The organism is Micromonospora noduli (assembly GCF_003264365.1).
GTDB classification, from domain to species: Bacteria; Actinomycetota; Actinomycetes; order Mycobacteriales; family Micromonosporaceae; genus Micromonospora; species Micromonospora noduli.
This window is the reverse complement of the sequence record NZ_PYAK01000004.1, coordinates 171,944-229,614: the sequence shown is the minus strand read 5'-3', so window position 1 is coordinate 229,614 and position 57,671 is coordinate 171,944. Positions and strand designations below refer to the sequence as shown.

Annotated in this window: 43 protein-coding genes (2 of these 43 running past the window's edge); 28 read left to right on the top strand and 15 right to left on the bottom strand. The window is 69.6% G+C overall.

Features of this window, described 5'->3' with window-relative positions:
• From drmB to GUI43_RS05215, 9 genes are all read left to right on the top strand, one after another.
• Window positions 1–872, top strand: partial view of an MrfA Zn-binding domain-containing protein gene (gene drmB / locus GUI43_RS05255; protein ID WP_112698151.1) — the end only. Its footprint begins 1,027 nt before the window's first position; the window shows 872 of its 1,899 coding nt (coding positions 1,028–1,899); its start codon lies off the left edge, out of view; its stop codon occupies window positions 870–872.
• Window positions 869–1,651, top strand: a complete 783-nt coding sequence (gene drmC / locus GUI43_RS05250; protein WP_112698150.1) for a DISARM system phospholipase D-like protein DrmC — start codon at window positions 869–871, stop codon at window positions 1,649–1,651. The genes drmB and drmC overlap by 4 nt, the downstream gene beginning before the upstream one ends.
• Before the next feature lie 2 nt (window positions 1,652–1,653).
• A complete protein-coding gene (locus GUI43_RS05245) occupies window positions 1,654–3,621 on the top strand; it encodes an N-6 DNA methylase (protein WP_112698188.1) in 1,968 nt (655 codons plus the stop codon).
• Window positions 3,622–3,669: 48 nt separating this feature from the next.
• Window positions 3,670–5,256 carry a serine/threonine-protein kinase gene (locus GUI43_RS05240; RefSeq protein ID WP_112698149.1) on the top strand — a complete coding sequence of 529 codons (1,587 nt, stop codon included), beginning with the start codon at window positions 3,670–3,672 and terminating at the stop codon, window positions 5,254–5,256.
• 86 nt (window positions 5,257–5,342) lie between these two features.
• Entirely contained in the window at window positions 5,343–9,068 is a 3,726-nt protein-coding gene (locus tag GUI43_RS05235) for an AAA family ATPase (RefSeq protein WP_112698148.1), read from the top strand.
• Window positions 9,069–9,161: 93 nt separating this feature from the next.
• Window positions 9,162–11,705, top strand: coding sequence for a GmrSD restriction endonuclease domain-containing protein (locus tag GUI43_RS05230; protein WP_112698147.1), 2,544 nt, complete (start codon window positions 9,162–9,164; stop codon window positions 11,703–11,705).
• Window positions 11,706–11,824: 119 nt separating this feature from the next.
• Entirely contained in the window at window positions 11,825–13,984 is a 2,160-nt protein-coding gene (locus GUI43_RS05225; protein WP_112698146.1) for a UvrD-helicase domain-containing protein, read from the top strand.
• 53 nt (window positions 13,985–14,037) lie between these two features.
• Window positions 14,038–16,113 (top strand): hypothetical protein, encoded by a 2,076-nt coding sequence (locus tag GUI43_RS05220; protein WP_112734671.1) that lies wholly within the window; start codon window positions 14,038–14,040, stop codon window positions 16,111–16,113.
• An 8-nt stretch (window positions 16,114–16,121) separates the two neighbouring features.
• Window positions 16,122–17,774: an Hsp70 family protein gene (locus GUI43_RS05215; RefSeq protein WP_112698144.1), complete on the top strand. Its 1,653-nt coding sequence runs from the start codon at window positions 16,122–16,124 to the stop codon at window positions 17,772–17,774.
• Here GUI43_RS05215 and GUI43_RS05210 read toward each other — a convergent pair.
• Window positions 17,728–21,108, bottom strand: a complete 3,381-nt coding sequence (locus GUI43_RS05210) for a DEAD/DEAH box helicase (RefSeq protein ID WP_146765862.1) — start codon at window positions 21,106–21,108, stop codon at window positions 17,728–17,730. The two genes, GUI43_RS05215 and GUI43_RS05210, sit on opposite strands and share 47 nt — an antisense overlap.
• Before the next feature lie 237 nt (window positions 21,109–21,345).
• On the opposite strand from GUI43_RS05210, the gene GUI43_RS34465 reads away from it, so the two are divergent.
• Window positions 21,346–21,546, top strand: coding sequence for a hypothetical protein (locus GUI43_RS34465; RefSeq protein ID WP_112698187.1), 201 nt, complete (start codon window positions 21,346–21,348; stop codon window positions 21,544–21,546).
• Window positions 21,547–21,610: 64 nt separating this feature from the next.
• Here GUI43_RS34465 and GUI43_RS05200 read toward each other — a convergent pair whose 3' ends face one another.
• Genes GUI43_RS05200 through GUI43_RS05185 form a run of 4 tightly spaced genes read right to left on the bottom strand, consistent with a single transcriptional unit; the run spans window position 21,611 to window position 23,696 of the window.
• Window positions 21,611–21,808: a DUF4926 domain-containing protein gene (locus GUI43_RS05200; protein ID WP_112698142.1), complete on the bottom strand. Its 198-nt coding sequence runs from the start codon at window positions 21,806–21,808 to the stop codon at window positions 21,611–21,613.
• A 1-nt stretch (window position 21,809) separates the two neighbouring features.
• Window positions 21,810–22,970 (bottom strand): WXG100 family type VII secretion target, encoded by a 1,161-nt coding sequence (locus GUI43_RS34460; RefSeq protein WP_249037653.1) that lies wholly within the window; start codon window positions 22,968–22,970, stop codon window positions 21,810–21,812.
• Window positions 22,967–23,311 carry a type VII secretion target gene (locus tag GUI43_RS05190; protein ID WP_112698141.1) on the bottom strand — a complete coding sequence of 115 codons (345 nt, stop codon included), beginning with the start codon at window positions 23,309–23,311 and terminating at the stop codon, window positions 22,967–22,969. Before GUI43_RS05190 ends, GUI43_RS34460 begins: the two co-directional genes overlap by 4 nt.
• A complete protein-coding gene (locus GUI43_RS05185) occupies window positions 23,298–23,696 on the bottom strand; it encodes a YbaB/EbfC family DNA-binding protein (RefSeq protein ID WP_112698140.1) in 399 nt (132 codons plus the stop codon). Before GUI43_RS05185 ends, GUI43_RS05190 begins: the two co-directional genes overlap by 14 nt.
• Window positions 23,697–23,940: 244 nt before the next feature.
• Between GUI43_RS05185 and GUI43_RS05180 the strand changes: the two genes are divergently transcribed.
• Entirely contained in the window at window positions 23,941–24,885 is a 945-nt protein-coding gene (locus tag GUI43_RS05180) for a TAXI family TRAP transporter solute-binding subunit (protein WP_112698139.1), read from the top strand.
• Between the two features lie 12 nt (window positions 24,886–24,897).
• Here the strand turns inward: GUI43_RS05180 and GUI43_RS05175 are convergent, their stop codons facing one another.
• Window positions 24,898–26,319, bottom strand: coding sequence for a sensor histidine kinase (locus GUI43_RS05175; RefSeq protein WP_112698138.1), 1,422 nt, complete (start codon window positions 26,317–26,319; stop codon window positions 24,898–24,900).
• A 6-nt stretch (window positions 26,320–26,325) separates the two neighbouring features.
• Complete coding sequence (locus GUI43_RS05170; RefSeq protein WP_112698137.1) at window positions 26,326–27,009, bottom strand: response regulator transcription factor; 684 nt, start codon at window positions 27,007–27,009, stop codon at window positions 26,326–26,328.
• 144 nt (window positions 27,010–27,153) lie between these two features.
• On the opposite strand from GUI43_RS05170, the gene GUI43_RS05165 reads away from it, so the two are divergent.
• From GUI43_RS05165 to GUI43_RS05150, 4 genes are read left to right on the top strand one after another with little or no spacing between them, the layout of a single operon-like run.
• Window positions 27,154–28,176: a tripartite tricarboxylate transporter substrate-binding protein gene (locus tag GUI43_RS05165; protein ID WP_112589330.1), complete on the top strand. Its 1,023-nt coding sequence runs from the start codon at window positions 27,154–27,156 to the stop codon at window positions 28,174–28,176.
• A gap of 1 nt (window position 28,177) precedes the next feature.
• Window positions 28,178–28,639 (top strand): tripartite tricarboxylate transporter TctB family protein, encoded by a 462-nt coding sequence (locus tag GUI43_RS05160; RefSeq protein WP_112679933.1) that lies wholly within the window; start codon window positions 28,178–28,180, stop codon window positions 28,637–28,639.
• A gap of 20 nt (window positions 28,640–28,659) precedes the next feature.
• On the top strand, window positions 28,660–30,165 hold the full coding sequence (locus GUI43_RS05155) for a tripartite tricarboxylate transporter permease (RefSeq protein ID WP_112698136.1): 1,506 nt from the start codon (window positions 28,660–28,662) through the stop codon (window positions 30,163–30,165).
• A 43-nt stretch (window positions 30,166–30,208) separates the two neighbouring features.
• Window positions 30,209–32,143, top strand: a complete 1,935-nt coding sequence (locus tag GUI43_RS05150; protein WP_112698135.1) for a Na+/H+ antiporter NhaA — start codon at window positions 30,209–30,211, stop codon at window positions 32,141–32,143.
• Window positions 32,144–32,372: 229 nt separating this feature from the next.
• Here the strand turns inward: GUI43_RS05150 and GUI43_RS05145 are convergent, their stop codons facing one another.
• Both GUI43_RS05145 and GUI43_RS05140 read right to left on the bottom strand, forming a co-directional pair.
• The gene (locus tag GUI43_RS05145; RefSeq protein WP_112698134.1) at window positions 32,373–33,005 is read right to left on the bottom strand and encodes an MBL fold metallo-hydrolase; all 633 of its coding nucleotides are present in this window, start codon (window positions 33,003–33,005) and stop codon (window positions 32,373–32,375) included.
• Between the two features lie 216 nt (window positions 33,006–33,221).
• Window positions 33,222–34,622 carry an MFS transporter gene (locus GUI43_RS05140; RefSeq protein WP_112698133.1) on the bottom strand — a complete coding sequence of 467 codons (1,401 nt, stop codon included), beginning with the start codon at window positions 34,620–34,622 and terminating at the stop codon, window positions 33,222–33,224.
• 112 nt (window positions 34,623–34,734) lie between these two features.
• Between GUI43_RS05140 and GUI43_RS05135 the strand changes: the two genes are divergently transcribed.
• From GUI43_RS05135 to GUI43_RS05095, 9 genes are all read left to right on the top strand, one after another.
• On the top strand, window positions 34,735–35,301 hold the full coding sequence (locus GUI43_RS05135) for a TetR/AcrR family transcriptional regulator (protein WP_249037652.1): 567 nt from the start codon (window positions 34,735–34,737) through the stop codon (window positions 35,299–35,301).
• Between the two features lie 167 nt (window positions 35,302–35,468).
• Window positions 35,469–39,503 carry a discoidin domain-containing protein gene (locus GUI43_RS05130; RefSeq protein WP_112698132.1) on the top strand — a complete coding sequence of 1,345 codons (4,035 nt, stop codon included), beginning with the start codon at window positions 35,469–35,471 and terminating at the stop codon, window positions 39,501–39,503.
• A gap of 232 nt (window positions 39,504–39,735) precedes the next feature.
• Complete coding sequence (locus tag GUI43_RS05125; protein ID WP_211326641.1) at window positions 39,736–40,923, top strand: MFS transporter; 1,188 nt, start codon at window positions 39,736–39,738, stop codon at window positions 40,921–40,923.
• A 117-nt stretch (window positions 40,924–41,040) separates the two neighbouring features.
• Window positions 41,041–42,717, top strand: coding sequence for an ABC transporter substrate-binding protein (locus GUI43_RS05120; protein ID WP_112698130.1), 1,677 nt, complete (start codon window positions 41,041–41,043; stop codon window positions 42,715–42,717).
• A 6-nt stretch (window positions 42,718–42,723) separates the two neighbouring features.
• A complete protein-coding gene (locus GUI43_RS05115; protein ID WP_091399352.1) occupies window positions 42,724–43,680 on the top strand; it encodes an ABC transporter permease in 957 nt (318 codons plus the stop codon).
• Complete coding sequence (locus GUI43_RS05110; RefSeq protein WP_112698129.1) at window positions 43,677–44,564, top strand: ABC transporter permease; 888 nt, start codon at window positions 43,677–43,679, stop codon at window positions 44,562–44,564. The genes GUI43_RS05115 and GUI43_RS05110 overlap by 4 nt, the downstream gene beginning before the upstream one ends.
• Window positions 44,561–45,577 carry an ABC transporter ATP-binding protein gene (locus tag GUI43_RS05105; RefSeq protein ID WP_112602902.1) on the top strand — a complete coding sequence of 339 codons (1,017 nt, stop codon included), beginning with the start codon at window positions 44,561–44,563 and terminating at the stop codon, window positions 45,575–45,577. Before GUI43_RS05110 ends, GUI43_RS05105 begins: the two co-directional genes overlap by 4 nt.
• Window positions 45,574–46,575, top strand: coding sequence for an ABC transporter ATP-binding protein (locus GUI43_RS05100; protein WP_112589347.1), 1,002 nt, complete (start codon window positions 45,574–45,576; stop codon window positions 46,573–46,575). The genes GUI43_RS05105 and GUI43_RS05100 overlap by 4 nt, the downstream gene beginning before the upstream one ends.
• The gene (locus GUI43_RS05095; RefSeq protein WP_112698128.1) at window positions 46,572–48,362 is read left to right on the top strand and encodes a gamma-glutamyltransferase family protein; all 1,791 of its coding nucleotides are present in this window, start codon (window positions 46,572–46,574) and stop codon (window positions 48,360–48,362) included. Before GUI43_RS05100 ends, GUI43_RS05095 begins: the two co-directional genes overlap by 4 nt.
• A gap of 23 nt (window positions 48,363–48,385) precedes the next feature.
• On the opposite strand, the gene GUI43_RS33430 is transcribed toward GUI43_RS05095, so the two are convergent.
• Window positions 48,386–49,066 (bottom strand): GntR family transcriptional regulator, encoded by a 681-nt coding sequence (locus tag GUI43_RS33430; RefSeq protein WP_167457549.1) that lies wholly within the window; start codon window positions 49,064–49,066, stop codon window positions 48,386–48,388.
• A 70-nt stretch (window positions 49,067–49,136) separates the two neighbouring features.
• On the opposite strand from GUI43_RS33430, the gene GUI43_RS05080 reads away from it, so the two are divergent.
• Window positions 49,137–49,853, top strand: a complete 717-nt coding sequence (locus tag GUI43_RS05080; protein WP_170158676.1) for a YoaK family protein — start codon at window positions 49,137–49,139, stop codon at window positions 49,851–49,853.
• Between the two features lie 3 nt (window positions 49,854–49,856).
• Here GUI43_RS05080 and GUI43_RS05075 read toward each other — a convergent pair whose 3' ends face one another.
• From GUI43_RS05075 to GUI43_RS05060, 4 genes are read right to left on the bottom strand one after another with little or no spacing between them, the layout of a single operon-like run.
• A complete protein-coding gene (locus GUI43_RS05075) occupies window positions 49,857–50,483 on the bottom strand; it encodes a response regulator transcription factor (RefSeq protein ID WP_112605650.1) in 627 nt (208 codons plus the stop codon).
• Window positions 50,480–51,727 (bottom strand): sensor histidine kinase, encoded by a 1,248-nt coding sequence (locus GUI43_RS05070; RefSeq protein ID WP_112698185.1) that lies wholly within the window; start codon window positions 51,725–51,727, stop codon window positions 50,480–50,482. Before GUI43_RS05070 ends, GUI43_RS05075 begins: the two co-directional genes overlap by 4 nt.
• A gap of 5 nt (window positions 51,728–51,732) precedes the next feature.
• The gene (locus GUI43_RS05065; protein WP_112605644.1) at window positions 51,733–52,185 is read right to left on the bottom strand and encodes an ABA4-like family protein; all 453 of its coding nucleotides are present in this window, start codon (window positions 52,183–52,185) and stop codon (window positions 51,733–51,735) included.
• On the bottom strand, window positions 52,182–53,108 hold the full coding sequence (locus GUI43_RS05060) for a hypothetical protein (RefSeq protein ID WP_112698126.1): 927 nt from the start codon (window positions 53,106–53,108) through the stop codon (window positions 52,182–52,184). Before GUI43_RS05060 ends, GUI43_RS05065 begins: the two co-directional genes overlap by 4 nt.
• Before the next feature lie 166 nt (window positions 53,109–53,274).
• Here GUI43_RS05060 and GUI43_RS05055 point away from each other — a divergent pair, with 166 nt between their 5' ends.
• Entirely contained in the window at window positions 53,275–54,024 is a 750-nt protein-coding gene (locus GUI43_RS05055; protein WP_112698125.1) for a DUF8817 family protein, read from the top strand.
• Between the two features lie 127 nt (window positions 54,025–54,151).
• On the opposite strand, the gene GUI43_RS05050 is transcribed toward GUI43_RS05055, so the two are convergent.
• A complete protein-coding gene (locus GUI43_RS05050; protein WP_112589359.1) occupies window positions 54,152–55,402 on the bottom strand; it encodes an MFS transporter in 1,251 nt (416 codons plus the stop codon).
• Between the two features lie 82 nt (window positions 55,403–55,484).
• Between GUI43_RS05050 and GUI43_RS05045 the strand changes: the two genes are divergently transcribed.
• Both GUI43_RS05045 and GUI43_RS05040 read left to right on the top strand, forming a co-directional pair.
• Window positions 55,485–56,369, top strand: a complete 885-nt coding sequence (locus GUI43_RS05045) for a LysR family transcriptional regulator (protein ID WP_112698124.1) — start codon at window positions 55,485–55,487, stop codon at window positions 56,367–56,369.
• Window positions 56,370–56,546: 177 nt separating this feature from the next.
• Window positions 56,547–57,671, top strand: partial view of a lactonase family protein gene (locus GUI43_RS05040; protein ID WP_112589363.1) — the 5' portion only. The gene runs 48 nt beyond the window's last position; only the first 1,125 of its 1,173 coding nucleotides appear in the window; the start codon lies at window positions 56,547–56,549; its stop codon lies off the right edge, out of view.

Here is a 57,671-nt window from a genome sequence, read left to right as displayed (position 1 = left end):
GGACGCCAGAATGGGAGATCTTCTCCACCGGACAACTGCCGCCGGCCACGGACGACTTCACCCTCCGCCGAGACCCCGACGGTGTTCCTGGTGAGCTGAAGAACGTCTACGCCGACGTGATCCAGGCCGAACGGTTGCGGGAGGTGCGTGCGCTGGTCGGCTTCACCCGACTCGACTCGCCCGACCCGGAAGACCCCGACCTCGTCACCCGCGCGTCGCTGTCCAAGGCGGCGGCGACCTGGGTACCCGCCAGCGAGGTACGCGGCGAGGGCATCTTCCTGCGCCTGCCGGAGGACCTGCTCGCCGCGTGGGAACAGCGGATCGAGTACACGGAGGTTATGCAGGAACACCGGGACGCGTATGCCCGGTTCCGCAAGAACCGCTACTCCGGTCGCATCGCGGGACCGTTCGACCCGATGCACCTCTGGCCGGGGGAGCGCTACATCGCTCTGCACACCCTGTCGCACCTGTTGATCCGCACCATTGCCCTGGAGTGTGGATACAGCTCGGCGAGTCTCTCCGAACGGATTTATTCCGGGACCGAGGCCGACCCGCAGCGCGCGGGCATCCTTATCTACACCGCCGTGCCGGACGCCGAGGGCACCCTCGGCGGGCTGGTGTCGCTGGCCGAGCACGACTCGCTGGTACGGCTTACCCGGCGGGCGCTGTCCGACGCCATGTACTGCTCGTCGGACCCGCTCTGTGCCGAACGGCTGCCCCAGGACCCGGCGGACTTCCTGCACGGGGCCGCCTGCCACGTTTGCTTGTTCGTCTCCGAGACAACCTGCGAGCGTGGCAACCGGTTCTTGGACCGGCGGTTCGTCGTGCCGATCGACAAGCCGGAGCTGGCGCTTTTCCCCGAGCTGCCATGAGCTGGCATCCGGCGTTTGAGGCGGCGGCCGAGGCTGCGGTGAACCGGCTCGGGCCGGGACACCTGCGGGTGCTGGCCGACCGCCTCGGCGACGGCTCGCCGGAGCAGGCCGTCCGGCACGCCGTGCCGGTGCCGGGATTCGCCGAGGCGGCCGGGGCGGTGCTGGCCGCGCAGCGGGCCTCGGGGTTGCCGGGCGTGGAGGTGTCGGCCTACCTGCGAGGGCTGGCTGCCGGGCACGCGCAGCGGTCAGCGGCGGTGCGGATCGAGTCGGTGTGGAGTGGGCCGAGCACCCACCCGGTGCCGGTCCGCGCCACCGCTCAGGTGCTGGTCGACCTGGTCGCCGAGGCCAACGCCGAGCTGCTACTGATGACGTACTCCGCCAAGCCCTACCCGCCCCTGCTGACGGCTCTGGCGGCCGCGGTTGCACGCGGCGTGACCGTGACCGTCGTGGTCGAGACACTGGCCGGAGCCGGTGGAGCGTTGAACGGCACGGAACCCGCCGCTGCCTTCGCTAACCTGCCCGGCGTCCGGTTGTGGCACTGGCCGGTCGAGCGGCGGGCCGAGGACCACGCCAAGATGCACGCGAAGATCGCTGTTGCCGATCGTCGCGTGTTGCTGGTGTCCAGCGCCAACCTCACCCAATCCGGGGTCAACCGCAACATCGAGGCGGGGCTGCTGGTGCGCGGCGGCACAGCACCCCAGCGGGCGGCCGAGCACATCGCGGAGCTTCAGAGCCGTGCGGTGCTGGTCAGGCTCCAGACATCTGGCCAGGGGTGGTGACCATGCTGGGTTCGGACGGCCCCACCGTCGCCACAGGTGACATCGCGCGCCTGGCGGGCGTCGGGCGGGCGGCGGTCAGCAACTGGCGGCGGCGCTTCCCCGACTTTCCGCAGCCCGTCGGCGGTAGCTCTGCCAGCCCTCTGTTCGCTCTGGCGGAGGTCGAGGCGTGGCTGAGCGCACATGACAAGCCGTTCCGACTCACCCCCGTCGACCGGGTCTGGCAGTCGCTGCGAGGCTCCGCTGCCGACCTGGAGCTGGGCGACCGAATCGGCTACCTCGGTGGCTTCCTGGTCTTCCTCGAGCGGGATCCGGCCGGCTGGAAGGCACTCGCCGACCAGCCCGACGCCGTGGTGGTGGACCGGCTGGTCGAGGCCATGCGCACGGCCGTCCCGGAGTTCGGGCACCTCATCACCGACCTGCCGGACCGGGATGCGGCGATCATCGTGCGCCTGGTCGCAGAGGCGGCCGACCAGGAGGGATCCCGGGCCGTCTTCGACTTCCTCTGCCAGCGCTATCTTGAGGTGCACTCCCGCCGCCACACTGTCACGCCCGCGGCGTTCGCCTTCCTCATGGTCGCTCTTGCCGCGTCGGAGACGGAGACCATTCTCGACCCGGCCTGCGGGATCGGCACCCTGCTGCTCGCGGCTGCTGGGAGCCGGGCTCAGGAGTTCCGCGGCCAGGAGGTTAACCGGACGGCAGCCCGTATCGCCGCCGCCCGGCTCCTCCTGCACGCCGGGAATGCCCGGGTCGCCGTGTCAGATTCACTGCGATCCGATGCGTACGCCGGGGACCTGTTCGACGCGGTGGTGTGCAACCCGCCCTTCGCGGACCGGTCCTGGGGGCATGACGAACTGGCCGGCGACGCGCGCTGGGAGTACGGCCTGCCGCCACGGGGGGAACCGGAACTGGCCTGGGTGCAGCACTGTCTCCGGCACGTCAAGCCCGGAGGGCGGGTCGCGATCCTCATGCCGGGCGCTGCCGCCAGCAGGCGTTCGGGCCGACGCATCCGGGGGAACCTGCTCCGTGCCGGGGCGCTGCGCGCGGTGATCTGTCTGTCGGCCACCGGACCGGCCGGGACGCTGGCACCGGATGTGTGGCTGATGCAGCGCCCCGACGGAACGCCGCGTCTTGACGAGGTGCTGATGGTCGATGCGTGCTCCGAACCGGCAGGTGCCGTAGAGGCATGGGTTGCTTTCTGCGCCGGGTCCGAGCTGCCGGCCGGTAGCCGGGCGGTGCCGATCATCGATCTGTTGGACGACGATGTCGATCTCTCTCCGGGACGGCACCTCGCTGCCGCCGGCACGCGACCGTCCGCGTTTCCACCTGTGCTGGCGGCGCTGAGCAAGGCCGTTGATGCCCTCGTGCCGACACTGCCGGACCTGACCGACAATCCGTCGCCTGACGTCCCGGTGATGACCACCGTCGGTGAGCTGCTTAGAACGGGCGCGGTCACCCTCCGGCAGGCTCCGATGAAGATGGGTACGGACGAGGACGGACCCACGCCGGTGCTCACCGCCCGGGACGTCCGGCTCGGGCGCCCGGCATCCGGGACAGCCGTGCCCCTACCCGGTGCGGTCACCCTCAGGGCGGGCGACGTGGTGACACCCCTCGCCTCACAAGCATCCGCTTTCCATGTCGTCACCGAAGGCGGCCCACTGCTCGGCCCGCGGCTCTACCTGCTCCGGGTCGACCCGGAGCAGTTGGATCCGTACTTCCTGGCCGGTTTCCTGCGGGCCACGCGGCATGGCTCGGGCTCCGGCGGTTCGTCCCTCGCCGGCCGCCTCGACATCCGCCGGGCCCGCCTGCCCCGGCTGCCCCTGTCGGAGCAGCGCCGGATCGGAGCAGCGTTCCGCCAGTTGATGGCGTTCGAGACGCGGTTGCGGGAGGCGACGGCTCTGGGGGAGGAGTTGGTCGAGCGAGGGTTCGTCGGTCTCAGCGACGGGACACTGCGCCCGACGGTGGCGGACTAGCGTGCGCATGCCAGTGGATCGAGAACGGGAAGGGCTGTCGCGGTGGGGATGCTGATCAACGGCCGGTATGAGCTGGACGACCTGCCCATCGGCCGTGGCGGCATGGGCGAGGTGTGGCTGGGGCACGACACCAAACTGGACCGGCACGTGGCGGTGAAGTTCATCCGCTTCCCGAACGGTGAGCAGGACAAGGACTACATCCGCCGGTTCGTCCGCGAGTCGCGGATTACCGCCCGGCTCGAGCACCCCGGTGTTCCGGCCGTGTACGACGTCGGGTCGCACGAGGGTCGCCCCTACCTCGTCATGCAGCGCATCCAGGGGATCAGCCTCGCCGACCTGGTCGCCGAGCAGGGCGCGCTGCCCATCGGCTGGGCGGCCGGGATCGCCGCCCAGGTCTGTGCGGTCCTCGCCGCCGCACATCAGGCGTCGCTCGTGCATCGTGACCTCAAGCCGAGCAACCTCATGCTCCAGCCCGACGGCGCGGTCAAGGTGCTCGACTTTGGACTCGCGGCAGCGCCCACCCTCGCGGACTTCTCGAAGATCACCGCCACCGGGCTGCCGCCCGGCACGCCGGCCTACATGGCGCCCGAGCAGATCGAGACGAACATCAGCGGCCCCGCCACCGACCTCTACGCGTTGGGCTGCACCCTGCACGAGATGCTCACCGGCGAGCGGCTCTTCAGCGGGTCGACCTCCTACGACGTGTGGAGCAAGCAGGTCAGCCACAAGCCGCTGCCGGTGCGCGGCGTGCGGGACGACGTACCCGTCGGCCTGGAGGACCTGCTGCTGCATCTGCTGCAGAAGAAGCCCGAGGACCGACCGGTGAGCGCCCAGGTCGTCTTCGACCGGCTCCTTCCCTTCGCCATCGGTCTCGGGCCGATCCCGGGGGTCCTTGATGGGGTGTCGACGGTAAGCCCCACCCGGATGTACGGCTCGATGCTGGCGCGGGTGTTCACCTCGGCCTCCGCGCCGCCGCCCGCCGGGCCGATCCTGCCGCCAGCGCCCACCACTGAGCCGGTCAAGCCGCCGGCACCGCCCCAGCGGCGGCCAGACGAGGCGTCGGGGATCGGACACTCGGACCTGCGGCATGCCCGAGCGGAAGCCAGTCGGCTGGTCGGGTCGTCCCGCTACGGCCAGGCCGCGGAAGTCCTCGCCGCCGCGGTCGCGCCGGCGATCAACGCTCTCGGCGAGGCCGACGACGACGTGGTGGGTGCCCGTCGAGAACTCGCCGACGCGCTCTTCGAAGAAGGCGACTACCGGCGGGCTGCCCCGGCGTATGAGAATCTCGCCCAGGATGTCGCCCGGGAGCAGGGCCCACGGGTTGATCTCGCGCTGCACTGTCGGCTGAGGGGCGCCACCTGCCGCGCGCTCCTCGGTGAGACCAGCGAGGCGTTGCGGCAGCTCGATGCACTCGTGCGGGACGAGACCGAGGCGTTCGGCGCTGACCACTCACGCACCTTGGAGCTGCGGCGCCAGATCGGCCTGCTCCAGCTCGGGGCTGGTCAGCGGCACGCCGCTGAGCAGACCCTGACCCGCCTTCTGGCGGACCAGACCCGGCTGCGTGGCGCCACCCACCCCAGCGCTCAGGAGATTGCCGACTTGCTCTCCGGACTGCGCAGGCCCAAATCCCGATGAACCACGCCGCCGATTGGCGGACCGCACCGCAGCACCGACCGATCACGTGACCGCCGCCGAAAGCGGCGTCGACTGAGGAGAGCGTCATGGGTGAGACCGCGGCACAGATCGAACACATCTCCATCCGCGTGCCGTGGCATGACAACGGCTGGAAGGGGACGGTCTGCGCCGATCCGCACGGCAACGGCACCTGCGTGCTGCTCAAGAACATCGGCCAGAACCGCCGTGACGACCATGAGCAGCGCCATGCCGGGCGCGACATCGCCGACCTGCCGCTGGTGGACGCTCCGCCCTGCGTGGCGGAACGGGCCACGTTCATGTCGCCCCGGGTGATCCCGTTCCAGCGCACGCACCCCTTCACGCAGAAGTCGCCGGCCTTCGCGACGTTCCAGCCCACCTCGCAGACCATGCCGCCGTACTCCGCCCAGGCGGTGCCCTTCCGGTGGATGTCCCGAGACGGAGCCAAGACGGTGAACGAGGAACGCCGCCTCGGCCTGCTGCCCGAGCTCGAGGAACGGGTCGACGCCATCACCGGCTGGGGAAACACCACATGGACGATGCACGGCGACAACCAGCGGGCGATCCTGGACTCCTTCTTCAGCTCGGTACAGACGGAGCGCAGCATCGTCTTCTTCTATGCCAAGCACAGTCCGCTCACTGACGACTCCCGTCGATTGCTCGTCGGTGCCGCCATGGTCACCGCCGTCACGCCGACCGGGGCCTACCGCAGCAGCGGTGGGGAGCCCTTCTCGGCCCAGATGTGGGAGACCACCATCGGGCACTCACTGCGCCCCGATCAGCAGCGGGGCTTCCTCATGCCCTATCAGGCGTTACTCGAGGCCCGCGACCGGAAGGGCGTCGACATCAGCGACGCGCTGGCGTTCGCTCCGGAGGGCGGCTGGGAGGCGTTCTCCTACGTCACCGAGCACGTCAGTCACGACCTCGCCATCGATGGACTGCTCGCGTTGATGGCGGCGGGACGCGCCGCCCGACGGGTCCTCGGCGACGATGCGGGCCCGCTCGGCTTCGACTGGCTGGAGGAGCAGCTCAACCGGCTTTGGAAGCTGCGCGGGCCGCGTCCAGGCCTGGCGAGCGTCCTGGCCGCCCTCGGCGTCCCGCAGTACGTGACTTTCGCCCACATGGTCGCCGCGGCTTCCGGTTCGGGTACCGATCCCTGGCAGACCCTTGAGGCGGCGATGGCGGACCCGGAACGGCTCGGTCTGACCGCCAAGACACACCTGACGCCCACCCTGCGCACGACCTGGAAGGCTCTCAGGCCCGAGCGGAGGCAACTGCTGCAACTGCTGAGCCGCTTCTCACTGACTAAGGATCAGGCCGAGAGGTTCTTCGTCGTCGAGCGACGCGACCCCGCGCTCCACGACCGCGACATCATCGCCAACCCGTACCGACTGTATGAGGCCGACCGCGACCAGCCCGAAGGCGTACCTCTCGCCGTCATCGACCGAGGGTGTTTCCCGGACGCCGCCCTGGCTTCCGCGTTCCCGCTGCCCAAGCCCAGTGCAATGGACGACGGCCTCGATGCGCGTCGGGTGCGTGCCTTCATCATGGAGGAGCTGCAACGGGCTAAGGCGGCCGGGCACACGCTCCAGCCTCAGGCCGACGTGGTCAACAGGATCCGAGAACGGACGCTCAGCGCACCGTGCCCGGTCACGGCGGACGTCCTCGACGCCCATCACCTGTCGGCGGAGAGCCTGCCTGCGGACGCATCGCTGACCGGGGTGACCCTGCCAAATGGTGCGCCGGCCCTGCAGCTCGCCGACCTAACCCGGGTCGGGGACGTCATCCGCGACCAGACCGAACGCCGTCTCAAGGCGGTTCCCATCGCCGGCGCACCCGATTTCGCGGTACGTCTCAACACGCTGCTGGGCCCCATGGACAACACCCTCCCAGAGGACGAACTGGACGCCGAGGAGCGTGCCCGGGCCGAGAAGGTCGCCGCCCTCAATACGCTCTACTCGTCGCGGATCAGCGTCCTTATCGGCTCAGCGGGAACTGGCAAGACCACCCTCTTGCAGGTGCTGCGGCACACGGAGTCGGTGGCCGCCGGGGGAGTACTCCTGGTCGCCCCCACCGGTAAGGCCCGGGTGCAGCTGGCGCAGCGGGTCGACGCCCCCGCGGTCACCCTGGCGCAGTTCCTGATCTCAACCAGCCGGTACGACCCGTGGACCGAGCGGTACCTGGTGACCGGTGACGTGCAGACTCGGTCCAAGAACTACAGGACCGTGGTGGTGGACGAGGCTTCGATGCTCACCGAGGAGCAGCTGGCGGCACTGCTCGACGCGGTTACCGGGGTGCAACGGCTGGTGCTGGTCGGAGATCCCCGGCAACTCCCGCCGATCGGCGCCGGTCGCCCCTTCGTCGACATCGTCCGTCGACTCGCACCCGACGACATCGCTACCCGCACGCCACGATGCGGACCTGGCTACGCCGAACTCACCATTCCCCGCCGACAGGTCGGACAGGAACGCGATGACCTGGTCCTGGCCAGTTGGTTTGCCGACGGGGAGCTGTCCCCGGCGGCCGACCTGGTCTGGGAGCGGCTGCGAGCGGGCGAGCAGTTGTCGACACTGCGCGCCGTCCAGTACGGCCGAGGCGACCTGTTCCCGACTCTCCTCGCCGTCCTGCGTGAGGAGGTCGAGGAGATGAGGATGGCGTCCGACGAGGATCTTGCCGCAGCTTTCGGCCGCAGCTACGGCGGCATCGTGTCCGCCAAGGGAAATCTCTACTTTCCGGCTGGCGCGGGAGGCCGCGCCGACGCCTGGCAGATCCTGTCACCTGTTCGCAGCCGGGGTTGGGGCACGATCGAGATCAACCGTGCGCTGAAGGACGCGTTCGGCACTGGTGCCCTCGAACAGGCGGTCGGGCCGACGCGGCGGAACGCCAAGCCGATCGGCCCGGAACGCATTGTCGTCGGCGACAAGGTCATCAACATCCGGAACCACCAGTTCAAGCCGTCCCGGATCTACCCCAAGGACGCGGAGCGTTTCGTCGCCAACGGTGAGCTGGGGGTGGTGGTCGGCCAGACGCGTTCCAAGTGGGTCACCTGGCCGCCGAACAAGACCGAGATTGAGTTCAGCGGCCGCGAGAGAGTCAAGTACGACTTTTACGACTGGTCCGACGACACCCGCGCGCCGATGCTCGAACTCGCATGGGCGATCACCATCCACAAGTCGCAGGGAAGCGAATTCGGTATCACCGTTGTCGTGCTCCCGGCGGAAGCTGCCGGGCTCAGTCGGGAACTGCTTTACACCGCCCTGACCCGGCAGAAGGGCAAGGTGATCCTGCTGCACGAGGCCGACCTCGACGAGGTCGCCAAGCGCGGCTCCCCCGTCTACTCCGACACCGCCGGTCGTCTGACGAACCTGTTCGTGCCGTCGGAACCCATTCAGGTCGGCGATGCCGTGGTCGACCGGGGCCTAGTGCACCGTACTGACCGGGGTGAACTGGTCCGCAGCAAGAGCGAGTTGTTGATCGCGAACCTGCTGCACCAGCTCGGTCTGTCCTACGACTACGAAACGCCCTTCATCGGCGCCGATGGCAGGACTGTTCGACCGGACTTCACGATTGACACGGACCTGGGGGAGAAGGTGATCTGGGAACACCTCGGGATGCTCTCCGACCCAAGGTATGCCGCCAAGTGGGCGCTCAAGAAGGACTGGTATGCCCGCAACGGGATCCTGTCGACGGAGGATGGCGGCGGAGCCCAGGGCATGTTGGTTGTGACAGACGATCGGGGTGGGGTGGACTTCCCGGCCTGGCGAAACCTTGCCCAGAAAGTCTTCGGTCTCTGAGTTTGCGGGCTGCGGCTGACGTCGCTTGCTTATTCGGACGTTGATTTGCTTCCTTGCCGGCTCGGGTGCCGGCCCAAAATAGAGGGGTCGAGGATGGTCGCGGCAGCGGAAACCACGCTTCAAGGGTTGTTGGAGGGGACGAAGCAGTATCAGGTGCCGTTGTATCAGCGCACCTACTCGTGGACAAAGGCGCAGTTGGCGCGACTGTGGGAGGACGTGCGCAAGCTAGCCGAGGACCGGGTGGACAACCCGGGCGCCACGCACTTCATCGGCTCGCTGGTGCTCGCGCCCAGTCCCGCGAACGGTCCGGCGGGCCTCGCCGAGTTTTTGGTGGTCGACGGCCAACAGCGGTTGACCAGCCTGACCATCCTGCTCTGCGCCATTCGCGATCATCGGGCGCAGCACGAGGACCCCAAGCACCGCGACCGTCTCAACCAGCAGTACCTGACGAATCCGTGGGAGCAGGGGCAGCGCCGGTGGAAGCTGGTTCCCACCCAGGCCGACCGGGACGCCTACGTGGCCTGTCTGGAATCCTCCCCTGAGGCCGGGGGCGTCGACCCCGTGGGTGTCGCCTATCAGTTCTTCGCCAACCAACTCGCCGCGGCCGACGACCCGGACGATCCGCTGGACATCGAGCGCATCGAGAGCGCCGTCATCACGGGCCTGGCGCTGGTGTCGGTCACCGCGCAGCCGGGGGACAACGTCTACCGGATCTTCGAGTCGCTGAACAACACCGGTTTAAAGCTCACCCAGGGTGACTTGCTGCGCAACTATCTGTTCATGAGGCTGCCGGTCCGGGGCGAAACGGTCTACCAGGCCCTGTGGCTGCCGCTGCAAAGTCGACTGACGTCGGCGGAGCTGGAGTTGCTCTTCTGGCTCGATCTGGTTCACCACGACCCGCGGATCAAGCAAACCGACATCTATGCGGCGCAGCAGACCCGGCTTGAGCAACTGCGTTCCGAAGAGGAGATTGAGGCGCAGGTGCAGCGGTTCAGCCGCCTTGGTGCCCTGCTCCGGGTGATCCTCCATCCCGGCGAGGAGCAGGACCCTGACGTACAGCGGCGGCTGGAGCGGCTGAGTGCCTGGGGTACGACCACGGTCTACCCGCTGCTGCTGCACCTGCTAGACCGCCGCGAGAACGGCACTGCGACATCCGCCGAGGTCACGTCGGCGATGCTGTACATAGAAAGCTTCTTCGTTCGTCGCCTGGTGATCGGTCGAGCCACCGCGAACATCAATCGGATCCTGTTGTCCGTCGTCACAGAGATGGACCGGGACCTGCCGGTGGATCAGGCTGTGCACTCCTACCTCTCGGTCGGTCGCAAGTACTACGCCACCGATGAAAGCGTCCGGGCCGCCGTCCGGTCGATCCCGTACTACCTCAACGGCCGTCCACACCAACGCAACCTGGTACTGCGGTGGCTGGAGGAGTCGTACGGCAGCAAGGAGCCGGTGGCGCTGGACTCGCTGACCATCGAGCACGTGCTGCCTCAGACCTCCACCAGCGAATGGCGGCAGATGCTGGCACCTGACCTCGGGCCGGAGGAAAACGTTGGTGAGGCGCACGAGGCCCTGGTCCACACCCTCGGGAACCTGACCCTGACCGGCTACAACTCGGAGCTGAGCAACAGCTCCTTCCCGGTCAAGCGAGTCCAGCTCGGCAAGAGCGGGATCGTGCTCAACCAGGAGATCGCCGCCCAGGACCGCTGGGGCCGTCCCGAGATTCATGCCAGGGCTGACGCGCTCGCGGAACGAATCATCTCCATCTGGCGGGGCCCCACGGAGCAGGCGGTCGACCAGTCGGTGGTGCCATGGGATGTGATGAACAAGGCTCTCGCCGAGCTGCCCGCAGGTTCGTGGACCACGTACGGCGACCTGGCCGCACTTATCGGCACCGCTCCAGTGCCCGTTGGTGCCCGACTTGCCAACCACCCTGTCCCGAACGCCCATCGGGTCCTGCAGGTCGAGGGCACGGTCTCCCCGGGCTTCCGCTGGCTCGATCCGAACCGCACCGACGACCCGCGCGCCCTACTGCGTGCGGAGGGCGTGCAGTTCGACCAGTACGACCGCGCGGACCAAGCCCAGCGGATCGGCACCGAGGAGCTGGCGCAGCTGGCCGGGGTGACGCCGGATGACCTGCCCGAGCGCCTGCCCCGGCCGCGCGCCGACCAGGAGGTCGACTACGCCGCACGCTTTCTTGAGCAGTTGACCGCTCTCCAGGGACCGGCGGTTGCCACCGCTACCCAGGTCGTGCTGGAGGCTTGGATCGCGATCGGCGGCACCCTCCTTTTCGGCACGAGGGACGAAACCTCCTGCTTCCTCATGGCCCGCGACCGGAGGCACGAACTCGGTGACGTCTGGCCGGCGACGATCTACCCGAGCGGGAAATTCGAAGTCGTATTCCAGCACCTGAGCGTCCGGCCCCCGTTCGGGGACGTCGCCCTCCGGAAGGAGTTGCGTCAGCGGCTGAACCAGTTGCCAGGTGTGGACATCGCCGCCGCCAAAATCGCGCTTCGGCCCGGGTTTCCGCTGACCGTCCTCACCGACTCCGACGCCCGGGACGCTTTGCTCGACCACCTGCGCTGGTTCTACGACCAGGCGCAGTTGCCCGCCTCGGAGGAGCTGATCATGGTCTAAGCTCCGGCGCCGACACATCCGCTTCCGCAGCGCCCCGGGCTGGGGCGTTGCGGAAGCCGGCCCGCCTGGCGTGGCCCGATAGTGCCACCGCCGCCGACCCCACTCTCTGGAGATTGCTCGTGCCTCAGCTCGCCTTCGCCAACACCTTCTGGGAGAGCTTCGACGTCCTGGAGAAGCCGATAAAGGCCGGCGTACGCAAGGCAATGGCGAAGTTCCAGCAACTCACCATCGCAGACCTGCACGCAGACAAGGGCCTGCACCTGGAGTCGGTGAACAACGCCCGCGACCCGCGGATGCGGACCATCAGGATCAACGACTTCTGGCGTGGAGTCGTCCTAGCACCTGACGACGGCAGCGACACATTCCTCCTGCTGAACGTCGTACCGCACGACCGCGCGTACACGTGGGCGGCAAAGCGCCTCTACACCGTCAATACGGCGACTCGGGCACTGGAGGTCCGCAACGTTGTCGCTCTCGAGCAGCTCACGCCGACACTGGAGAAAGCGGCGGCGAAGGCGCCGGCGCTGCTGTTCGCCCGCCACTCCGACACCGTGCTGCGTCAGCTCGGTATCGACGACCAGGTGCTGCGAGCCGTCCGGACGGTCATCGACAAACCCCAGCTCGAAGCGTTCGGTATGCTGCTTCCTGAGGACCAGTTCGAGGTTTTGCAGTACCTCGCGGAGGGCTTCTCCCCCGATGACGTCTATCGCGACCTCGTTGCCGAACGCCGGCCGGCTGGCGCGACGCCAGAGCAGCCGAGCGGGAGCCTGGCCGCAGCGATCGCCAACACCGCCAGCCGCATCATGCTGGTGACCCGGCCCGACGAGCTGGCCGAGATCCTCGACAAGCCGTTCGCCGCCTGGCGGGTGTTTCTTCACCCGTCGCAGCGGCGGCTGGCGTACCGGGTCTCATACAAGGGACCGGCTCAGGTGACGGGTGGTCCGGGAACCGGCAAGACGGTGGTCGCCCTGCACCGGGTCAAGCACCTGCTGTCCCGCTCGGCCGTCAGTCGGGTGCTGCTCACCACGTACACGAATGCCCTGGCCGCCGCCCTTCGGGAGAACCTGGCGCTGCTCCTCGGCGACGAGAAGCAGATGGCGCGGGTGGAGGTGACCACGGTCAACGCACTCGCCAATCGAACGGTGCGCGCTCTCGCCGGGCGAGTGCCCACTCCGATCGGGGACGCGGACGAGCGACAGGTCTGGCGGCGGGTGTGCCGGCGGCTGACGCTGCCCTGGACCGAGCAGTTCCTCGTCCAGGAGTACCGGCACGTCATCCTCGCCCACGACGTGCGCAGCCGCGAGGAGTACCGCGAGGTCAGCCGGCGGGGAAGAGGATCGGCGCTGGGCCCGCGACAGCGTGACCGGGTATGGGACGCGGTGGAAATGTTCTCGGCCGAGCTGGCGGCGGCCGGCACCATCACCCACCTACAGGTGTGCGCCCGAGCGGCTCAACTGCTCGGTGAAGCCGACCTCGGCGTCCACGGCTTCGACCACCTGGTGGTCGACGAGGCGCAGGACCTGCATCCGGCCCAGTGGCGAGTCCTGCGCGCCGCGGTGGTGCCTGGCCCCGACGACCTGTTCATCACCGGTGACCCACACCAACGGATCTACGACTCCCGGGTGTCACTCGGCGTCCTCGGCATCTCCGTCACGGGGCGCAGCAGCCGGCTGCGCATCAACTACCGCAGCACCGAGGAGATCCTTGTCTGGTCCACGGCTGTGCTGGTCGGGTCGCGGATCGACGACCTCGCCGGTGAGGGCGAGGACAGCCTCACTGGCTACCGCTCCCTGCTGCACGGCAAGCGGCCGCATGCCAAGGGTTATGCGACCAGTCAGGCTGAGGTCGCGGGGCTCGTGGCGCGAGTTCGGGAGTGGCTGGCGCAGGACGTGCAGCCGAATGAGATTGCGGTTTGTGCGCGATTCAACACGACCCTGGGCTCGGTACGCGACGAGTTGTCGGCAGCCGGTATTCCGTCGGTGTGGGTGCGGGACCATCCCGGGACGGAGGTCGACGGGGTGCGGCTCGCCACCATGCACGCCATGAAGGGTCTGGAGTTCCGGTGCGTCGCCGTCGTCGGCGCCACGGCACGGGCCGTGCCTTTCGCGAAGGAGATCACGCCGCCCGAAGTGGACTTGTTGCAGCACGAGAGCGACGTGCTCAGAGAGCGCTGCCTTCTCTTTGTCGCCAGCACGCGGGCGCGAGAGGCGCTATGGGTGTCGTGGAGCGGAGCGCCCAGCCCGTTCCTGGATTTCGCCGCCGGCAGCCCGCCCAGGTGACGACGTCACCGGCGCTCCCGGGTGGTGTGGAGCGCACGTCTAAAGTCTCACCCGTGGATCAGGCGGAGATGGTCGTGGTGCAGGAGTCGGACCGACCTGGCGGACCAGTTCGGGTCGGCGCGGTGTTGTCAAGAAGCGGCGGGAGCTATCAGGTCCGCTGGCACGACGACGGCACCGAGGAGACGGTCAAGATCGGTGGCCGGAACCATTTCGCCCCTCGCGGCTCGTTGCGTCACCAGTTTCTCCTGGACCTGGCAGCGGCGACGGTCATGTTCGACGAGGACCCGACCGCGATGGTCCTACGACTCCTTCGGGAGTACGACTCGGGGCTGACCCGGACCAAGATCAAGGAGAAGCTGGATGCGCTCGGCCTCGACCTTGACCGGGATCGCGCCCGCTGGAGGCTCATTAATCGGTTCCTTACCAGCAGCGACGATGTGCAGATGACCGGTACGGGGGTGGCGGCGACCTTCAAGTGGAAACCACCCAAGAGGCGCCGCACGGAGCTCTCCGAACAGTCGGACGTGGCACCCACCTTGCCCATGGCCGATCAGCAGGATCATGCGACGGCAACACCGGCGTACGCCGTCGAGGAAGGCTCAGTCGAGCACGATGTCCACGAGGCTCGGCAGATCAGTCAGCCCTCGGGTACGTCGCCAACGGCGGAACAGCCGGAGTCCCCAGGATCCCCTTCAAAGGACCAAACCCTACCGGCAACAGATGAGCGGCCGACCGTCGTGGCAAAGGCTGCATCCCTGCCTGATCGGCTGGCCGGAGCGACCGGCGAGGACAGCTCCCGGCCTTTACCGTACTACCTGTCTAAGCCCCTCGCGGTCGGTGCCCAGCTCGGACGACTGAATGACCAGCAGCTGCAAGACCTCATCACTGACCTGGAAGAACCGGAAGCCGCAGCCGCAGCCGCTCTATTGCTTGCTTTGCCCCGGCAATCTGCGGTCGTTGGTCGTGTCACCGCGCTCAGCCATGAAAGCACGACACTGCTTCTGACCTCGGCGGCCGCGGAAATTCAGGTGTACGCAGAGCCAGACCCAGACGTCATCACCGCAGCAGCCGCGCTGCTACGACAGGTCTGCAAGGTCGATAACGTGTCGACGGGGGCAATCTCGCCGCTGATCACCCTCGCGTCAGCCGTTGCTGCCAAACATCCCCAGGATGTAGTGCCGGTGATTGACGGTGTTGCGCAGAAGCTTGGCCGCCTTCTGCCGTTGATGTCGCGCGACGAGCGCAATGCCGTCGACCTCGACCGTCTCGTACCGCTCGTCGTGCGGCTTCCGTTTACCCGAGACGGGGGACGTGCCGCCCTCATCGCCGCCGTGGGCAAGGTGCGGGCCAAGAGCGTTCTTCACGACGCCTGGTGGGCGGGCGCCACCCTGGATGACCTCGCTCGCTGTGCCACCGGCGTCCTCGGCGCGGTCACGTCTATCCCGGAGGTGGCCGCCCGCCATCTTCATCCGCTCGTGCTGCGGGAGCTGGCTGTCACCGAGTCCCGACGACGCTTGACCTTCCTGCTCGGCCTACCTGGTGAGTTCGTCGCCGGACTTCCCTCCGACCCGGTTGTCGCCGCCTTTCACCGGGTGGCCGCAGGCGACCCGGTGGTGGCTGGGTGGACAGGCGCACTGGGGCAGGAGCAGCGGGTGGAGACGCTACGTCACACCGCCGAGCGGGCCGCGGCGGCCGCAGCGGCAGCTGATCAGCGTGCCGAGGCGGCTGAGGGCCGAGCTATTGCTTTGGCGGACCGGGTTTCGCAACTGGAAGAGACCCTGCGGGCGGAGCATCGCCAGACCTCTTCGCTGCGGTCCGCCCAGGACCGGCAGATTCAGATCGACATAATCCGTTCCTTGGCCGATCTTGCCGCCGAAGTGGAGGAACTCGCGGTCGAGCAGACAGCCTCGGAGACTCTGGTCGAACGCGTACGGGCGCTTGTCTCGGCACAGGCACTCGAGCCGATTGGCCAGGCCGGACAGAAACTGACCTTTGATCCGACCGTTCATGAACCCATCGTCGGTGTTCCCACCATAGGAAGCGCAGTTACGGTCATCCGACCTGGATACCACTGGCACCCGTCCGGTGAGGACATTCTCATCGAGAGGGCGCTGGTGACTACGACCTAGGAGCGCTCATGGGGGGAGCCCACGGCCACGCCGTCGGGGTCGATTTCGGCACGTCCACGTCTTTGGTGGCCACCCGGGCGGGTCGCCGCCCCGTGGAGATCGCGCCGCTGGGCCGTACGACCCGATGGTTTCCCTCCCTGGCGGGCTACCGTGGTGAAACGTTGCTGGTCGGAGAGGACGCCGACGCGCTTCCGAGCGACCAGGTGATCCGGTCCATTAAGCGAGCGATCACCGACAACCAGGAGACGGTCTCGTTGCCCGGCCCCGGCGGGTTGCAAACTGTGTCCGCCGATGACGTCATGATCGCCCTTCTTGCCGAGATCGGTGAACGGGCCGCCAGGGCGGGCGAGCCGCTAACCGCCGATCGCGAGTTTCGGCTGGGTTGTCCGGCCATGTGGGATGGGCCGCAACGGCAACGCCTGCTTGACCTGGCCGCGAAGGCAGGCCTGCCGGTAGACGATTCGGCTCTTGTCGACGAACCGATCGCTGCCGGCATCGCCTGGGTGACCCACCGATTCCTCGCGCACGGTGAGCGACCGGAGGGCCGCCTGCTCGTGTTCGACATGGGCGGCGGCACCCTCGACATCGCGGTCCTCGACGTGGTGGGCGGCGCCCACCCCGAGATCTCAGTGCTGACGGCACTCGGCACCGCGTACGCCGGCGACGCGCTCGACCATGCGATAGCACGGGATCTCCTTGAGGGCCTGGGCGCGCGGGGCGTCGACTTGGAGGCCCTGCGGCACCCGGAACTGCTGCGAGCGCTTGTCCTCCGCGCCGCCCGCGACGCCAAGGTCAGTCTTTCCCGCCTGCCTGAACACCGCATTGTGCTGCCCTCTCGACAGATCGGGCATATGCCGGTCTTGACCTACAGCCGGGAGCAGTTGGAGGAGGCATTTCGGGAGCAGATGGACAATGCGGAGCAGCTGGTTTGGGCTGCGCTGCGGGCCGCTCAGCTGACTGAACGTGGCAGCCGGTCGCCGTCTGAGCTACGCGCGATGGGGCCGGCGGAGCTGAGCGGCGACATCGACTACGTGCTGCTTGCCGGGGGAATGAGTCGCATCCCGTATGTGGAGCGGCGCATTGGCGCGCTGTTCCCGAACGCCCAGGTATTCGACAACGCCGGAGTGCAGCCCGACGAGGCGATTGTTGCGGGGCTGGCCGATACCGCCAGCTACGAGCGGCTCAACCTGCACCGCCCCGGGTTCGACTTCGTCGTCGAGTGGGAAGAGGGCGGTCAGGTACGGCAAGAAATCTTGTACGCGGCGTACACCCCGTTCTACGAGCCATGGCAGGTGCTCACCGGTCAGTCCAATCTCGGATATGAACGTCGCGACCGAGCCTTCCCAGGCCCGCAGCAGGGCATTGGCCGGCTCCGCGTTCGCGCCACCAGCGGGGAGCCGCTCGGCCTGAAGTTTGACGGTCAGGTCATGGACGGATTGAGGCTGAACTTCGGCCACAAGATGATCTTCAAGCTCTACTGCGACGGGCGAATCCTCATCCAGCACGGGTCGGGTAGCAGGATTCAGATGCGGGTCGACCGGTGGCCGGTGATCCGCGGTCGCGACCATGCGCAACTGGTGCTGCGCAGTGCCGAGGAGTCGGCACCCACGCCTCCTACTCCCTGGTACATGGAGAAGGAGTGGGCTCCGCCGATTCGATGAGTGCGATGGCCACGGCGGTCAGCGAGATCTCCAGCTCTTGACGGCTGGCCAGTTCGTAACGGATCTCGGCGCGGCGCGCACGAAGATTGCGGAGCCGCCCCTCGTACAGCCGGACGATGGTCGGCCCGCGCCCGTCGACACGCAGTCGCGCGAGCAGCTCTTGGGCCTTCTGAATCTGAATGTCCAGCGATCCCTGTCGGGCCAGGATTCGTCCCTCGACAAGAGCGGCGTTCTCCTGCCGCCGGGTCCGCTCGGTGTCCCGATGCCGAACGGCGAGATGCTCCTGCGCCTGGCGCCACACCTCAGACAGTTCGTCAGGCGGCGTCGGCGTGCCGTCCCGGAGTCTGCCTTCGGCCAGGGCGGTGAGTACAAGGTCCCCAACTTCGGGGTTTGGACGGCGCGTGTCAAGGTCGATCGCCGTCGCCCACAATTCGAGCAGTGGCCGGAGCCCTGACGTTTCAGCAAGGTCCAACATGACCAGATACCTCTTACCCGCCGGGAGTGCCGGTACGGCCATCGATCCAAACCGCGGCAGCGCCAGCGTCTCGTCGTTCAACACCTCAAGCGCGAGCTTGACGAGCGGGTGCCGGCCAGAGAGGAGTTCGACGTCGTACTTGCTGGCTGCCTCCGGCTGGAACGTGCACTCCAGCGGAGTCTCGCTCTGCAGAATAGCCGCGAGCTTGGATCGACTGTGCTTGCTCCCGCCGTCGCCCACCCGGCTTGAGCGCAGCCGCTCAGCCAACTCGCTGGACCCAATGATCGAGAAAATGCCGCTCTTGTTCGGCTTGCGGCGGCGGCCCCCAACCCGATCGAAAAGTTCATCGAGCATCCGCTGAACCTCTGCTGGGCCGATGAAGCGGCCGTTGCCTGGCCCCGTCTCGGTGAGGCCCTCGACAATCAGCCCATCGAGTCCGGAAAGCTGCGCTTGAGAAGCACGCAGTTCGTCGGTCTCATGGGAGCGCTGTTGAATGGCGACCTCGATCCGGTCGATTTCGCGCCGACGGCCTGCCATGTCGAGTCTGGGGTCAAGCAGTCGTTTGGTGATGTCGCCGAGCTGGTCGCGCAGGATGGGTTCGAGTTCGCCGATAGAATTCTCGAACACGCCGATCCGATCGTAGAGTCGCTGGAAGATGTCCGTCTCGATCGTTCCAGGCACGCGCATGTTGTAGATGAAGATCTTCTCGTGCTCCTGACCGAAACGATCGAGTCGGCCGATGCGCTGTTCCACGCGCATGGGGTTCCAGGGCAGGTCGTAGTTGACCAGGACATTACAGAACTCGAAGTCGAGACCTTCCGAGCCGACCTCACTGAGCAGGAGAATCTCGAAACGGCCGTCGCGGAACTCCCGCATAATCTTTTCTCGGTCAGCCATTGGCACACCGCCGTGCATCACCCGCACGCTGAAGTGCTTCCCAAGGCGGCCAGCCAGGTAGGAGAGCGTGCGCCGGAAGAACGAAAAGATCATCACCTGCCGTAGTTCCGCCCCGCGTACCTTGCGCAGTTCGGCCAGGAGCTGCTCGTACTTGCTGTCCACCGGTACCGGACGCGCGAGCGTCGGTAGGTCGAGCAGGCCGGTCAGATCCCCGCTGATCTCCTCCTCGGTGTCGTCGACCTCCTGCCGGAAGAGCTCCGGGTTGCGCTCCCGCATGAGCTCTTGCGAGGCCGGGATGCAGCTCGCCGCCTGGCGTAGCGGCATTTGCATGGCGAAGCCTGGCGGGGTGTTCATCTCCAAGGCCCGGCTCATGTACCAGGCATAGACCGAGTCATAATAGTTCTGCTCCTCGGTCGTCCACTCCACGTCGATATTCCGCGGATCCCGTACGGCTTTCCGATCAGGCACGTCCGCCTTGCGGGTCCGGGTCAACACGCTGCCAAGGACGTTCAGGTCGGCGAGCAACCGACGTGCCCGGGCAACCTCATCGTGGGTGAGTGGCCCGTCGACGTCGAACAGACTGCGGAGCAGTTGGTAATCGGGGCGATCGGTGACGGTCGACCCGAATTGGAGAGCGTCGAGCTCGGCGAGTTGACGTACCAGCTTTCGGGGTGTCCGCCGACCTTCCTCCAGTAGTGACCGCGCTACTCCGTTCAAAATCTGATTGGGCTCAAGCTGCGCTTCGAAGATCGCATGGTCGCCGAAATGCCCCTCGTCGAGGAGATTCATCAGATTGAAGAGATCCTTGTTGCCAAGGTTGAGTGGCGTGGCGGAGAGGAAAATCAGGTAGTCGGACCAGTCCGCCAGCAATCGCCCCAGGGCGTGTGACTTGCTGTCGCTGTTCCGCAGATAGTGCGCCTCATCGATGATGACCAGGTCGAAGCGCGGATGAAGATCGTTGAGCTTCTCGAGAACAGCGTCGGCCGAGCGCAGCGACTCGAGGGAAACGACGCCCTGGAGGTTTGGCTCGTCGCCGTTCGCGAGCCTGTCCGCGAAGTCCGCCAGGTCGCGGGGTCGAAGTATCTCGAGTGGGCGGTCGAACCGGCGCCCCATCTCGGTCTTCCACTTGAGCGTCAGTACAGCGGGGGACACGACGAGGACCCGCTCAAGTCGCGACCGCTGTTCAAGCTCGCTCCAGATGAGGCCAGCCTCGATCGTCTTACCGAGGCCGACCTCGTCCGCGATCAGAAGGCGTCCCGAGGATGCGGTGAGAACTTTCAAGACCGGCTTGAACTGGTACGGCCGGAAGACTGTCTTGCTGGATGCGAACGAGTAGAGGGTGTCGGTGAGCGGGTGACGCAGCTTCGTCCAGGTCAGCGTCAGCGACAGACCCTTCGCGCCGACGGGAGCTTGGGACAGCCAGAAAGCGGGATCACGCGGGTCGCCCTCGACAAGGACGAGTGCCTCCTCGCTGTAGCGTTTGATGTCGCCGTGCATGTCGACCTGGTACTGGTAGCTCCCGGCCGCTGGTAGGACCTCCTTCACGCGCCCCACGCTTCGGGCGCCGCCCCGGGTGCGCACCATGTCCCCACGGTTGAACTTCGCTCGACCAGCGAATGGATCTGCACCCACCCACAACGTGTCGTAGACCGCCCCGGCCGCCACGAGATGGCCGTCCTCGGCGTATCTCCGCCGGTCACTCGCTGCATCCGTTGGTGGCCTACCGGTGGCCACCACCATCGCATGCCAGGAGCCGGTTCGACTGAAGGCATAGGCGCCGCAGTGGAGAAGTCCTGTGAGTGGACCATCGGAGGATCCACGGACGTCACCCGCGATGGTGCTGACTATGTCGCGATGATGGTCGGGTATCTGACCAACGACGAGGCAGGAGGCCGGCTGCAGTCGAGCCAACCAGTCATATCCGTGTTGCGGCGGCTCATACCGAAGGTCGTCGTCGGGCACGGCTCGTCCCCCGTCCTACCCGAATGCGCAGAGTCCCCCGATCCTGCTGGAGAGGACTGCCCGTGTAACGGTCCGCTCGTCCAGAAGGCGCTCCACCGTTGGTGCAGAGACTCCGCTTGAGGGAGAAGACCTTCCCCCGGTTCCCAAGGACGGCAAGTGGTCCGGGCCTTGCAGCGACGGCCGTGTTGTAAGCCCACCTCTCGGCAAAGCTGCCCTCGTTCCCGCCGCCGCCCCGCCCTGGCTGCCGGGCAACGCCTGACCCGGGTCACCGGGCGTTGGATGCTGGTGCTACCGACGACCGATCTGGGGGAGACCACCGTCTCCGAAGAAAACCATCAGCTCGTCCGGCGCCGAGTCTTCTGCGATCGGCGGATGCGTGGGCGCTGCCTCCTCCGCGACGGCCACGACGGCGCCTGCTCCCGCTGCCTACGCCGCTGACCCGGCGTCTCCGGGCTGGTGAAGCATGATCGCGATCTGCGACGGTACGTGGCGTACCGATCAACTACTCGCCTCGGTGTACTACCTGGTCGACCCGGAGCGTGACCATTGCGGTGGTGCGACCATCGACGTCGGCGAACTCGACCTCGTAGGCAACCGGAGGGCCGTTGAAAATATGAACGACGGTTCCCACTGCCCCGGCTGGCAGTTGTTCTCCCGGAATGGCTTCGCGGAGCTCAACCACGTCGTACAGCTCCAACATGTCACCCTTCCTTGGGCGGGAACGAAATGGTCACCATTCGCGGTGAGGAGGACCCATTCTCCAGTATCCAGGCTGTGCGGACGACGACCGTGCCACCCGGCCCGGTCAGGGGTAGGTCGACGTTCCACCGCTGGCCGAACTCGTCGGCCTTGCCCAGCAAAGGCGTGCCAGCGACGACGCCTTCGCGGATCTGCTGCATGATCACGTCGGCGTCGTCCGGCCCGAGGCCGGTGGTGGAGTTGATGACGCGGTACTTGTTCGTGCCAACAGGGTGGTCCGGGTTCATGGCGTAGGCGGTGATCTTCCGTGCGTCGATCTCGGCCTTGGTGAAGTCCGGTCGGCCGGGATCGCCCGGAATCTTCGTGGGCTCGGGGCCATCCGGCTTCTGTGGGGTGGGCGCCTGCTTCTGGAGTCGCCCCAGTGCCTGCTTGAGCCTCTCGATGAGGTCACCGAGCCGGCGCATCTCCGGAATGAGCCGTCGCAGGCTGGCCAGCAACCCCCGCAACAGCCGCGCGATCCGCGCTCCCCAAGACGCCACCACGGTCGTGACCTGCTCCACGACCAGCGGCGCGGCCAGTCCGCCGGTGATGAGGAGTTCTCCCGCGTACACGATGATCCGGGACACGCAGGTGGCGATGGCGTCGCGGACCAGGAGCCGGACGGCGGCCACCAGGCCGGCGGCGCCTTCGGTGATCGCGGCCATCGTGTCGGCGCCCTGGGCGAGCCCGGCGATGGCCTGTTGCTGTTCGTTGGCCCAGCCTCGGTAGGCGGGTCCGGCACTGCCGTCCCAGCCTGCGATGTCGGTGCGGACGGCGCGTGCCAGTTCGGCGGCGTCGTCGCGGAGCGCCCCGGCGACGTTGCGCCAGGTCTGGGCGTGCGCGGTGATCTGCGCCGGGTCGCCGGCGAGCCAGTCCAGCGCCTCGCTGAGCGGTTTGACGTGTTCGATGAGCCAGGCGATCCCATACTGGAGCAGGGCGCCGACCGGGTCGGAGACGAGGGCGAGGGCGTCCAGGCTGGCGCTCACGACGCCGAGGCTGCCGTCGATCCAACTGCCGGTCCGGACGCCCTGGGCGATGAGTTCGATGTCCTCGCAGATCCACACACCCGCCCAGGCGCTGGGCGCGGTGTCCGCAGCGGCGGCGACGAGCGGACTCGACGTCACGAGCGCTGCCGCACCCCGTCGAGCTGGGGCCGCCGCACCCCGTCGAGTAGCTGTTTGGCGCGGGCGTCGGAGCTTCGGTAGCGGTCGGCTCCGACCCGCAGCCTGCCGGCGGTGTCCCGTACCGACGCGGCGGCGGCTCCGATGCCGTCGACCAGGGTTCGCTGCAGGCTGTCGAGCAGCACCGGCATCATCGCGCAGAGTTGCCCGTAGGCGTCGGTGCCCAACCGGACGTGCTGGCCTGCCTGCTGGGCGGTGTTGAGACTGCTGGCGCAGCGATCGAGGCGTGCGGCGTGGGCGGTCAGGTCGTCCGGGTCGACCTGGATGCCGTCACCGGCGGGCATCGTTCGATCCCTGGTCGGGGAGAAACCGGCTGCGGCACGAGTCGATGATGGCCTGGGCGCTCGCGTCGTCGCCCAATGACTCCGTGACTGCGTCGCTGACCTGTCGGAACAGGTCGGCGCGCGCGGCACTGGTGGTCTCCAGGATCTGCCGAGCGGTGTGCGCGGCGGGTTGTTGCCGAATGCGCTCGTCGAGCCGTAGGTCGATCAGCAGGCCGGCCGAGTCGACTGTGACGTCGACAGTCCGATCGGCGTTGTGGGCGGTGCGGGTCAGATCTCGCATCGTCGCCGACAGCGTTTTCGCTCGCGCCGCCCGCTCGGTGAGCGACTTCTCCCACTCGTCGAGCCGGCGCTCCGCCGCGTCGAGCGCAGCGTCGTCCGCCCACATGTCGACCCTCCCCAGGGGACCACTGCCGGCGGCAACCGGCGACATCACCAGCACGCTACCAACCGGTGGCACTGCGTGCATGCCCGCTCAGGTGGTCGACAAGGGCCGCGGTCGCCTCCGTGATCGACGCGGCCGCCCCTCCGCGCGATCTTGCACTTACCCTCGTGACAACGCAGAACCTGCATAACGACGACCGGAACTGCAAGATCGACGCAATGGGACGGGGCGTCCGTATCATCTCGGCATGACGCGGTTCAGTCGGCGGGCGGTGCTGCTGGCCGGCAGCGGGCTGCTCGTCGGCTGCTCACCGCAGCCTGAGACGGACGAGGTCCACCTGCGACTGGCTACCGGGCCGGCGGGGGCGGTCTACCGGCGGATCGGTGGGGCGCTGGCCGAGCACATTTCCGAGCAGGTGCCGGGTGCCACGGTGACGACAGTGCCGAGCGGGGCGTCCACCGACAACATCCGGATGCTGCGGGCCGGCGAGGTGCACCTGGGGCTGACCAGCCTGGACGCGCTGATCACCAGCGACGGCAGCGCGCCCGGGGGGCTGTCGGCGATCTGCCGGCTCTACGACAGCCATCTGCATCTCGTGGTGATGGCCGGTTCGGCGATCGACGAGTTTCGGGATCTTGAGGGCAAGCGGGTGTCTCTCGGGGCGCACGACTCGGGCACGGAGTTCACGTCGCGGCGGGTCCTGAAGCTCGGTCCGCTCAAAGCCGACGCCTGGAACCTCAGCCAGGCCGGGTCGGCAGGGGCGCTGCGCGACGGCACTATCGACGCGATGTTCTCCCTGACCGGCGTCCCGACGCCCGCCATCACCGAGTTGGCGCAGCGGCACCCGATCCGGTTGATTCCGTTGGACGCGCAAGCGGACGGGCTCTTCACGGCGTACCCGGGTCCCTACGCCCCAGCCATGATCCACGCGGCTGCCTACGCCGGTGTCCCGGCGACGCGCACCGTCGCCGTGCCGAACGTGCTGCTGGCGCGCGACGACCTGCCTGCCGATCTGGTCTACGCCATCACCGACACTGTCTTCCGGCACACAGGGGCGATCACCTCCGCTGGTCGTGATGGCGCCGAGGACCTTCCGGAGGCGTGGCAGATCAACGTGCGTACCGGAATCTCCACCGCGTCGGTTCCGCTGCACCCGGGGGCGGCGGCCTGGTTCCGCGACCGCAAACGCTGAGCCCGGCGGTCGTCAGACCGGCGCCGACGCGGGAGCGACCGGCAACACCACCACCGCGGCGAGCCCGTGCCCGGAGCCGTCCGGACGCGGCAGGCCCTCCTCCAGCCGCAGCTCACCGCCGGCCGCCCCGATGAGGTCGGCGCAGATCGCCAGGCCCAGGCCGGTCCCGGACACGTTCTGGTGCCGAGGTGAGCGCCAGAACCGTTGCACCGCCGGGGCCCGCTCGGACACGTCGATGCCCTGGCCGTCGTCGCGAACGGCAACTGTGACGGTGCCCGGACCAGCGGAGACGACCTGCGCGGTTACCTCTACGACCTGCGCGTCGGACAGCCGCAACGCGTTGCTGATCAGTTCGTCCAGGATGCTGCCCAGGCCGCCCGGCGGCTCCAGCAACCGCAACCCCGGGGGTACGTCGACAGTCAGGGTCTGGCCAGCCGTGGCGGTCAGGGCCCGCCACCGGTCCACCCGGGTCGCCAGCACCTCGTCGAGGTCCACCGGCGACGCCGTGCGCAGGCTCTCCATCCGCGCGCTGGCCTGCAGCGAGTTCAGCAACCGCTGCATCGCCTTCAGCTCGTCGACGGCGACGTCGTACACCTGCTGCCCGTCGCCCTCGGGCCGCAGGTGTGGTGCGAGGCTCTCCACGGCGAGCCGGAGGCTGGTCAGCGGGTTGCGTAGCTGGTGTGACGCGTCGGAGACGAAGGCGCGCTGTCGTTGGGCCGCGTTCTCGACGGCGTCCATCATCGTGTTGAACGATCGTGCCAGCCGCCGCAGCTCGATGGGGCCGGCCTCGGCGTCGGCGCGGATGGTCAGGTCGCCCTCGGAGATCCGGGAGGTCGCCGCGTCGAGTTTCCGCACCGGCCGCAGCACCCACGCCGACACGGGCCAGGCGACGGCCGTCAGCGCGAGCAACGGCAGCAGCCCGAGCCCGGCCAGCCGGGCCCAGCGTACGAGGATGAGCTCGCGTGTCCGGGACAGGTCGGAGATCGTCACGACGGCGCCGACGACCTCACTGTCCCGGCCGACCGGCTCCGCCACCACGAGTGCGGAGTCGTCCCAGGGTGCCCACTCCCAGGACGGTTCGGACCGGGCGCCGGCAAGCGCTGCGGTGACGATCCGCGGCAACGCCGCCTCGGCGCGCGCCGCCTTCTGGTACGCGTCGGCCGGGCCGAGCAGCACCGCGCCCGACGTGTCGATCAGCGCGACCGGGATGCCGTAGAGGTCGTGGTACCGCGTCAGCTCCTGCTGTAACGCCTCGGTGCGGCCGGTCGACAGCGCGGTCTCGGCCAGTGAGGCGAACCGGCCGACGTCGTTCAGCCGGTTGACGTACGTCTCCTGCATCTCGCGTTCGGCAACGGTGATGCTGAGCGGCACCCCGAGCGCCGCGACGAGCAGCACGGCGAGGGGGACCAGGACGACGAGCAGCCGGCGGTGCACGGCCCGTCAGCCGATCAGCTCCGGCTGGTCGGCCAGCAGCCGATAGCCGACGCCGTGGACGGTGCGGATGACCACGTCGGGCCCCAGCTTGTGCCGCAGCGCCGCGATGTGGGTGTCCAGGGTGCGGCTGGACGACTCCCAGGTCGCGCCCCAGATCTGGTCGAGGATGACGTCACGGCTGACCACGTTGGGTGCCCGCCGGGCCAGGAGCAGGAGCAGTTCGAACTCCTTGCGGGTCAACGGCACGAGTGTGCCGTCGACGGTGACCTCGCGGGTGCCGACGCCGATCCGCATCGGGCCGAGGACGAGTGGCTCGTCGGCCTGGCCGAGGGCACGAGCGGCCCGGGTGCGTCGCAGGACGGCGTCGATCCGGGCGAGCAACTCGGGGATGCCGAACGGTTTGACGATGTAGTCGTCGGCGCCGGCGCGCAGGCCACGGACCCGCTCGTGCTCCTCGGACCGCGCGGTCACCGCGATGACGGCGGTCTGCGGCTGGTCACGCAGTTTGCGGATCACATCGAGCCCGTCGCCGTCGGGGAGACCCAGGTCGACGAGGACCACGTCGGACGGCGCGGCGCGCTCGGCTTCCGCGGCGGTGGCGACGCGGTGAACCTCGAAGCCCGCCTGGGTCAGGACTGTCACCAGACCCCGCGCCACACGGTCGTCATCCTCGATGACGGTTATCCGCATACCGGCGAAGTGTACGGCCCGGATCGGCGCTCGTGCCGGCCCGGTTCTTGGGATTTTTCTGACACCATCCGGGCCCCGACCAGCCCAGACTGGGGGCCACCAACTTGCCGAGGGATGTCCATGCGTTGATGGGGAGGTCGCCGTATGCGAACGACCAGCAGGTACCGGGCCACCGCGCGGATGATCGCCGCGATCGGTGTCGTCTCGCTCGCCGCCGCCTGTTCGGGTAACGGGGGTGCCTCCGGAGGAGGGGACGCCGCGAACTACCCGGACGAGAACATCACGATCGTCGTGCCGTTCAGCGCGGGTGGCCCGACGGACACTGTCACCCGGATGATCGCCGGGCCGATGGCCGCGAAGCTCGGCGGCAAGATCGTCGTCCAGAACGTCGAGGGTGCCGGCGGCACTGTCGGCGCCGGCGATGTCGCGCGGGCCAGGCCGGACGGCTACACAGTGCTCATGCACCACATCGGCATGTCGACGGCGCCCGCCCTCTACAAGAGCCTGGGCTACAAGCCCCTGGAGGACTTCGAGACGGTCGGGCTCGTCACCGAGGTGCCGATGACGATCGTCGCCCGCAAGGACTTCGCGCCCGCGACGCTCCAGGACCTGGTGACCCACGTGAAGGCCAACGCCAGCAAGGTCACGCTGGCCAACGCCGGTATCGGCGCCGCGTCGCACCTGTGCGGCCTGCTGTTCCAGAGCACCACCGGTGTGAAGCTCCAGGAGGTGCCGTACCAGGGCACCGGCCCCGCCCTGACCGACCTCGTCGGCGGGCAGGTCGACTTCATGTGCGACCAGACGACGAACACCAGCGGCCAGATCGCCGCGGGGAAGGTGAAGGCGTACGCGGTCACCACGCCCGAGCGGGTGAAGAGCCTTCCCGACCTGCCGACCACCACCGAGGCCGGGTTGCCGCAGCTGAAGGTCAGCGTGTGGCACGGTCTCTACGTTCCGGCCGACACGCCGCCGGAGATCGTCCAGAAGCTCTCCGAGGCGTTGAAGGTGGCGCTGGCCGACCAGGGGGTCATCGACCAGATGGCCAAGCTGGGCACCGCGCCGGTCCCGGCCCAGGACGCGACCCCGGACGCGCACCGGGCGAAGCTCGACGAGCAACTCGGCACCTGGGCGAAGATCATTGCCGACTCCGGGGTCAAGGTCTCCTGAGGTGGAGCGCCGTCGGTCGTTCCCGGACGTCCTCGCCGGGGGGATCTTCGTCCTGATCGGTGGCGCATTCGTGGTGGGGGCGCTCGGCTATGAGCTCGGCACCCCGACACGGATGGGCCCGGGCGCCTTCCCGCTGCTGGTCGGCGCGGCCGTGGTCGCCCTGGGCCTGGCGATCGCCGGCAAGGGGCTCATCGCCGGTGAGGTGATCTCGTTCGGGCCGATCCCGTGGCGGGCGGTCGCCGTCATCGTGCTCGCGGTCCTGTTCTTCGGGTTCACCATCCGGCGACTCGGGTTCGTACCGACGACGGCGGTGACCGCACTGCTCACCACCCTGGCCAGCGCACGCGTACGGCTGCTCACGGCGGTGGCCGTGGCCGCCGGGCTGACAGTGGCCAGCACGCTCATCTTCGTCGTCGGACTTCAGCTGCGGATCCCGCTGTGGGGCCCCTGGCTGGGCCTCTGACGCGGCAACCGGATTGAGGCATGGAACTCCTCGACAACCTCGCGCTGGGCTTCTCGACGGCCCTGCTGGTCCAGAACGTCCTCTACTGCTTCGTGGGAGTGCTGCTCGGGACCGCGGTCGGCGTGCTGCCCGGCATCGGGCCCACGGCCACGGTGGCGATGCTGCTGCCGATCACGTTCAGCTTCGAGCCGGTCACCGCACTGATCATGCTGGCCGGCATCTACTACGGGGCACAGTACGGCGGCTCGACGACCGCCATCCTGATCAACCTGCCCGGTGAGTCGTCAGCGGCGGTCACCGCACTGGACGGGCACGAGATGGCCCGTCAGGGCCGGGCCGGCCCCGCCCTGGCGGCCGCGGCGATCGGGTCCTTCGTCGCGGGTACGGTCGCCACCGTGGCGCTGGCCGCAGCGGCCCCGCCCCTGGCCAGTGTCGCCTTGAAGTTCGGCCCGGCCGACTACTTCTCACTCGTGCTGTTCGGCCTGATCGTGTCGATCGCGCTGGCGCGGGGCACGGCGCTCAAGGCACTGGCGATGATCGCGCTCGGCGTGCTGCTCGGCACGGTCGGCCAGGACATCTACACCGGTACGCCCCGCTTCGTGTTCGAGCAGCGCGAGCTGTACGGCGGCATCGACTTCGTGTCGGTCGCCGTGGGCCTGTTCGGGGTGGCCGAGATCCTGCGCAACCTGGAGAACGAGCAGACCCGTACGGTGATCGTCAGCAAGGTGACCAACCTCTGGCCGACCCGCGAGGACCGGCGTCGGATCGTCGCCCCGATCCTGCGTGGCACCGGTCTCGGCGCCGCGCTCGGTGTCCTGCCCGGCGGCGGCCACGTGCTGGCCTCGTTCACCTCGTACGCGGTCGAGAAGCGCATCTCGAAGCGTCCGCAGGAGTTCGGGCGGGGCGCGATCGAGGGCGTCGCCGGCCCCGAGTCGGCGAACAACGCCGCCGCGCAGACCTCGTTCATCCCGCTGCTCACCCTGGGCCTGCCCGCCCACCCGGTGATGGCACTGATGATCGGCGCGTTCATCGTCCACGGCATCACCCCGGGCCCGAACGTCATCAACGACGAGCCGGCGCTGTTCTGGGGCCTGATCGCGTCGATGTGGATCGGCAACGTGCTCCTGCTGCTGCTGAACCTGCCGCTGATCGGCCTCTGGGTGCGCATGCTGCGCATCCCGTACCAGGTGCTCTTCCCGATGATCATCCTGTTCGCCGCGATCGGCACCTACTCACTGAACTTCAACGCGTACGACGTCTACGCCATCGCGTTCTTCGGGATCCTGGGCTACGTCCTGATCAAGTGCGGGTGCGAGCCGGCGCCCCTGCTGCTCGGCTTCGTCCTCGGCCCGCTGCTGGAGGAGAACCTGCGCCGCGCGCTCATCATCTCCCGCGGCGACCCGTCGGTCTTCGTGACCCGGCCGATCTCCGCCGCGCTGCTGGCCCTGGCGCTCGCCGCGCTCGTCGTCGCCGTCCTGCCGACGATCCGCCGGCGCCGCGCTGTCGTCTTCGCCGAGGAGGAGTAGCAATCCGGACCACGTGACGGTCAGGTCGACGAAGATTGTTCCCGTGACGAGCGACAACACGCCCCGGGGCTGGACCAGCCGGACTGTCTGGGACAGGCGGTTCAACGCCCCGCTGCGCTCGTTCCTGCGTACCGAGACCGGCGGCGCGCGGGTGGTGCTGATCGCCGCGGTGGTGGCTCTCGGCTGGGCGAACCTCAGCGCATCGTCGTACGAGTCGGTCTGGAACACCTCCTTGTCGATCCGGCTCGGCGACTGGCAGGTGGCGCATGACGTGCGTACCTGGATCAACAGCGGCCTGATGACGTTCTTCTTCCTGGTCGCGGGGCTGGAGTTGCGCCGCGAGTTCGACATCGGCGAGTTGCGGGAGCGGCGTCGCCTGGCGTTGCCGATACTGGCCGGGGTCGGCGGCATGCTCGTGCCGATCGCGATCTACCTCGCCATCAACGCCGGGCACACCACCGCGGCGGGCTGGGGCGCGGTGATGGCCACCGACACGGCGCTCGCGCTCGGAGCGCTGGCCGTCTTCGGGCCGCGCTTCTCGGAACGGCTGCGGGGTTTCCTGCTGACCGTCGCCGTCGTCGACGATGTGGTGGCGATCGCGGTGCTGGCCATCGCGTACCCGCACCACCCCTCGCTGACGGCGCTGATCGTCGCGGCGGCGATCTTCGGCGTCGTACTGCTAGTGCGGGGCTGCGGGGTGCGGTTCGGCCCGGTCTACGCGCTGCTCGGGGTGGCGGCCTGGCTCGCTGTCTCGATGTCCGGTGTCGACCCGGTCGCGGTGGGTCTGGTGATGGGGTTGCTGACCTACGCCTACGCTCCCGGCCGCAGCGATCTGCAGCGGGCCAGCGACCAGTTCCGCCTCTTCCGGGAACAGCCCACCCCGCAGCTCGCCCGGATGGCACGGGCCGGGCTCACCTCGGCGCTGTCGCCCAACGAACGGTTGCAGACGCTCTACCACCCGTTGGCGAGCTACGTGGTGGTGCCACTGTTCGCGCTGGCCAACGTCGGCATCGTGATCGACGGCGACCTGCTGGCCCGGGCCGTGACCTCTCCGGTCACGCTGGGGGTCGTGGTCGCGTACGTCGTCGGCAAGCCCGCCGGGATCGTGGTCGCCGCGTGGCTGGTGACCAGGCTGAGCGGTAACCGGTTCCGGCCGCCCGTCGGTTGGGTTGCCGTCGCGGGGGTCGGCACGATCTCCGGCATCGGCTTCACCGTCGCGCTCCTGATCGCCACCCATGCCCTGAGCGGCCCGGCCCTTGACGAGGCGAAGTTCGGCATCCTCGTGGCGACGCTCGGCGCGTCCCTCGTCACCTGGCTGGTGTTCCGCTCCGTCAGACGGCTCTCGCCGGCGCGGCGGACCCGCGCGCTGCTGGGCGTCGCCGAGGGGATCGTCGACCTGATGCTGCCGGTCGACGCGGAGCGCGACCACCTGCGGGGGTCGCTTGAGGCGCCGGTGACGGTGGTGGAGTACGGCGACTTCGAGTGCCCCTACTGCGGGCAGGCCGAGCCGGTGGTCCGGGAGCTGCTGGCGGACTTCGCCAACATCCGGTACGTCTGGCGGCACCTGCCGCTCACCGACGTCCACCCCCATGCCCAACTCGCCGCCGAGGCCGCCGAGGCGGCGGGGGAGCAGGGAGCGTTCTGGGAGATGCACGATCTGCTGCTCGCCCACCAGGACGCTCTCAACCCCACCGACCTGCTCGGTTACGCCGAACAGCTCGGCCTGAACCTGGACGGGTTCCGGGAGCACATGGTGAAGCGAATGGGCGTGGACCGGATCGCCGAGGACGTCGACTCGGCCGACCTCAGCGGCGTCACCGGCACCCCTACCTTCTTCATCAACGGCCGGCGGCACCACGGCGCGTACGACATCGCCGCGCTCTCGGCGGCGGTGAAGTCGGCGTTCGCGAGCGCGAAGCTCCGCCCCGAGTACCACCCTCGGAATCCCGGCCGCCGGGAGACCGGCCCGGCGAGCTGATCGCGCGGGCGCGTGGTCGCCACCCGGCGCGGTGGTCAACGGGTACGGAGTGGGTCGCCGACGAGCCTTCGGGTCCGATCGGCAGCTGTGCGGGTGCTGCCGCGCGGGTGGAGGAGGTGGCGGTCGCTGCCTTTGGAGCTGAATCGTTGACGACATCACCGCCCAGGCGGCGCGTGGACAGCATGGGTTGTTGCCGCATCGCCGGCCAGGAGCGTGGGTCGGTGACGGCTTAGCGGATTGTCACCGACTCCCCGACCGGGATGCGCGCGTATTCAGTGCCGCCCTTGAGGTCCAACCAGCCGTCGAAGTACTCCTGGCCGAGCTCGTTGAGCGTGGCATCGTGGATCGGGAACGCCCGCTTCGGCCGCACCGCCCGCACGAAGTCCAACGCCTCGCTGAGCTTGAGCCAGGGTGCGGCAGCCGGCACGAGCAGCGTCGCCGCCGGCGACGGCGGGACAAACAGCGAGTCGCCCGGGTGGTAGACCGTGCCGTCGACGACGAAACCGACGTTGGCGCAGCCGGGCAGACCGTCGTAGATCTCGGCGTGTTCCCCGCCCACGACGTCGACGGCGAACCCGGCCGCCGTGAACCGCTGCCCCGCGTCGACGGCGACCGCTGCGCTGCCCAGTTCGGGGGCCGACTCGATCGCTGCCGACGGTAGGTACACCCGGAACGCGGAGTTGCGCTGACTCGCCGCCACGAGCTTGGCGATGTCGAGGTGGTCGGGGTGCTCGTGCGTCACCAGCACCTCGTCGACCCCGTCGAGCGCCTCGGCCTCCGAGAACGTCCCCGGGTCGATTACCAGCACACGGTCGTCCGCCTCGAGGCGCACACAGGCGTGGCCATACTTGATCAACCGCATGCGCCCACTATGGCAGGGACGGTCGAAGGCGGGGGTCTGCTCGATCAGGCTGTGTCGGGCGGCCTGATTCGTTTGGGACATCAGCTCCAAAGGCAACCCGTCAAGCCTGCCGCCCCTGCGCCGCGAGGACCCGCGGAGTCACCACCAAGGTCCCGCAGTCCACGGCCGCGTACCCGCAGTCCGGCACTCTCGCAGCCTCGCCGCCCGCGCTGGCGGTCAGGTGACCGGAAGGGCGGCGAGCCGGTTGGCGCGGCGGCCCGCGACGGCCACGACGACGGCCAGGGCCAGGGCGATCAGGAAGAAGACGTCCGCGCCCGTGAAGGCCGCGTGGAAGCCCGCCGTCGGGTCGGTGGCGGAGCTGGCACGGGTGTACGCGATGGTGAGGATCGCGATGCCGAGTGAGCCGCCGAGTTGGTGGGCGACGTTGACGAGGCCGGACGCGGCGCCGGCGTCCTGCGGTTCGACTCCGGCGACGCCGCCCTGGGTCATCAGGATGATGGCGATGCCCTGGCCGATTCCGATCACCAGTAGGGGCAGCAGCACGTCCGGGAAGTAGCTGGAGCCGGTGGAGATGCGCGACAGCCACGCCATGCCGGCGAGCGCGAGGACGAGGGACGCCACCAGCAGGATGGGACGGCCGAGCCGGTTCTGCAGGGGCCGGATGGCGTACACCATGGCGAAGAACATGCCGGTGATGGGCACGTACGCGAAGCCGGTCTGTAGGGCGCTGAGGTGCAGCACCTCCTGGAGGTACTGGCTGAGGAAGTAGAAGGTGGAGAAGGTCGCGCCGACGATGAGGATCCGCCCGGCGTACGCGCCGGAGCGCTCCAGGCTGCGGAAGAGTCGCAGTGGGGTGATGGGTTGCGGTGCCCGGTGCTCGATCAGCACGAAGGCGGTCAGGAGGCCGGTGCCGAGGCCCAACGCGACCACGGTGGTCGGTGCGCCCCAGCCGACCGCTGCGGCCTGGATGAAGCCGTACACCAGGGCGGTCATGCCGACGGTGGAGGTCAACGCCCCGCCGAGGTCGAACGTGCCGGCACGGCGTTCGGTCTCGATCAGGAACCGTGGTGCGAGCAGCGCGATGGCGATGCCGATCGGAACGTTGACGAGCATTCCCCAGCGCCAGGAGAGCAGGTCGGTGAAGACGCCGCCGATGACGATGCCGACGCTGCCGCCGGCGCCGATGACCCCGCTGTAGAGGGCGATCACCCTGGCTCGGGCCCCCGGTTGGGGGTGGTCGGCGACCAGCAGCGCGAGCGTGGAGGGCACCGCGAGCGCGGCGGCGAGACCCTGCACGACGCGGGCGGTGATCAGCCAGCTGCCGCCCTGAGCGAGGCCGGCGGCGAGGGACGCCGCAGTGAACAGTGTGATCCCGGCGAGGAAGACGCGGCGGCGGCCGAGCAAATCACCGGCTCGTGCGCCGAGCAGGAGCAGGCCACCGAACGCCAGGACGTAGGCGTTCTGCACCCAGGAGAGCCCGGACTGGGAGAAGCCGAACTGCCGTTGCACGTGCGGCAATGCGGTCGTGATGATCGAGGTGTCCAGCGTCATCATGAGCTGCGAGCCGAGGATGAGCGCCAAGGGGATCCCGCGACGGGAAGCGGGAGTCGGAGACATGGTCCGCCTACTTTCGGACTAGACTGATAGGAGACCTCCGAATAAGTGGAGGCTTGCTATCACTCTAGTGATAGCTGGCCTCCGGTTGCTAGCGCTGGGAGACATCGGCATCGTGACGGCCCTCACCCACCTGCGCGTGGCCCGCCCGCACCGGGCAGACGCCGCCCGCAACTACGACGCGATCCTGGCGGCTGCCCGGGTCGCCTTCGCCGAGCAGGGCGCGGAAGCTCCGCTGGAGGAGATCGCCCGCCGGGCCGGGGTGGGCATCGCGACGCTCTACCGCAACTTCCCGACCCGGGAGGTGCTGATCGAGAACGTCTACGTCACCGAGGTCGAGGCGGTGTGCGCGACCGCCGGGGAGGCGGAGAGGCTCGCCCCACGCGACGGCCTGTACGCATGGCTGCGGCGCTTCGTGGAGTACATCGGGGCGAAGCAACCGCTGGCCGCCGGCCTGAACCGGGAGTCCACCGCCTACCTGGAGTGTCGGCGGGCGCTCTACGCCGCCGGTGGGCCGCTGCTGGAGCGGGCCCAGCGGGCGCGCGAGGTGCGCGCCGACGTGACCATCGACGACGTCATGCGCCTGACCAGCGCTATCGCCTCCGGGCACTTCCCCCGCGCCGACCAGCGCGATCACGTGCTCGCTGTCGCCCTGGACGGGCTGAGCGCGCAGCCGGAGTGACCTCAGGCCTGCCTGCGGGTCGATGTCCGAAGTGGAACAGCTGCGGAACGTGTTCGGGGAATCACGATGGACTCGGACCCTTGACTCTCAGGAAACATCGGGCCACCATCTGACAACGTTGTCAGAGACCCCCGCCATCTGACAACGTTGTCATGTCTGGAGGCAAGATGTCCGAGCCATCGCCGGTTTCCCGGCGTACCTTCCTCTCCGCCGGCGCGACGCTGCTGGCGTCGGTCGGGGTGACCGCGGCCCTCCCGGACGCCCTCGCGTCCGCCGCAGCGCCGGCGCCGACCGCCACCCCCACCCCCACCGACCTGGCCCGGTACCGCCCGGTCACGGTCTCCTCGACCGACTACGCGCCGACGCCGGCGGCCTTCGCCGTGGACGGCCTGCCGCAGGTCGGCGTACGGGGGAGTGGATGGCGCGCCGCCAATGGCGATCCACAGTGGATTTCGGTGGACCTCCAGGCGCTGTGCCGGATCGAGGCCGTCTCCCTGGTCTTCGAGGCCACGCTCACCGACGGGCCGTTCGATGGCAACTACACCGACACCGACGGCGACGAGATCCTCTCCAGCGCCGCGACGGCGTACCGGATCGAGGTCTCCACCGACGGCCGTGCCTGGCGGTCGGTGTACGAGACCAGCGAGGGCCAGGGCGGCGCGCAGACCATCAAGCTGCCCGAACCGGTCACCGCCCGGTGGATCCGGATGACCGCCACGAAGCGCTCGAACAGCAACCCGGTGGGCCTCAACGGCTTCCAGGTCTACGGCGTACCGCTGGCCGGCCGGCCGAAGGTCGAGGGCTGGACCAGTTGGGAGGGCGGCAACACCGGCCCGGCCCCCGAGCTGAGGGTCGCCGCCGACGGCACGGTGCCGCTGGAGTCGGGCTGGTCGTTGACGATGGACGACTTCGCCGGCACCGCCGACGGCGCCGAACTCTCCCGCGCCGGCGTCGACGTCCGGTCCTGGCTGCCGGCGACGGTGCCCGGCACCGTGCTGGGCACCCTCGTCGAGCAGGGTCACCTGCCCGACCCGGTGGCCGGTTTCAACAACATGCGCATCCCGGAGGCGCTGTCCCGGCACACCTGGTGGTACCGGCGCGCGCTGCGGCTGCCGCGCGACCTGGACACCTCGGCCGGCCGACGGATCTGGCTGGAGTTCGACGGGATCAACCACGAGGCGACCGCCTGGGTCAATGGCGTGCAGGTTGGCAACGTCAAGCACCCGTTCGCGCGGGCTGCCTTCGACATCACTGACGCCCTCGCCGGTCACCGTGGCGAGCACGTCCTCGCCGTCCGGGTCACCCCGATGCCGCACCCGGGCACGCCCGGCGACAAGGGCCCCGACGGTCGTACCTTCCTCCAGTCTGCCCACCACTACCTTGACGCGCCGACCTACCTGGCGGTGTCCGGGTGGGACTGGATGCCGGCCGTCCGCGACCGGGTCACCGGCCTCTGGGACCACGTCCGCCTGCGCAGCACCGGCGCCGTGGTCATCGGCGACCCACACGTGCAGACCACACTGCCCGACCTGCCCGGCACCGACACCGCCGAGGTCACCATCCGGGTGCCGGTCCGCAACGCGGCGACCAGCGCCACCACTGTCACCGTCCGCGCCGAGTTCGACAAGGTACGCGTCGAGTCCACAGTGACCGTCCCCGCCGGCGGGAGCACCACAGTCACCTTCACGCCGGAGCGCTTCCGCGCGCTGCGGCTGCGCAACCCGCAGCTCTGGTGGCCCAACGGCTACGGCGACCCCCACCTGTACGACCTCACGCTCACCGCCACCGTGAAGCGCTCGGTCAGCGACCGGCGTGCGCTCCGTTTCGGTGTCCGCGAGTTCGCCTACGACTGGCACCAGCCGATCGTCATCTCGCCGCCCGGCAAGCCTGCGCTGGAGTTCGTCGACGGCGCGGCGACCCAGACGGTCACGTTCGACAGGCAGCACGCCCGGCACGTGCGCATCCAGGCCGGCCAGCGCGCCACCGGGTGGGGCATCTCGATGTTCTCGCTGTCGGTGGCCGACGGCACCGGCCCGGATCTCGCACTGCGCCGCGACGCCAGCGCGTCGTCGTCGGAGAACGACGGCAACGGTCCCGGCAAGGCCGTCGACGGCGACACGGCGACCCGGTGGGCCTCGCAGGCCGAGGACAACCAGTGGATCCAGGTCGATCTCGGCGCGGCGGTCGACTTCGACCGGGTCACCATCGTGTGGGAGCAGGCGTACGCGCTGGACTACCGTGTCCAGGTCTCCGCCGACGGGGACGCCTGGAAGGACGTGACGTCGGTCAGCAACGACACCCCGTTGGGCAGCCGCGCCACCCAGGTCGAGACGTTCGCCAGCCAGACCACGCAGCACCTGCGCATCCAGACCGGCGCGCGGGTGACCTCGTGGGGCGTGTCCATGTGGGCGCTCTCGGTGCAGCGGCAGGCCGAGCCGGACCTCGACCTGGCTCTGGGACGGACCGCTACCGCGTCGTCGTCCGACAGTGACTCCAACGGCCCGGACCGGGCCGTCGACGGCAACCCCCGCACCCGCTGGTCGTCAAAGTTCGAGGACAACCAGTGGATCCAGGTCGACCTCGGCGCTCCGGTCAGCTTCGACCAGGTCACCATCGTCTGGGAGCAGGCGTACGCCCGCGACTTCGTCATCCAGGTGTCGGACGACGGGCAGCGGTGGACCGACGTGAAGTCGGTCAGCAACGCCGTCACCCAACTCAAGATCAGCGTGAACGGTGTGCCGGTGTTCGCCCGGGGCGGCAACTGGGGCTGGGACGAGCTGCTGCGTCGGGTGCTGCCCGACCGGCTGGCCGACACCGTCGAGATGCACCGCGACATGAACTTCACGATGATCCGCAACTGGCTCGGCAGCAGCAACCGCGAGGAGCTGTACCAGGCCTGCGACGAGCAGGGCATCCTGGTGTGGAACGACTTCTGGCAGGCGGGCGCGTTCCTGCCCAACCCGCCCGGCTACGTCGACATCGCCGCCGACACGATCCGGCGGTTCCGCCACCACCCGAGCATCGTCGTGTGGTGCGGCGCGAACGAGGGTGACCCGCCGCCGATCGTGGACGCCGGGCTCAAGCAGGCCGCGGCCACCGAGCACCCGGAGATCCTCTACATCCCCAACTCGGCCGGCGGCATCGTCAGCGGCCACGGTCCGTACCACTGGGTGGAGCCGGCGACGTACAACAACAGGAACACCTACGACACTGGCGCGTTCGGTTTTCACACCGAGATCGGCATGCCGGTGGTGTCGGTGGTCGAGAGCATGCGCAACCTCGTCGGTGACGCGCCGGAGTGGCCGATCGGTGAGGTGTGGAACTACCACGACTGGTCGACCATCGGTAACCAGCGTGTCGGCACGTACCAGGCGGCGATCGACGCCCGGCTCGGTGAGTCCGACTCGCTCGACGAGTTCGCCACCCGGGCGCAGTTCGTCAACTACGAGAGCCACCGCGCGATGTTCGAGGCGTGGAACGCCAACCTGTGGCAGGACGCCACCGGTCTGCTGCTGTGGATGTCGCACCCGGCGTGGCACAGCACGGTCTGGCAGACCTACGACTACGACCTCGACGTGAACGGCGCCTACTACGGCGCGCGCAAGGGGTGCGAACCGGTGCACGTCCAGGCCGACCCGGGCACCTGGCAGGTCCGGGTGGTCAACCACACCGCCGCCCCGCTCAGCGGGGTCACGGTCAGCGCCCGACGCTACGACCTGAGCGGCCGGTCGCTGGGTTCGCCCCAGCGTCAGCGGGTGGACGTGGCCCGCTCGGCCACCACGGCGGTCTTCCCGCTCGCCGCGCCGGACGGGGGCGGGCTGCACCTGGTGCGACTGGAGCTGCGGGACAGCCGGGACCGACTTCTCGCGGAGAACACCTACTGGCGCTACGACAAGGCCGAGCAGTTGCGGGCGCTCAACGACGTGCCGAGCACCCGACTGTCGACGTCGTCGAGCACGGTGCGCGTCGTGGACGGGCGCAACACCGTCACCACGACGGTCCGCAACCAGGGTCGTACGGTCGCCGCGTTGGTGCGGCTCGCCGTACGCGACCAGCGCGGTGAGCGGGTTCTGCCGGCCCGCTACGACGACAACTACTTCTGGCTCCTGCCGGGGGAGAGCCGCGAGGTGCGGATCTCCTGGCCTGCCCGGTCGGGCCTCGCCCGCCAGGTCACGGTGACCGCACAGGCGTACAACTCCTAGACGAGGGCGCTGCGAGGCTTGCTGGCTCTGCGGGCGGATGCGGTATTGAGCGGTATACCTCAGAGGTATAAATATGCCTCTGAGGTATACCGCTCTACAGCACATCGACATGCCGGGCCAGCCGACGCGCATGGCGCGCCGCTTCCCACCGTGACCCCTGCGTTGCCACCTGATGCGGGGGATTAGGTCCGTTACCGCACCTCGGCTCGGAACCGAGATTCATGCTGTACGTGTGACACGGTCCGGTTCCACGTCCGGGGCGGTACGGGTCGCGTTCGCGTTCTGGATCACGCTCGTGGGCACCACAGTGCCGACGCCGCTCTACCCGCTCTACGAGCTGGAGTTCGGGTTCTCGTCGTTGACAGTGACAGTGGTCTACGCGCTGTACGCGCTGGGAGTCGTCGTCGGGCTGCTGGTCTTCGGTCGGCTCTCCGACCAGATCGGCCGACGCCCGGTCATCCTCATCGCGCTGCTGCTCTCGGTCGCCGCCGACGCCGTGTTCCTGGCCGCCGTGGACCTGGCGATGATCATCGTGGGTCGGGTGCTCGCCGGGCTGTCCGCCGCACTGATCATCGGCACGGCGACCGCGGCGTTGGCGGAGCTGATCGACCCTCGGCACCCGAAGCGTGCCGCCACCGTATCGATCTTCGCGAACCTGGGCGGCCTGGCCACCGGCACCCTGCTGTCCGGGATCGTGTCGGACGTGGCACCCGAACCGCTCCGCCTGCCCTGGGTGATCGTGTTGATCCTGGCGCTTATCGCGATCATCGCGCTGCGCGGGGTGCCGGAGACGGTCCGGGAACGTTCGCCGGTGACAGTGCGGGTCCAGCGGTTGCACGTGCCGGCGACCATCCGCGGCGCCTTCGTCCGCTCGGCGATCACCGCTGGCGCGGGCTTCGCCGCTCTCGGTGTGCTCACGTCGGTGAGTGGGCTGTTCCTCGGCATGGTCCTGCACGAGACCTCACACACCCTGGCCGCGCTGGTGGTCTTCGTGGCGTTCGCCGGCGCGGCGTTCGGTCAGCTGCTGACCCGCGTGCTGTCCTCGCGCGCCGCGCTGGCCAGCGCCTGCGCCGGCCTGGTCGTGGGGGCGGGCCTGCTCGCATTCAGCATGTGGATGGCGTTGCTGGCGACGCTGCTCATCAGCGCGGCGATCATCGGTGTCGCGTCCGGGGTGGCGGTCGGCGACGGCATCGCGACGATCACGATGAAGACCGAACCGAAGCACCGGGCCGAGGCGGTGTCGACGTTCTTCGCCATCCTGTTCGCGATGCTCGGTGTGCCCGCGGTCGGGGTCGGTCTGCTGATCCAGACGATCGGTCTGCGCCCGGCCGGCGAGATCTTCAGCGCGGTGGTGGCGGTGCTCGCGCTGGTCGTCCTGCTCAGCCTGGTTCGGGGCGGCCGGACGCGGCCCGCGAGCTGATCGCCGGTCGGGCCTGTTCAGGGCGCCCGGGGTGCCTGACGAGCCATTTACGGAGGTCTTGCGGCGGTCATCGTATACAACATACGCTCCCGGAATCGCCCACTTGAGGAGCTCTCCATGACGAACCTCTCCGTCCGCGAAACGAGCCTGCCCCGCCGCCGGGTGCTCCGGGTCGCGGTGGCGGCGGCCGCCGTCGTCTGCACTGTCGTCGCCTGCTCACCGGTGTCGAACAACGAAGGCGGCGACCCGTCCGGCGGCGACCAGTCGGCAGGCCAGGATTCCTTCGGTACGCCCGCCGACCCCGCCGCCGTGAAGCAGGGCGGCAAGCTGGTCATCGCCCTCTCCGCCGAGCCCGACGCGCTGGACCCGACGCTGTCGAGAAGCCTCTACTCCCGCTACGTCTTCCAGGCAATGTGCCAGAAGCTCTACGACGTCAACGAACAGGCGCAGGTCGTACCGCAGCTCGCGACGGCGCTGCCCACCACGAGCGGCGACGGCCGGACGGTGACCATTCCACTGCGACCCGGGGTGCGCTTCGCGGACGGCACGGCGTTCGACTCGGCCGCGGTGAAGGCCACACTGCAACGCCACCTCACCAACGCGCGGTCGGCGCGCAAGAGCGAACTCGGCCCCATCGACGGCGTCGACACCCCGGACGCGCAGACAGTCGTCCTGCGGCTGAAGCAGCCGTTCGCACCGCTGCTCGGGGCCCTCGCCGACCGGGCCGGCATGATCATGAGTGCGCAGGCGCTGCGGACCCTGGGCGACGAATTCGCCTCGGCGCCGGTCTGCGTCGGCCCCTTCAAGTTCGCGAAGCGGGTGCCGCAGAACTCCGTCGAGGTGGTGCGGGACCCGAACTACTACGACGCGAGCAAGGTGCACCTGGACGCCATCTCATGGCGGATCCTCACCGACGCCAGCATCCGCGCCGCCAACCTGCGCTCCGGCGACGCGCAGGTCGCCGACTCGGTATCCACCCAGGACGTCGCCTCGCTCCGGCAGGACACGGCGGTCTCCGTCCTCCAGTCGCAGTCCCTCGGCTACCAGGGTCTGACCATCAACGTCGGCAACGTCGACGGCGTCGGCACCACCCCCAAGCCCATCAACCGCCCCCTCGCCCAGAACGCCAAGGTGCGGCAGGCCTTCGAGCACGCCATCGACCGCAAGGCCCTGGTCGACGCGGTCTTCAACGGTCTGCACGCCGCCGCCTGCTCCCCGATCTCGCCCGCGAGCACGTTCTCGTCCCCCGAGGCGCAGACCTGCCCGGCGCACGACCCCGCCAAAGCCAAGCAGTTGCTGGCCGAGGCCGGCGTGCAGACGCCGTACACGGTGACGATGCTCGCCTCGAACACCCCCGACACGCTGCGTCTCGCCCAGGCGTTGCAGTCCATGGTCAAGGACGGCGGCTTCGACCTGAAGATCAACCCGGTGGAGTACTCGTCGCTCCTCGACGAGCAGGACCGCGGCAACTTCGAGCTGCTGCAACTGGGGTGGAGCGGCCGGATCGACCCGGACGCCAACATCACGAACTTCGTCGGCACCGGCGCCAGCCAGAACGTCGCCGGCTACAGCAACCCGCAGCTCGACACAGTGCTGACCCAGGCCCGACAGGCCGGCGACGTGGAGGAGCGCAGGAAGCTGTACGGGCAGGCGGTCACACTGCTCCAGCAGGACGACGCCCTGATCTACCTCTACCGGCAGCGCAACCTGACCGCCGTCAGCAAGCAGATCCAGGGCCTTCAGGTCTACCCGGACGGCGTGATCCGGGCGGCCTTCGCCGGCTTCGGCAAGTAGTCCGCCGTGGCCCGGTATCTGCTCACCCGCGCCTGGCAGTCGGCGCTGACCCTGCTGTTGTCGACGATCGTGGTCTTCGTCGGCGTACGGGCGCTCCCCGGCGACCCGGCCCTCGCCCTGGCCGGGGAGGACCGGTCGCCGGAGGCCCTGGAGGCCATCCGCCGGCACTACGGGCTGGACCAGCCGCTGCCCGTGCAGTTCGCCCAGTACGTGGAGCGCATGGCACAGGGCGACTTCGGGGTGTCGATCCGCACCGGTACGCCGGTCTCGTCGATGCTCACGACCGCTCTGCCGGTGACCGTCGAGCTGTCCGTCCTGGCGATCCTCATCGCGGCGGCGCTCGGCGTCGGCGCCGGGGTGCTCGCGGCGGTCCGTCGTGGACGTCCGGCGGAGTGGCTCGCCAACGGCCTGGCCCTGATCGGCCTGTCGGTGCCGCACTTCTGGCTGGGGCTGCTGGCGATCCTCTACCTGTCCGTGGCGACCGGGCTCTTCCCCGCCTCCGGCTTCGTGCCGATTCTGGAGGACCCCGTGGACAACCTGCACCACATCGTCCTGCCGGCCGTGATCCTCGGCACCGGCCTGGCCGCCATCATCATGCGGCAGACCCGGTCGGCGATGTTGGACTCGCTCTCCTCCGACTACGTCCGCACGGCGAAGGCGAAGGGGCTGCGCCCGCGCGCCGTCATCACCCGGCACGCCCTGCGGAACAGCCTCATCGTGGTGGTGACCGTCGTGGGTCTCCAACTCGGCGGGCTGATCTCGGGCGCGGTCGTCACCGAACAGATCTTCGGGCTGCCGGGCTTCGGCAAGATGACCATCGACGCGGTGTTCCAACGGGACTACCCGGTGATCCAGGCCGTCGTCCTGCTCACCGCCGCCGCCTACATCGTGATCAACTTCTTCGTGGACCTGCTCTACTCGGTCATCGATCCACGCATCCGGGTGACGGGAGATCCGGCATGACCGTCCTCACCGTACCGATGGCGGAGACCGGCGCCGCCAGCATCACCAGGCGTACCCGGGTGCTGCGGCGGCTGCGGCGCAACCCGCTCGCCGTGGTGAGCTTCGTCGTGCTCGCGCTGGCAGGTGTCATCGCGCTGCTCTCGCCCTGGCTCGCGCCCTACTCGGTCGACCAGACCGACTTCGCCCGTACGTTCGCACCTCCCGGCACCGCCGGGCACCTGTTGGGCACCGACGACCTCGGCCGGGACGTCCTCTCCCGCATCATGCTCGGCGCGAGAGCGTCGTTGCAGGTGGGGCTCCTGGCGGTGGCCACATCACTGGTCATCGGGGTGCCGCTCGGGCTCGCCGCCGGCTACTTCCGGGCCTGGGACGCGGTGATCTCGCGCTTCACCGACCTGCTGCTGGCGTTTCCGTTTCTGATCATGGCAGTGGGGTTGGCGGCCATCCGGGGCGCCAGCCTCGGCAACGCCGCGGTGGCCATCGGCATCGCCCAGATCCCCGGGGTGATCCGGGTCGTCCGCTCGGACACCCTGCGCCTCAAGTCGCTGGACTTCGTCGCGGCGGCCGTCGTGGACGGCGCGAGCGACCTGTGGGTGCTGGCCCGGCACATCCTGCCGAACGCGACCTCGGTGATCCTGGTGCAGGCCACTGTCGCCATCCCGGCCGCGATCCTCGGCGAGGCGGTGCTGTCCTTCCTCGGCCTCGGCATCCAGCCACCCGCGCCCAGTCTCGGCACCATGCTGGCCACCGCCCAGCAGTTCGCCGCCCGCGCACCGTGGGCCGCCGTCTTCCCCGGCGTGGTGATCATGGGTCTGGCGCTGGCGTTCAACGTCTTCGGTGACGCCCTGCGCGACGCCCTCGACCCGAAGGGAGACCGGCGATGACCACCGCCTCCGCGCCCGTGCTGGAGATCCGTGACCTGTCGGTGTCGTTCCCGACCGAGACCGGCACCGTCTCGGCGGTCGACGGGGTCAGCCTGGACCTCGCAGCCGGGGAGATCGTCGGAATGGTGGGCGAGTCGGGGTGCGGTAAGAGCGTCACCGCGATGAGCATCGCCGGACTGCTCCCGGGCAGCGCCCGGGTCACCGGGTCGGTGCGCCTGGACGGCACCCAGCTGGTCGGGGCCCGCGAGTCGGCCCTGCGTCGGGTCCGTGGCCGGGAGATCGCCTACATCTTCCAGGAGCCGATGACGTCGTTGAACCCGGTGCTCACTGTCGGTCGGCAGATCGGAGAGGTGCTCCAGGTCCACGAACGGATGTCCCGACGGGCGGCGCGGGCCCGCGCCGTCGAGCTGTTGACGCTCGTCGGGATCCCGTCCGCCGCCCAGCGGGTCGACAACTATCCGCACCAACTCTCCGGCGGCATGCGCCAGCGCGTGATGATCGCGATGGCTGTCGCCTGCGGCCCGAAGGTGCTGGTGGCCGACGAGCCGACCACCGCGCTGGACGTCACCGTCCAGGCCGGCATCCTCCAGGTGCTGCGGGACCTGCGCGACCGGCTCGGCACGAGCGTCCTCATCATCACCCACGACCTCGGCGTGATCGCCGACATCGCGGACCGCGTCGTCGTCATGTACGCGGGCCGGGTGGTGGAACGGGCGCCGGTGGACGACCTGTTCGCCCACCCACGGCACCGGTACACGGCCGGGCTCCTGTCGGCGTCACCGCAGCCGGGCCGGCACGCCGGGACCGACCGGTTGACCGAGATCCCCGGGCTGGTGCCCGTCCTGGCCAGCCAACCCGACGCCTGCACCTTCGCGGATCGCTGCCCGGCCGCCGACGAGCAGTGCCGGGCGGCCGCCCCGCCGTTGGAGGATGTCGGTGGCACCGACCATGTCGCGGCCTGTTGGCACCCCTGCCTCACAGCACCGACGGCAGCTCAGGAGGCGAACCGATGACGCCGCAGCCGAACGCCCTGGAGATCGCGGACCTGGTGATGCACTTCGGCCCGGTGCGTGCCGTGGACGGGGTGTCCCTGACCATCCCCCGGGGCCGGGTCACGGCCCTGGTGGGGGAGAGCGGTTCCGGCAAGTCCACAGTGGGCCGATGCGTGGTGCGGCTCGTCGAACCGACGGCGGGAACTGTCCGGATCGCGGGCACGGACGTCACCCACCTGTCCCGACGGCGACTGCGTCCCCATCGCGGCGCGGTGTCGATCGTCTTCCAGGACCCGGCCGCGTCACTGGACCCGCGCATGCTGGTGGGCGAGATCGTGGCCGAGCCGTTGCGGCTGGCCGGCAAGCGGATCTCCCGGCGCGAGCGGGACGCCCGCGTCGCCCCCCAACTCGAACGGGTGGGCCTGCGCGCCGAGGTGGCCCGTCGCTACCCCCACGAGCTTTCCGGCGGGCAACGCCAACGGGTCAGCATCGCGCGGGCCCTGATCTCCGAGCCCATGCTGCTCATCGCTGACGAACCCACCAGCGCGCTCGACGTGTCAGTGCAGGCGTCGGTGCTCAACCTCCTCGCCGACCTGCAACGCGACATCGGGTTCGCCTGCCTCTTCATCACCCACGACCTCTCCGCTGTCGAGTACCTGGCCGACGACATCGCGGTCATGTACCTGGGTCAACTCGTCGAGACCGGCAGCCGCGAGCGGATCTTCGCCCGGCCGGCACACCCGTACACGCAGGCGCTGCTCTCCGCCGCGCCGGTGGCCGACCCGGTGCGTCAGCGCCACCGCCAGCCGGTGCTGCTCGGCGACGACCTGCCGTCCGCGCTCGACCCGCCGTCCGGTTGCCGGTTCCGGACCCGGTGCCCGCTCGCCTTCGACCGGTGCGCGACGGAGGTGCCGGCGCAGACCGCCATCGGCGACGGCATGGCCGCGTGCCACCTGGTCCGGCCGGACGGCACCGGTCCCGACGTTCGTACCGCAGATCCCAGTGAGGTGTTGTCATGACGTTCACCACCCGACCCACGTTGCAGGGCACCTTCGGCATGGTGTCCTCCACCCACTGGCTCGCCAGCCAGTCGGCGATGGGCATCCTGGAACGCGGGGGCAACGCCTTCGACGCCGCGGTCACCGCCGGTTTCGTCCTGCACGTCGTCGAGCCGCACCTGAACGGGCCGGGCGGCGAGGTGCCGGCCATCGTGGCCACCGCGCAGGACCCCCGACCGAAGGTGCTGTGCGGGCAGGGGCCGGCGCCGGCCGGCGCCACCATCGCGCACTTCCGGTCCCTCGGGATGGACCTCATCCCGGGTGCCGGGCCGCTCGCGGCGGCCGTACCCGGCGCGGTGGACGCCTGGCTCCTGCTGCTGCGCGAGCACGGCACGCTCACGCTCGCCGAGGTGCTGGAGCCGGCGATCGGCTACGCCGGCGCCGGGCACCCGCTGGTGGGCCGGGTCGGTGACACAGTGGCGGCCGTCCGGTCGTTGTTCGAGGAACACTGGCCCACCTCCGCCGCGCTCTGGCTGCGCGGCGGCCGGCCACCGGCCGCGGGGGAGTTGGTCACCAACCCGGCGTACGCGGACACCCTGCGCCGGCTCGTCGAGGCGGGACGGGCGGCCGGCGTCGACCGGGAGGCCCAGATCGAGGCTGCGCGCCGGGCCTGGAGCACGGGTTTCGTCGCCGAGGCGATCGACGCGTTCAGCCGGCGACCGTTCCAGGACTCCAGTGGCCGCCCGCACGCCGGGCTGGTCACCGGCGACGACCTGGCCGCGTACTCGGCGAGCTGGGAGCCGCCCGCCACCCTCGACTGGCACGGCTACTCGGTCGCGAAGACCGGTTTCTGGGGCCAGGGCCCGGTGCTGCTGGAGTCGCTGGCCACACTGGACGCGCTCGACGACCCGGGCGCGTACGACCCGGCGACCGCGGCGGGTGTGCACGCCCAGGTCGAGGCGCTCAAGCTCGCCTTCGCCGACCGGGAGGCCTGGTACGGCGACGGGGCCGACGTGCCCGCCAAGGCGCTGCTCTCACCGCAGTACGCACGGGAGCGGGCCGCCCTGATCGGCGACCGCGCGTCGGCGGAGTTGCGGCCGGGGCGCCCGGACGGGGCGCAGCCGCGCCTGCCCGCCCACGTCCGACCCGGCGCCACCCGGCGTGCCGATCCGACAGACCCGACGACGGGGGAGCCGACCGTGCAGGCGGACGGGGTGACCCGGGGCGACACCTGTCACGTGGACGTGGTCGACCGCTGGGGCAACATGATCTCCGCGACGCCCAGCGGCGGTTGGTTGCAGAGTTCCCCGACGATTCCGGAGCTGGGCTTTCCGCTGGGCAGCAGGTTGCAGATGTTCTGGCTGGAGGAGGGGCTCGCCTCGTCGCTGGCGCCGGGCCGCCGCCCGCGTACGACGTTGAGCCCGACGATGGTGCACCGCGACGGCGAGCCGGTGCTGGCCTGCGGCACCCCCGGTGGCGACCAGCAGGACCAGTGGCAGTTGCCATTTCTGCTGCGGCACCTCGTCGGTGGGCAGAGCCTTCAGGAGGCCATCGACGCGCCGGCGTGGCACACGGTCAGCCTGCCGGGGTCGTTCTATCCCCGCGACATGGAGCCCGGTGTCCTGGTGGTGGAGGACCGGTTCGACGAGGGCGTGCTCGCGGCCCTGCGGGCGTACGGGCACGAGGTGCGGGTCACCGACGGGTGGAGCCTCGGTCGGCTCTGCGCGGTGACCCGTGACCCGGCGACGGGAGTGCTGGCGGCCGGCGCCAACCCTCGGGGGATGCAGGGCTACGCGTGCGGCCGGTAGCCGATGCCGCAGCCGCGTGCCCGTCAGCGGGCGCCGTAGCCGCCTTCGGCGTTCTCGTACGCCGCGGCGGATGCCGCGTCGAGATGGTCGAGCGCGGCCCGCTCGGCGCGGTCGCCGTCGCCTGACTCGATGGCGTCGACGAGTTGGATGTGCTCGGCCCACGAGTGTGGCGCGCGTTCGGCCGCCCCGAGCCGGAAGACCCACTGGACATGGAGGTAGAGCGACTTGGCGATCGACGACAGCCAGGGGTTTCCGCTGATCTGGAGGATGCGCAGGTGCAGCGTGCTGTTCAGTTCGGCGACCCGGGCCAGGTCGTGGCGCTGCGTCGCCTCGCGGCCCTGGTCGAGAAGAGCGCGCAGGGACGCCACGTCGGCTGCGGTGGCCCGCTCGGCGGCCAGCCGGGCGGCCAGCGTCTCCAGGCGCTGGCGCACGGCGAACATGTCGGTGATGGTCCCGCTGCTCGGTGAGGCGACGACCGCTCCCCGGCGGGGGAGGATCACGACGAACCCCTCGGCCTCGGCGACGCGCAGTGCCTCCCGGACGGGGTTGCGGGAGACGCCGAAGTCCTCGGCGAGCCGGTCCTCGGTCAGCCGTTCCCCGGGCAGGTAGTCGCCGTCGATGATGGCGGTCCGCAGCGCGGCGAGGACCTGATCGCGTAGCGGCAGGTGTTGCGCGCCGAGTTTGTCCCGTAGGTCTTCAGCCACCTGGTCGCCTCTCCGTGAACGTGTCCGAACAAAGTGTATACGAAGAACAATTACTGGAAGGTGGCCGACAGTGTCGAGCACAGCGCCCCGCGTCACCCACCCCCGCGTCGCTCCGCGCCGAGACGAGCGCCTGCTGCGGCGACGGCAGGCGCTCGTTGTCGTCCTCACCTTCCTCACCGGCAGCGCCGACGCTCTCGGCTTTCTCGCTCTCGGCGGCGCCTTCGCCAGCGTGATGACCGGCAACATGGTCCTGCTCGGGCTCTCGGCCGGCCGGGGCGAGGCCGACCTGGCTCTGACGTCGGGCTGCGCCATCGTCAGCTTCATCGTCGGTGTCCTCGCGGGCGCCCGCGTCGTCGGCTCGGCACAGCCCGACGATCCGGTCTGGCCCCGGCGGGTCACCTGGGCGCTGGTCCTGGAGCTGTCGGTGTTCGTGGTGTTCGCCGTCGTCTGGGAGGTCACCCTGCACACCCCCGACGCGGGTGTCCACCTGGCGCTGCTGATGCTGTCCGCTGTCGCGCTGGGCGTGCAGAGCAGTGCGATCCAACGCTTCGGCGTGTCCGGCCTGTCCTCCACCTACCTGACCGGCACCCTCACCAGCCTGATCGCCGGGGTCGCCGCGCGCAGCCCGTGGTCCAGCCTGCGCCCCAAGGCTCAGGTGCTGCTGGCCCTCATGGTCGGCGCGGCGGTCGGCGCGCTGGTCGCCCTGCACCTGCCGGTCGTCGCCCCGGCCCTGCTGATCGTGCCGCTGCTGCTCGTCATCGCCGTGTCCGCGCGGATGCGGGTCTGAGCGTCAGACGCCGCGAGCGAACAGGGCCAGACGTACCCGGTTGGGGCTGTCGGTCTTGGTCATCAGGCTGGTGATGTGGGTCTTGACCGTGGTGACACCGATGTGGAGCTGGTCGGCGATCTCGGTGTTGGACAGGCCCTCGGCGACCAGGTTGAGCACGTCCCGTTCCCGGGCGGTCAGGCCCGGCAGGGCCGGTGGTGACCCGGGGCGGGCGTGCACCGCGCGTTGCACGAGGCGGCGCAGCACCTCGGGGCTGAACGGGCTGTCGCCGACGGCGGCCCGGCGGATGCCGTCCAGCAGCTCGGTCGGGGGCGCGTCCTTGAGCAGGAACCCACACGCCCCGGCGGTCAGCGCTGGGTAGAGGTGGTCGTCGTCGCCGAACGTGGTCAGCACCAGGACGCGGGTGGCGGGGCGTTCGGCGAGGATCCGGCTGGTCGCGGTGATCCCGTCGACACCGGGCATCCGCAGGTCCATGACGACGACGTCGGGGAGGAGCCGCCCGGCCAGCGGGATCGCCTCGCGGCCGCTGTCGGCCTCCCCGACGACCTCGATGTCGGGCTGGGCGTCGCAGAGCATGCGCAGCCCGGCCCGGATGAGGTGCTGGTCGTCGACCAGCAGCACCCGGATCACGCCGGCTCCGGCGCGGGCGACCCGGCCGGGGCCTCCCGTTCGCGGGGCACCGACCCGACCGGTGCGTCGGCGGACGCGGTGACCGCCGGAAGGACGGTGCGCACCCGCCACCCGGTGTCGGTCGGGCCCGCCTCCAGCCGGCCGCCGAGGACCTCGACACGCTCGCGCATCCCGGTGATGCCGTGCCCGCCACCGGCCGGCACGCCCGTCGGCATCCCGCCGCGCCCGTTGTCGGTGACCTCCCAGTGCACGGCGCCGTCCCGGACAGCGACCACGAGGTGCGCGAGCGCGGAGGTTCCCGCGTGTTTGGCCACGTTGATCAGCGCCTCCTGGGTCAGTCGCAGCACCGCCATGCCGCGCACCGCGTCGAGCGAACCGATCGCCGGGTCGAGATCGGCCTCCACCGTGACACCCGCCTGCCGGGCCCGGTCGATCGACGCGCCGATCGCCGCCGGCAGCGCGGACGGTTCGATCGCGGTCAGCGCCGCGTCGCCGCGTACCCCGTCGGGGTCGCGCAGCACCGCGACCAGCCGGCGCAGCTCCGCGAGGGCCGCGGTGCCGGTGCCGTGCACGTCGTCGAAGACCTCGCCCACCCGGGGGTCCAGGTCGGTGAGCACGTGCCGGGCCACGCCGACCCGCAGGACCATCGACGCCACGTGGTGCGCGACGACGTCGTGCAGCTCGCGGGCGATGGCGCTGCGTTCGTCGGCGCGCGCCGCACGACTCTCCGACGCGTGCTGGCGTTGCTCGGCCACCGCCCGCTCCACGGCCTGCCGACTCAGCTCCCGGTTGGTCCGGATGACGAGGCCGAGCAGCACCGGCACACCGACCTCCAGGGCCAGTCCGACGACGCCGGAGACGACCCTGCCGGCTGGGTCGCCCACCGAGTCGGTCAGGTCGACCACGACCAGCAGCGCGGTGGACAGCCAGATGGTCCGGGGGCGACGCGCCCGCATGGTGATCTCGAGCAGGGCCCAACTCGCGCCGACCTGGTTGATGGTGAAGTCGTCGACCAGGCTGATCGCGACCGTCAGCAGGGCGGCCTGCGCCACCAGGTTGACCACCGGCCGACGGTGCGCCGCCAGCGCCACTGTGAACGCGAGGACCGCGAGGATCCACTGTGTCGTCGTGGGCGTGCTGGTGGAGTGCGGAACGAAGAGCAGGTAGCACAGCCCGCTGAGATCGAGCAGCACCATCCGCACGAGCGTGTCCCGCATGTCGAACAGTCGCCCCGGCCAGCTCACGGTGGTCAGCCTAGGTGCTGCGGGCCGGTGGCGACGGCCGTCGGCCGCCGCCACCGGGTCCGGACCGCGAGGTACGCGGCCAGGCCGAGCGGTCCGAGCAGGATGGTCAGCAGCAGCACCGGAGCCATCACCAGCGCCGGCACCCCCCGATCGCGGCTGTCCAACCACGCCCACCGTCCGACGAACAGATCGAACGCGATCATGTGGGCCCAACCCGCCGCGGCCCCGTCGGAGGTGCCGAGCAGGTCGCGTACCCCGGCCAGGGTCGGCGACGCCACGGCCGGCAGCACGTCGCCGAACGCCGGGAGCACCAGCAGCGCGTAGATCACCACGACCGGCAGCACGATCAGCGGTGAGGCGATGATCCGGGCGGTCCACGACCAGCGCGGCAGCAGGATCATCAGCGCCCAGAACGGCGCGGCCACCGCGAACGTCAGGGAGAACAGGGTCCCGGTCATGCGGCCAGCGCCAGTTCCGGGCGACGGCGGCGGGCCAGCACCAGGCCGGTGGCGGTCGCCGTCGCGACCACCAGGGCCGCGACCGCGGCGAGTGTGACGGCGTCCGGCCGCAGCAGCGGCTGTTCGCGCAGGGCCTGCCAGGTCAACAGCACGGTGAGTACGCCGTACGCGACGCCCGCGACGACCAGCAGGCGGGCGCGGGTGCGTTCGTCCAACCGCGTCGCGAACCGGCTCAGCAGGATCGCCAGGATCGGCAACGCCTGGAGGGCGTGCAGCCCCACGAAGTGCCCGATCCGCAGGTCACCGCCTGTGGTGCTCCAGCCGACCAGCGGCAACCCCGGCCCACCGTCGGGCACGCCGACGCTGTGCGCACCACTGACCCCCTCGATCCCCGGATCCTGCATCGGTAGCGCCATCGGCACCGCCGCGAGCATGCCCAGCAGGGACAGGCCGAGCCCCCACCCGACGGCGGTCGCGGCGACCCGATCGGGGATCCGCTGGATCAGGACCACGATCCCGATGACGAGGTGCGCGAAGAACAGCACCATGATCGCCGCGCCCATCGTCGCGAACAGCGCGGTGTTCAGGGGGGTGGTGTCGTTGAAGTGACTGGTCTGCCCGCGAATCACCTGACCGACGATCAACGCGTTCTCGACGACCGCCACCGCGACGATGACGACGACCGCCCTCTCGACGGCCCGGCTGCGTCGCGGCAGGAGGGAGAGCATCCAGGCGAGCGTCGCGCCGTAGAGCACGAACGACACCGCGAACTTGAACGGCTTCAGCCAGATCGGCGCGCCGGTGAGGACGCGCGGGTCGACGAGGATGCCGACCACGGCGACGACGGCCAGCACCGCCATCACAGATACCAGGAACATCAGCGGGCGGTTCCAACGCGCCGCCCGGCGCACAACGGTAGTCATGCCTGTAGATGTTCGTGGCCGCGCCCGCCGATCGCGTCCGACCCCGAGCCCCGGTTGCGGCCGGTGGTCGGAGCGCGCCTCCTCCCTGGGTAGGAGACGAAACCCGTCGAAGCCGCTCGGGAGTGCTGGCAGAATGGCCGGCCTGCCGACGGGACGGGGATCGACAATGACGACCAATGCGGACCGTGTCCAACCGAACGAGACCACGGTGCCGCTGCTGCACTGCGCGGCCCCGGAGGAGACCCTGGCGTTCTGGCGGGCCCTCGGGTTCGAGGTGGCCTTTGAGCAACTCAGGCCATACGTCTACCTGGCGTTCACCTGGAGTGGGTTCCAGTTGCACTACGGCCCGGCGCCCAAAGACCTGGACCCGGCGAAGGAGCATTCCGGCGGCTGCCTGGTGATGGTGGACGCGGTGGCGTCGTACCACGCCGTGTTCACCGAGGCGATGCGCCGCAGCTACGGCAAGGTGCTGGTCAAGGGTCTACCCCGGATGACCCGCTACCGTGCCGGGGCGTCCCGGTTCAGCATCGTCGACCCGTCGGGCAACACCATCGTCTTCATCCAGCGGGACGAGCCGAAGGACGTGGAGTACGGCGGGTCGAAGGAGCTCGACGGGCTGGCCCGGGTGCTCGACAACGCGCGGATCCTGCGCGAGTTCAAGATGGACGACCGGGCGGCCTATCGGGCGCTCGACTCGGGGATGCGCCGCCGCGCCGAGGACGCCCCGGTAATCGAGCAGGCGATGGCGCTGGCCGGCCTGATCGAGCTGGCCACCGCGTTGGACAAGGCCGACCGGGTGCCCGAGTGGGGCGCCCAACTCCAGGCGCTGTCGCTGCCCCCGGAACAGCGGACGCAGGTGGCGCAGTACGTCGCCGACGCCACCATCCTCGAACCGTGGTGGCCCGACCCGCGCTGACCCGGCCCCGCGTCTGGCCCGCCAAGATCCGCACAACTTCCGGGATGTAGGTGCCTCCGGGGCCGGTGAGGCAGCACTTTCCCTGTTCCTGTGCGGATCTTGGCCGAGCGGTTTTAGGCCGTACGGCTCATCGGGCTTGTGCCGCCGCGCTGTGGCGGAACAGCGCCGCCACGCCGGCGAGCATGACAAGTAGCAACCCGGTGAACCAGTTCATCGCCGTGCCGGCGGTGACGGCCTGGGTGGCGACGCCGATGCCGACGGACGGCAGGATCATCCCCAGGTAGCCGATGAGGAACAGCCCGGCCAGGGCCTCGCCGCGCTGCGCGGGTGCGGCCATCGCCGCGACGGCGCCGACGGCGGCCTTGAAGAGCACGCCGGCGCCGATGCCGGCGACCACCCCGCCGACCAGGAACACCGAGAGGCTGGCGGTGTGCATCCCCACCAGCAGGACGGGCACGCCGACGGCCTGGGCGAGCAGCCCCAGGCGCACCTTCGCCGGGGCGGCCAGCCGGCTGGTGAGGGTCTGCGCCACTGCCGCACCGCCGAACACGGCGAACACGATGGTGCCGGCCAGGGCCCGCGACGGGAGGTGCAGGGCACCCGCGACGAAACCGGGGGCGACCGAGGTGAACAGGCCGAACACGGCGAACGAGGCGAACCCGGCGGCCGCCGCGGCCAGGTAGCCGGCGCGGTCCCCGTGGTCGGCGCTGATCCGCTGCGGCCGGTAGGTGGGCTTGACCAGCCGCTCCTCGACGGTCTCCGGGGACAGGGCGACCGCCACGATGCTCACCGCCAGCAGGACGGCGAACACCAGGTACGGCGTACGTAGCGGCGCGTCGACGTACTGGGCGAGGACGCCCGCGACCAACGCGCCGACGCCCAGCCCGCCGATGTTGGCGGCGGTGGAGACCATCTCGAAGCGCTGACGGGACGAGCCGGGCCGGTGTGCGGCGTGCAACTCCTGGAGGTACGCGGTGGCGGTCGCGGTGATCAGGCCGATGCCCAGCCCGCTCACCAGCCGGGCGACCAGCAGCACCGGCAGGGACGGGTCACCCAGGAACAGGGCGGCGGCCACCAGCTCCAACGCCAACGCCGGAATGAGGATCTTCTTGCGGCCGACCCAGTCCGAGACGTGACCGGCGAGCAGCAGGCTGATCACCACGCCCACCGCGTAGACCGCGAACACGATCGTGCCCATGAACGTGGAGAAGCCGTCCCGCGCCATGTAGAGCGGGTAGAGCGGGGCCGGCACGGTGCAGAACGCCATCGCGGTCAGGAACGCCAGGGCGATCGCCCAGAAGCCACGGCCGTGCCGGCGCGACGAGCCGTCGCCGCGGTCGGACGTGGTGGGTCGGGGTGTCAGGGTCGACAAGGACATGACCCCACTGTTGCCCCACCCAAGCATCAGGTCCAACGAAAGTTGATGTTCGCGACGATCGCGATCGGTGATACTTGGTGGTGTGGAGCTCCGCCAACTTGAGTACTTCGTCGCCGTGGCCGAGGAACAGAACTTCACTCGCGCCGCCGCCCGCCTGCACGTCGTCCAGTCCGCCGTCTCCGCCGCGGTCAAGACCCTCGAACGCGAACTGGGCGCGTCACTGCTGGACCGCAACTCCAAGCGCGTACGCCTCACCGACGCCGGTGCCGCGCTGCTGCCGCGCGCCCGGATCGCCCTCGACGCGGCCCGCGACGCCCGCGACGCGGTCGCCGAGGTGCACGGCGGCCTGCGTGGCACCCTGCGCATCGGCACGATGACCTCGATTAGACTCCTGCACCTGCCGGCCCTGCTCGGCGAGTTCCACCGCCGGCACCCCGGAGTGCTGCTGCACACCAGCGTCGCCCCGCACGGCTCCCAGGGGCTCATCGACGCCCTCGCGGAACGCCGGCTCGACCTCGCGTTCGTCTCGCTGCCCGGCACGCCTCCGGCGGAGATCCACCTCACCGATCTGGCCAGCTCGGTTCTCGACCTCGTCGTCCCGGACGACCACCCGCTGGCGACCCGCGAGGCGGTCACCCTCGCCGACATCGCCGGGTTGGACTTCATCGACTCCCCGGTCGGCTACGGCAACCGGGCCGTGACCGACCGGGCGTTCGCGGCCGCCGGCCTGTCCCGGCGCGTCACGATCGAGATCCCCGACATCGCCACCGGCGCCGAACACGTGCGGCACGGGCTCGGCATCGCGCTGCTGCCCCGCTTCGCCGTCGCCGACGACCACGGGGTGCGCCTGCTGAGCGTCGCCGGCGTCGACCTGAACTGGACGGCGTCCCTTGCCACCCCGGTGGACCGCCCGGTCGGGGCCGCCGCCCGTGCGCTGATCAGCCTGACCGCCGAGTTTCTGCCCTGACGGGCCGCGGGTCCGCTTCGCCCCTATGCCACCGGTGCCCACACGTCCGCTCGTTCCACGGAACGGCACGAAATTACCGCTTTAGGGTAAGTAAGTCGAACGCGCCTAGCTGCTCCGATAGCTTTCGAAGGAGAGGAAAACTCGTATTCCTCCCTTCGGGTGCATAAGGAGTCAGTGATGAAGCGCAGTGTGGCGCTCGCGGCAGCCCTCCTGGCAGGTCTGACCAGCATCGGATCGATCCCCGGGGCCGCCTTCGCCGATGGCGGCGGCCCCGGGTACCACGACGACCGCAAGGGGGGTGATCACCACCACGGCGACGAGGGCGCGGTCTTCGTCCAGACCAACAAGGCCGAGGGCAACACCATCAAGGTGTACGACCGCGACGAGGACGGCCGCCTCACCAAGGCGGGCGAGTACGAGACCGGCGGGCTGGGCGGCTTCACCATCGGCGCGCCGCTCGACGCGCTGGCCTCGCAGGGCTCCCTCACGTACCACCGCGGACTGCTGTTCGCGGTGAACGCCGGCAGCAACACCGTGACGGTCTTCCGCGTCGAGGGCACCAAGCTGCACAAACTCCAGGTCATCTGGTCCGGGGGTCTGCTGCCGGTCAGCGTCGCGGCCCGTGGCGACCTCGTCTACGTCCTCAACGCCGGCGGCGAGGGCTCGGTGCAGGGCTTCGAGCTGCACAAGGGGCGCCTGTCGCGGATCGAGGACGCCAACCGGTCGCTCGGGCTGCACAACGGCAACCCGCCCGCGTTCGGAACCGCCCCGGCCCAGGTCAAGATCGACCCGGACAGCGAGTTCGTCCTGGTGTCGACCAAGGCCGCCAACGTGATGTTCAGCTACGAGATCGGTCGCAACGGCAAGCTGTCCCGCAACCCCGTCATCAGCGACGCGGGGAACACCCCGTTCGGCTTCACCTTCGACACCGATGACTCGCTGCTGGTCACCGAGTCGGGTGCGAACGCGGTCAGCCGGTTCGAGCTGGAGGACGACGGCGCGCTCGACCAGGTCGGACCGTCGGTGCCGAACGGACAGCAGGCGCCATGCTGGATCCAGCGCGTCGGCGACTACTTCTTCGTCGCCAACGCCGGCAGCTCCACCATCAGCTCATACCGGGTCGACGACGACGGCAAGCTCGAACTCGTCAAGAACGTCGCCGCCGACACCAACGGCGGGTCGATCGACATGACCACCAGTGACGGCTTCCTGTACGTGCAGAACGCCACCGCCGGCAACGTGCAGGGCTACAAGGTGCACGAGGACGGCTCCCTGAATCTCGTCACCACAGTGGAGGGTCTG

What these genes read in the sequence shown, in the direction of transcription:
- GUI43_RS05230 (WP_112698147.1), top strand. Translation starts at nt 9,162, where the DNA reads ATGGTCGCGGCAGCGGAAACCACGCTTCAAGGGTTGTTGGAGGGGACG.
- GUI43_RS05155 (WP_112698136.1), top strand. Translation starts at nt 28,660, where the DNA reads ATGGAACTCCTCGACAACCTCGCGCTGGGCTTCTCGACGGCCCTGCTG.
- GUI43_RS05105 (WP_112602902.1), top strand. Translation starts at nt 44,561, where the DNA reads ATGACCACCGCCTCCGCGCCCGTGCTGGAGATCCGTGACCTGTCGGTG.
- GUI43_RS05170 (WP_112698137.1), bottom strand. Translation starts at nt 27,009, where the DNA reads ATGCGGATAACCGTCATCGAGGATGACGACCGTGTGGCGCGGGGTCTG.
- GUI43_RS05140 (WP_112698133.1), bottom strand. Translation starts at nt 34,622, where the DNA reads ATGTCTCCGACTCCCGCTTCCCGTCGCGGGATCCCCTTGGCGCTCATC.
- GUI43_RS05215 (WP_112698144.1), top strand. Translation starts at nt 16,122, where the DNA reads ATGGGGGGAGCCCACGGCCACGCCGTCGGGGTCGATTTCGGCACGTCC.
- GUI43_RS05060 (WP_112698126.1), bottom strand. Translation starts at nt 53,108, where the DNA reads ATGACTACCGTTGTGCGCCGGGCGGCGCGTTGGAACCGCCCGCTGATG.
- GUI43_RS05120 (WP_112698130.1), top strand. Translation starts at nt 41,041, where the DNA reads ATGACGAACCTCTCCGTCCGCGAAACGAGCCTGCCCCGCCGCCGGGTG.
- GUI43_RS05050 (WP_112589359.1), bottom strand. Translation starts at nt 55,402, where the DNA reads ATGTCCTTGTCGACCCTGACACCCCGACCCACCACGTCCGACCGCGGC.
- GUI43_RS05065 (WP_112605644.1), bottom strand. Translation starts at nt 52,185, where the DNA reads ATGACCGGGACCCTGTTCTCCCTGACGTTCGCGGTGGCCGCGCCGTTC.
- GUI43_RS05240 (WP_112698149.1), top strand. Translation starts at nt 3,670, where the DNA reads ATGCTGATCAACGGCCGGTATGAGCTGGACGACCTGCCCATCGGCCGT.
- GUI43_RS05245 (WP_112698188.1), top strand. Translation starts at nt 1,654, where the DNA reads ATGCTGGGTTCGGACGGCCCCACCGTCGCCACAGGTGACATCGCGCGC.
- GUI43_RS05055 (WP_112698125.1), top strand. Translation starts at nt 53,275, where the DNA reads ATGACGACCAATGCGGACCGTGTCCAACCGAACGAGACCACGGTGCCG.
- GUI43_RS05095 (WP_112698128.1), top strand. Translation starts at nt 46,572, where the DNA reads ATGACGTTCACCACCCGACCCACGTTGCAGGGCACCTTCGGCATGGTG.
- GUI43_RS05185 (WP_112698140.1), bottom strand. Translation starts at nt 23,696, where the DNA reads ATGTGGGCGGACGACGCTGCGCTCGACGCGGCGGAGCGCCGGCTCGAC.
- GUI43_RS05130 (WP_112698132.1), top strand. Translation starts at nt 35,469, where the DNA reads ATGTCCGAGCCATCGCCGGTTTCCCGGCGTACCTTCCTCTCCGCCGGC.
- GUI43_RS05110 (WP_112698129.1), top strand. Translation starts at nt 43,677, where the DNA reads ATGACCGTCCTCACCGTACCGATGGCGGAGACCGGCGCCGCCAGCATC.
- GUI43_RS05190 (WP_112698141.1), bottom strand. Translation starts at nt 23,311, where the DNA reads ATGCCCGCCGGTGACGGCATCCAGGTCGACCCGGACGACCTGACCGCC.
- GUI43_RS05145 (WP_112698134.1), bottom strand. Translation starts at nt 33,005, where the DNA reads ATGCGGTTGATCAAGTATGGCCACGCCTGTGTGCGCCTCGAGGCGGAC.
- GUI43_RS05100 (WP_112589347.1), top strand. Translation starts at nt 45,574, where the DNA reads ATGACGCCGCAGCCGAACGCCCTGGAGATCGCGGACCTGGTGATGCAC.
- GUI43_RS05235 (WP_112698148.1), top strand. Translation starts at nt 5,343, where the DNA reads ATGGGTGAGACCGCGGCACAGATCGAACACATCTCCATCCGCGTGCCG.
- drmC (WP_112698150.1), top strand. Translation starts at nt 869, where the DNA reads ATGAGCTGGCATCCGGCGTTTGAGGCGGCGGCCGAGGCTGCGGTGAAC.
- GUI43_RS05180 (WP_112698139.1), top strand. Translation starts at nt 23,941, where the DNA reads ATGACGCGGTTCAGTCGGCGGGCGGTGCTGCTGGCCGGCAGCGGGCTG.
- GUI43_RS05165 (WP_112589330.1), top strand. Translation starts at nt 27,154, where the DNA reads ATGCGAACGACCAGCAGGTACCGGGCCACCGCGCGGATGATCGCCGCG.
- GUI43_RS05200 (WP_112698142.1), bottom strand. Translation starts at nt 21,808, where the DNA reads ATGTTGGAGCTGTACGACGTGGTTGAGCTCCGCGAAGCCATTCCGGGA.